Source organism: Halomonas sp. MES3-P3E (assembly GCF_002836035.1).
Taxonomy (GTDB): Bacteria; Pseudomonadota; Gammaproteobacteria; order Pseudomonadales; family Halomonadaceae; genus Vreelandella; species Vreelandella arctica.
This window is the reverse complement of the sequence record NZ_PJBT01000014.1, coordinates 1-57,671: the sequence shown is the minus strand read 5'-3', so window position 1 is coordinate 57,671 and position 57,671 is coordinate 1. Positions and strand designations below refer to the sequence as shown.

Here is a 57,671-nt window from a genome sequence, read left to right as displayed (position 1 = left end):
ATTCGGTCGACCCCGATGAGCGTGCCATCGACCCTGAGCTTGAGGCGATGGCTGGCCGCTTTGTCGAGGATATCCTCGCCGAGAATGACGAGGCATCTATCGCTCGCCAGCGCCGTGCTGTAGACGAGATGGGGCTTGAGTTGCAGCAGCAGGCCGCGCATCGCAGTGCCATGCTGCAAACACCGCTGCGTCAGTTGGCTCATCAGGGCGATGAAGGTGGTCCAGTCGCTAAGGCGCTGGTTGATCTGCGCGAGCGCATGGAAGGCCTCGATCCCGCTCGCCATCGCCTAGCGCCGAGCGCGCTGGATCGTGTTATGGCGCTCATTCCTGGCGTTGACAGCCGCCTGCAACGCTACTTTCAGAAGTTCGAAAATGCTCAACAGGCGCTAGACGCGATTATCGAGGAGTTGAAAGGCGGTCGCGATATGCTACATCGTGACAACGTTACCCTGAGCGATGACCAGCAGGCTTTAAATAAAATCCTTGCTGAGTTGAACCGCCAAATTGCGCTGGGCCGTTTGATTGATAGCCGCCTGCAGGACGAGATCGCCGCTCGCGATGCCGATGATCCGCGGCGTCACTTCCTTGAGGAGGAGCTGCTCTTTCCCCTGCGCCAGCGTATTGTCGACCTCCAACAGCAACTGGCAGTGAGTCAGCAGGGCGTGCTGGCGCTAGAAGTCATCATCCGCAATAACCGGGAATTGATGCGTGGCGTAGACAGAGCCATTAACGTCACTGTTTCAGCCCTTACCGTGGCGGTGACCGTCGCCATGGCGATGGCCAATCAGCGCCTGGTGCTGGACCGCATCGAAGCCCTTAACACCACCACCTCACAGATGATTGGCGGAACCGCCAAGGCACTGCGCCAGCAAGGGGTCGATATCCAGAAGCGAGCATCCGGAGCGATGCTTGATATGCAAGTGCTTGAGGAAGCTTTCAGCGAGGTGATGGGCGCGATTGATGATCTCTCAAGCTATCGACAGGAGGCTTTGCCGCGGCTGGATGAACAAATCGACCGCCTGGCGACCTTGGCGAAGCAGGGAAACGCCTCCATCGAGCGCCTCCGCGAGGGGAACGAATCACAGTAAGTTGGTAGCGATAAGCGTAAACGTGGCGCCGAAAATAACAAACGCCAATAGGGCGAGTAACCCGTCGTGGACCACCAGTGAAAGCCCTAGTGCCAGCAACGCCAGCCCGGCAGCCGAAGAAGAAAAGGGCACCAGTTCCATGATCGGCATACACAGACCGACGATGACACACAGCACGGCAATGCCATAGCTGCCCCCTCTATGTACTAGGAACGTTAATCGTGGTTTAAGAACGCGGTCTATGCCCCGCGCTGGCTTGTTGAGCCAGTCGAGCGCTTTCTGCAGTTTGTTATGCTCAACTGAGCGGTCGAGAATGAAATGGGGCAACCAAAATTTTTTCCGACCGATCAGCATCTGTACGGCTACCAGCAATACGAACAACCCCATGAAGAACGACATGCCAGGTACACCACTGAGCGGCGAAAATAGCGTGATGCCAATCAGCATCAACAGCGGCCCAAAAGAACGGCTGCCAATCGATTCGACGACCATCTCGATTGAGACGCGATCGTTATGACGTGACAACTCGCCTACTCGATCAAGCAGTTGTTCGAGGTTTTGCAACGGCTGGTTCATCGATGGCTACCATAAGAGATCAATTGTGGGCGGACTAGGCATGGGCTTGAATATGCCGCTCATGAGAGAGTTCACTGACAAAGAGTAGGCAGGGCGAATCCAAATTACCAAGAGAGTGACGTGGGGTTATCATTGACCACAAGCGGTTCTGCGTAGAGCAGCTAGTAATGCTTACTCACATCGCAGACATCTCCTATTTGCCTGATAATTACCTATCCAGAACAATCAGCCGGGGCGACCGTGCGATAGCTTGCCACGGCTTCTTCCATTGCTTGTTGTAATGCCGTAATGCGCGACTCATGAGCGGGATGCGTAGAAAGAAATTCAGGAGGCTGACCGCCACCAGCCGCCGCCATGTTGCGCCACAGTGCCACGCTTTCTTGTGGGTTGAACCCTGCTTGCGCCATGATCGCCAGCCCCATCAGGTCGGCTTCTTCCTCGTGGGCGCGGCTGAACGGCAGGGTGATGCCGAGCTGGGCGCCGAGGCCCAATGCCTGCATTAACTGCTGCTGTCCCATGTCTCCCTCGCCTAACAATCCTACTACTAGCATCCCGGCCTTAATGCCAAGCTGCTGAGTAAGGCGTTCATTGCCATGGTCAGCCAGCACATGACCAACTTCATGGCCGATCACCGCCGCCAGTTGGTCAGGCGTCTCGGCGACTTGGAGTAGGCCGGTATGCACGCCGATGCGTCCGCCTGGTAGGGCGAAAGCGTTGGGAGAATCATCTTCAAAAACGACAACTTCCCAGGACTCCGGTAACTCGTCAGCCGGGTAAATGGCCTCGGTGGCGGCTATTATTTCCTGAGCCACGCACGCTACCTGGCGGTTAGCGGCTGCGTCACGTGGCACTGGCTGGGCACGGCGTAGTTGGTCGAAGGTATCCTCGCCCATCTGTGTCATTAAATTTTCTGGTACCAATGTCAGTTGGGAGCGCCCGGTAGGCGTTTCATCGCAGCCGGACAGCAGTACCAGGGGGAGCAGGAATAATAGGCACAACAGGAGTCGTGGGCGCATCGCATCTCTCATCAATAAATCAAGCGAGTATACCGGCCTTAGCCAAGAGGAGAACCAAACCTCAATGCTGAAAGAGCTAGTGTGGGTAAAAAAAGGGCGCCCTATCAGCAACGATTGCAGATAGGGCGCCCATAATGAAACCTGTTGTTTTGAAGCTTTTTAGACGTAGAAATCCAGATCTTCCTGCGCTTTCAATAGATCGCGCATTTTGATGGGGTCGTCTCCAAAGAAGAAGAGCAGGCCCCAGTGTGTCCCGAAGGCTGAGCGGTCAGGAACGGTTTCTTCTGCGGGCGCGACCAGTTCGTGGGACTCGAAATAGGGATGCTCAATCGTTTCTTTGGGCATTTCCAGCTTGCTGACCACCCGGCGGCGTGGGTACACACCAAAGCAACCAGCGTAGCCTTTCGCATCGACCACTTCACGGGGGAAGAACGCTGCCACTTCCTCTTTTGTGCTTTTCGGATCAAACACGAGCATCGATGCTTGATAGGCGTTAAACCCGTAGGCTTTTTCAATCAGCTCGAAAGCTTTGAAGCCGGGTGGGCGGTAGGCAACCTCGCCAAAGTACATCTCACCATCAGCTGTGACGAAGTACTCGGGGTGAATCAAGCCAAACTGAATGTCGAACGTTTTGATCAGCAGTTCGATCTGTTTAGTGATCGCGGTGCGCCAGCTCTCGAGTTCCGCCGTCGCGGGTACGAATACCGAATAGCCCAACGTTACGTATTCTGAAATATTCAGGAACTGGATTTTGCCATCGTGTATCCAGGCCTCAACGGCGAACTCCCAGCCATCCAGATGGCTTTCCATTAGCAGGGGGTATTCTTCGTCCGGAATGTTGTCGATCTCTTCGATCTTGCGAATCATTCGGTGACCGAGGCAACCGGCTTTGTCGAATGCCTTGACGTGAATCGGGTCATCCGGGTCGCCATCAAGCTTAAGCAGCGTTTGGTTGACGCGCTTCATGAAGCGAACGATGTCTTCTTTCTCATGCGCCTCTTCGAAAATGCCGACGCGAATACCGCCAAGCTGGGCACGACGCTTCATTAACGCCTTGTCACGGAACAGAATGGACTGGCCGAACATACGAGGACTGTCGAGAAGAACCGAGTTGATCGCACCGGACCATTCAACGGTTTCTTCAAACAGTGGGATGGCGATATCGACGCCTTCTTCTTTTAGCTTTTCGGCGATTTCCATGGAGCGGTCGTTTAGCCGGATAAAGTCCCACGGAAGAAAAGGAATGTTGTTCGCGGTGCAGAAATCCGCGGCCCATTCAGGAGCAACAACGATATATCGACGGTCAAATTTCTGCGCAGCCTTGATCGCGTTGACACTCCAGCCAAGCAAGGCGATATAGCCTTTATTGGGGTCTTTGGGAGTCTCGGTGCCTTTGACCGAGTCCATTTGCGGATCACGCCAAGACGCTACTGCTTCGGGTAATTGCTTTTCTGATGTAATCGACATTCGATGTCCTCCTTGCTGGTTGACCCAAACTGACTGTGCTGAGATTGGAGCGCACCAAGTGAGCTGAGCCACAGTCAGAAGTGTTCAGGAGCGATTGAATCAGCCAGCATTAGAAAAGTTATTAGCGCACCCGTTGTAACTAACCTAGTCGATATGGTTACAAATGGCAATTAAACTGTAGAGTTATTGTTGAATAACTGTAGAACTTTTTCTTCTGCTTGGGAGTTGATTATTTTTACAAACGCACATAAGTAAGATCAGTGAATGCTCATGAAACATCAGCATGAAATAGCAGTAGCTAGGTCATTATTGAGTATGCTGTTAGGTATTAATGTTTAATTAATCTAGCAAAAGCGACTTATCTATTGCGACAAACTCATTGGCTTCATTAATTAAAGAAGCTGCAGTAAGCTGAGGGACGCCATACACTTCAACTTTTGTACCGTACTTAACGCGTATTTTTTTGACTAAAAGATCAAAGTCTCCATCGCCGGATACGAGCACAATAACGTCCGCCTGCTCCGCATACTCCATGGCATCTAGCGCAATACCTACATCCCAATCACCCTTCGCAGAACCATCTGAGCGTTGAATAAAAGGCTTCAACTTTACGTTAAAACCAATAGCTCTGAGTATAGTTTGGAATTCCCTTTGCTTTTGGTCGCCTCTGTCGATGGCGTAGCAAAAAGCTTGCACCACTTCTCTATTGGCGGTTGCTTGTGCCCAAAATTTATTATAATCAAAGTTCTTGCCGTAGGCTTGGCGTGAGGTGTAGTAGACATTTTGAATATCAACAAATATCGCCACTTTTTTTATAGACATTAAGCTTTTTCTCATTAGTTGTCGGTATTTGTGTGATTAGTTACCTATTGAGTAAATAACACGAACGTTTAGTCTGCTCTTCTTTCATCGCTGTCATCGGCAATCGTTGGCGCAGTGCCTGCTGCGGAATATAGTGATTGTACAGTCAGTGGGCACACTATGCTGGAGGGTATGCACAACCTAGGCGCCCCCGGGACTGGTCGGCAGTATTCTGATGAATCAGGATGGTTGGGCCGTAGCTTTGCTGACATAACCTTGATCCTTACTCAAAGTCAGCGCAACGATAACGGCGCTTCCTTCTTGAAACAGATTGTCACTGACCATTGGTTTTGGGAACGACCTCTAGCGTTTCATTTGCGACAAAAACTTAGATCTACGCGATAGTTTTGTCGCTATCCGCCCTGTTCGTGCCAATATACGACCAAAGAGCAATGCCGTCCCTGCACGTGTGAAAGTCTAACGCAGTAAAGGGCAACTAAAAGGCGCCAGCGACACCTACGCTAACAAGAAAAAATATAATGCTCTAAAGGTGACGGAGGGTAAAACGATGACTTCAAATCAAGCAACAAACCCGGCAGTAAATCCCAAACGTGTCGGCGAACCGCAGACCCTTGGCTTTCTACTGTTAGATAACTTCACACTGATTTCCCTGGCGTCGGCAATAGAGCCCTTGCGGATGGCCAATCAACTGGCTGGCAGTGAACTGTATCGCTGGTACACCCTGACACAAGATGGTTTGCCGGTGCGTGCCAGCGATGGGGTGCAGGTGACGCCTGATGCCTCCATGCACGCGCCGCTGTCATTGGAGTGGGTGGTCGTTTGCGGCGGAGTAGGCCCGCAGCACAGCGTTACCCGTGAGCATGTGCGCTGGCTTCAGTCGCAATCGCGTAAGCTAAGGCGGTTAGGCTCGGTCTGTACGGGCAGTTGGGCATTGGGCCAGGCGGGGTTGCTTGATCATTATGAAGCCAGTATCCATTGGGAGTGTTTGGCTTCCATGCAGGAAGCGTTCCCGAACGTTATCCTGACGACCTATCTCTTCTCTATCGACCGGGATCGATTCACCGCTTCGGGCGGCACCGCGCCGCTCGATATGATGCTCAACCTGATTACGCATGACCATGGCCGTGAGCTTTCGGCAGGCATTTCTGAAATGTTTATCTACGAGCGCGTGCGTAACGAACATGATCAGCAACGTGTTCCTCTTAAGCACGTGCTGGGTACTACTCAGCCCAAGCTGTTGGAAATCGTTGCCTTGATGGAATCCAACCTGGAAGAACCCATCGAGCTCGATGAACTGGCAAGCTATGTGAATGTGTCGCGCCGTCAGTTAGAGCGATTATTCCAACGCTACCTGCTTTGCTCACCGTCTCGCTATTATCTCAAGCTGCGGCTGGTGCGTGCGCGGCAATTGCTCAAGCAAACGCCGCTGTCGATCATCGAGATTGCGTCTGTTTGCGGTTTCGTTTCCACGCCCCATTTTTCCAAGTGCTACCGCGAATACTTTGGTGTACCGCCGAGGAATGAGCGCCTGGGTAGCCACGACAGGCAGGGAAATAGCAGCAAATCGCCGCCTTTTATAAAGCGCTGGGGAGAAGAGCCGACGGCCAACGAGCCGTCCTCGTGCGCTCGCCAGGCTCTGGCAAACGCCCAAGGCGAGCCCACCTTTGCCAGCGTGCGGCTATTAAGCTGATACCCACGGCGTCATCACTAATTTGAAACGTGCTTGAAACGTGCTGCTCGGTGACGGGCAGCACGTTTTTTATGGCGCGGGTAGCTGTCGTGTTTACGACACAATGACGCTTTTGGAATTTCCGCCGTCGTTTCCAAGCGCCGTCTAAGCCAACGTCAGCGCTATGCTCGCTGCATTAACCAATGTTGGAGCTTAGCCATGACCCCCTCTGAACTGCACGACGATGCTATCGTCATCGATGGTCTGATCATCGCCAAATGGAACCGTGAGCTGCTTGAAGATATGCGGCGCGGCGGCCTTACTGCCGCCAACTGCACCGTTTCGGTGTGGGAAGGGTTTCAGGCCACGGTCGATAACATTGTCGCCTCCAATCAATTGATGGCGGAGTGTAGCGATCTGGTGCGCCCTGTACGCACGACCGCTGATATCACGCGCGCGAAAGAAGAGGGCAAGACCGGCATCATCTTCGGCTTCCAGAATGCCCACGCCTTTGAGGATCAAATCGGCTATGTCGAGATATTCAAGCAGCTGGGCGTGGGCATCGTGCAGATGTGCTACAACACTCAGAATCTGGTGGGTACCGGCTGCTACGAGCGCGACGGCGGCCTCTCCGGTTTTGGCCGCGAAATCGTGGCTGAGATGAACCGTGTTGGCATGATGTGCGATCTCTCTCATGTCGGCGCCAAAACCTCTGAGGAAGTCATCCTCGAGTCCAAAAAGCCGGTCTGCTACTCCCACTGCCTGCCCTCCGGTCTTAAAGAGCATCCGCGCAATAAATCTGATCAAGAGCTCAAGTTCATTGCCGACCATGGCGGCTTTGTTGGCGTCACTATGTTCGCCCCGTTCCTTAAAAAGGGCATTGACTCAACCATCGAAGACTACTGCGAAGCTATTGAGTACGTCATGAACATCGTGGGTGAAGACGCCATCGGGATTGGTACTGATTTCACCCAAGGGCATGGCCAAGAGTTTTTCGAGTGGTTGACCCATGACAAGGGCTACGCCCGTCGCCTCACTGACTTTGGCAAGATCATCAATCCCAAAGGAATCCGCACCATTGGCGAGTTCCCCAATCTCACCGAGGCACTCCTCAAGCGTGGCTTAAGTGAGACCCAGGTGCGCAAAATAATGGGAGAGAACTGGGTGCGCGTACTCAAGGATGTGTGGGGCGCCTGACTCAGCGCAGGCGGCTGTCTCCGAAGTGAGGGGCGCCGGGAGCCCCGTCGATAACCTGACATAACAAAGATTTTGAGGAATACCACCGTGACCAAACTGGCCCCCGCACTGCCCATCGAAGTGGATAGCGAAACCGGCGTCTGGACGAGCGACGCCCTACCCATGCTGTATGTGCCGCGACACTTCTTTATCAACAACCATGTGGCCGTCGAAGAGGCGCTGGGTGCCGAGAAGTACGCTGAGATCCTCTATCACGCAGGCTACAAAAGCGCCTGGCACTGGTGCGAAAAAGAGGCCGAACTACACGGCATTAGCGGGGAGGCCGTCTTTGAACACTATATGCTGCGCCTCTCTCAGCGCGGTTGGGGGCTTTTCATTACTGAACAGATTGACCTTGAGTCAGGCACCGCTCAGGTACGCCTCGAACATAGCGCCTTCGTTTATCAGATGGGCAAGGTGGGACGTAAAGTGGAGTACATGTTCACCGGCTGGTTCGCCGGCGCCATGGACCAGAACCTCGCCGCGCGCGGCAGCGACCTGCGTACCGTCGCCGAGCAGACCCAAAGCGCGGCCGAGCCTGGCTGCGACGTTGGCATCTTCGTCGTTAAGCCGCTGACTGATGCCGCCCGCTAACCCGGCTACGAGGAGAGAACATCATGGCATTTGACGCAATCTTCGAGCCGATCGAGATCGGCAAGCTGACTATCCGCAACCGCGTAGTAAGTACCGCGCACGCCGAGGTGCATGCCACCGACGGCGGCATGACGACGGAACGCTACGTCAGGTACTACGAAGAGAAGGCCAAGGGCGGCTGCGGTCTTTGTATCTGCGGTGGCTCATCAGTGGTATCCATCGATAGCCCCCAGGGCTGGTGGAGTTCGGTGAATCTTTCCACCGACCGCATCATTCCTCACTTTCAGAACCTAGCCGATGCCGTGCACAAGCATGGCGGCAAGATCATGATCCAGATCACCCACATGGGGCGTCGTTCCCGTTGGGACGGTTTTGACTGGTCGACGCTGCTATCGCCCTCCGGTATCCGCGAGCCGGTGCACCGGTCTACCTGCAAGACTATCGAGGAAGAGGATATCTGGCGGATCATCGGCGACTTTGCGCAGGCAGCGCGCCGGGCAAAGGAAGGCGGGCTCGACGGCGTTGAGCTTTCCGCGGTACACCAGCATCTGATCGATCAGTTCTGGAGCCCGCGGGTTAATAAACGCGAGGACGAGTGGGGCGGCAGCTTCGAGAACCGTATGCGCTTCGGCATGGAAGTGCTCAAGGCGGTGCGTGCCGAAGTGGGGGATGACTTCTGCGTCGGCATGCGTATCTGCGGCGACGAGTTCCATCCGGACGGTCTCTCCCACGACGACATGAAACAGATCGCCGCCTACTACGATGCAACAGGCATGGTGGATTTCTTCGGCGTCATCGGCTCTGGCTGCGACACTCACAACACCCTCGCCAACGTTATCCCCAATATGTCCTACCCGCCGGAGCCTTTCCTACACCTGGCGGCGGGGATCAAGGAAGTGGTGAACGTCCCGGTGATCCACGCCCAGAACATTAAAGACCCCAATCAGGCCCAGCGCATCCTCAAAGGCGGCTACGTAGACCTGGTGGGCATGACCCGGGCACATATTGCCGACCCTCACCTGATCGCCAAGATCAAGATGGGCCAGATCGATCAGATCAAGCAGTGCGTGGGCGCTAACTACTGCATCGACCGCCAGTACCAGGGCCTTGATGTGCTGTGTATCCAAAACGCCGCCACGTCCCGGGAGTACATGGGTCTGCCCCACATCATTGAGAAAACCGAGGGCGCCAAGCGCAAAATCGTCGTGGTGGGCGGTGGCCCCGGCGGCATGGAGGCGGCGCGCGTCGCCGCTGAACGCGGTCACGATGTCACTCTGTTTGAGGCCTCTGACGCCTTGGGCGGGCAGATCACGATTGCCGCCCAGGCACCTCAGCGTGACCAGATCGCCGGTATCACTCGCTGGTTCCAGCTGGAGCTGGCGCGTCTTAAAGTCGACCTGCGACTGGGCACCCGCGCCGATGAGGCGACGCTGCTCGACCTGCGTCCGGATATCGTCGTGCTAGCCACCGGCGGCCAGCCCTTCCTTAGCCAGCACCCAGAGTGGGGCTATTCGGAGAATGCCGAAGAGAGCTTGGTAGTCAGCACTTGGGATATTCTCTCAGGCAAAGTGGCGCCAGGTAAAAACGTGCTGATTTATGACGCCATCTGTGAGTTCTCCGGCGTCTCTGCAGCAGATTTTCTCGCCGACAAAGGCGCCAAGGTGGAAATCGTCACCGACGATATCAAACCCGGTGCGGCGGTGGGTGGCACCACCTTCCCCACCTATTACCGCAGCCTCTACGAGAAAGAGGTGATCATGACCTCCGATCTGATGCTGCATAAGGTTTACCGCGAGGGCGACGGCTTGGTGGCGGTGCTTGAAAATGAGTACACCGGTGCCCTGGAAGAGCGTGTGGTCGATCAGGTGGTCGTTGAGAACGGCGTGCGCCCCGATGAGGCGCTCTACTACGCCCTCAAAGAGCAGTCCCGCAACAAAGGGCAGGTGGATCTGGAAGCGCTTTACGCTATTCAGCCGCAACCCTGCCTGGTTGATGAGAGCGGCGAAGAGGGGGAGGGCTTCCTGCTGTTCCGCCTGGGCGACTGCACGGCACCGCGTAACACCCATGCGGCCATCTACGACGCCCTGCGAATCTGCAAAGACTTTTGACGGCTAAGGAGGGAGGCACCATGCTCGAAACGCTCTTGCCGATATTAATCTTCACCGCCCTGGCCCTGGCGGCGATCGGCGCCGTGCGCCGTATCCGCCTGTGGCGTCAGGGTCGCCCCTCGCCGGTCAATCTTTTCAAGGGGCTGGCGGCTCTGCCGCGCCGTTACCTGGTGGATCTTCACCATGTGATAGGGCGTGACAAAATGATCTCCAACACCCACGTGGCTACCGCCGGTGGCTTCGTAGCTGCCGCCGTGCTGATGATTCTGGTACACGGCCTGGGTATCGCCAACCCATTGCTAGGCGGATTGCTGCTACTGGCCAGCGCTTCGATGTTCGTCGGTAGCCTGTTTGTCGCTCGCCGACGCATTAACCCACCAAAGCGGCTCTCCAAGGGGCCCTGGATGCGCCTGCCCAAGAGTTTGATGGCGTTTTCGATAGGCGTCTTCCTGATCACGCTGCCCACAGTAGGTTTGCTGCCCGAAGGTTTACTTGAAGGTGGCGGTAGTTGGTTGCTGGCGCTGGTATTAGCGGGCGTCGTAGCCTGGGGGCTGGGTGAAATGTTTTTCGGCATGACTTGGGGCGGCCCCATGAAGCATGCCTTCGCCGGCGCCCTGCATCTGGCCTTCCACCGACGCGCCGAGCGCTTCTCCACGAAAAAAGGGGGCGTCGGCCGCTCAACAGGTCTCAAGGCGTTGAATCTGGAGGATGAAGCGGCGCCTCTGGGCGTGGAAAAGCCCGCCGACTTTACCTGGAACCAACTGCTGGGCTTCGACGCCTGCGTACAGTGCGGCCGCTGCGAGGCAGTATGCCCGGCATTTGCCGCCGGTCAGCAGCTCAACCCCAAGAAGCTGATTCAGGACATGGTAGTAGGCATGGCGGGGGGCAGCGATGCCGCCTATGCTGGCTCCCCCTACCCTGGTAAGCCAGTAGGAGAACACCAAGGCGCTCCCCAGGCGCCGATTGTGGCGCCTGTTGTGATGAAAGAGGGGAAAGCCCTGGTCGACGCCGATACCCTATGGTCGTGTACGACCTGCCGTGCCTGTGTCGAAGAGTGCCCGATGATGATCGAGCATGTGGATGCGATTGTCGATATGCGCCGCCACCTGACGCTTGAGCGCGGTAAAACGCCCAATAAAGGCGCCGAGGTGCTCGATAACCTGATCGCCACCGACAATCCCGGCGGTTTCGATCCTGGCTCGCGGCTCAACTGGGCGGCGGATCTTAACCTGCCGCTCATGGCCGATCTCAAACAGGTCGACGTGCTGCTATGGCTGGGTGATGGCGCCTTCGATATGCGCAACCAGCGAACCCTGCGCGCCCTGGTCAAAGTGTTGCGCGCCGCCGAGGTAGATTTCGCGGTGTTGGGTACTGAGGAACGCGATAGCGGCGACGTGGCCCGGCGACTGGGCGATGAGGCGACGTTTCAATTCCTGGCGAAACGCAATATTGCCACTCTGGCTCAGTATCGCTTCCTGCAGATTGTTACCTGCGACCCCCACAGCTTTCATGTGCTGGGCAATGAGTATGGCGAACTGGGTGGTGTTTATGATGTGCGCCACCACAGCACCTTTATCGCCGAGCTGTTTGATGCCGGTCGGTTGACCTTTGCCCCTTGGAAAGGCGGTCGTGTTACCTATCACGACCCGTGTTACCTGGGGCGCTATAACGGTGAGTACGAGGCACCTCGCAACGTGCTTAAGGCACTGGGCATCGAGGTCAAGGAGATGGAACGCTCCGGTTTCCGCTCGCGCTGCTGCGGCGGCGGTGGCGGGGCACCGATTACCGATATTCCCGGTGAGCGGCGGATTCCCGATATGCGCATGAACGACGTCAAAGAGAGTGGTGCCGAGGTGGTTGCAGTGGGCTGCCCGCAGTGCACCGCCATGCTGGAAGGCGTGGTGGATGCCAGCGCTGAAGTACGCGATATCGCGGAATTGGTGGCCGATGCCCTGGTCGAGTCTCCCGCCGCCGATACGTCCCGACGGCCTACTGCAACGACGATGGCTGAAGAGGTGATCGTATGAGTAAGATTATTCGCCGCGATCCGCGTCGTGAGTGGATCGCCCGTAACCGTCTGCATCCAGATCACGCCAGTGTGCTTGCCGTCCTTGGTGTAAACAGGGGCGGCGCAGCAGTCAGTGAATGGCTGGGCCCCCACGGCGTGGTGCGCAAGAACCCCCATGCCATCGGCTTTATCGGCCCCAATGGCGTCAAACGGATTGATCGTAGTGGCCTCCAGCAAGGCGGGCAGGCCACCGCGACCACCACGGCGGCGCGCGATAGCCGCCGCACGGTGACCATTGATCAACCCACTTTTCTGGTGGCCGTGGTGCCTGACCTGACCGGCGGGCGCCTCTCTAGTCATGACAAAGATCTGCTGGGGCTGGCCCGGCGTGTGGCGGATGCCGACGCCGACCAGCCCGGCGCCGTGGTGGCGATTCTGTTTGGTGAGCATAAGGGCGAGGGGGACGGCGAGCTTAAGGAGCAGGCGCTGGGGGACGCCGGGATTGATCGCGTCGTGCATCTTAATGATGAGTTTTACGCGGGGTTTGCGCCCGAGGTGCGTCTGGCGGCCTTGAGCGCTGTGGAGCGGGAGATGACGCCGCGCTTCTGGCTGTTGCCGGACTCACCCCTGGGCGGAGCCGATCTGGGGCGGCGGCTTGCCTTACGCCTGGGTGAACGCGCTGCCACGGGGGTGTGGCAGGTGGAGGCTGATAATGAGGCCTCTTTGGGTTGGCGCTGCACGGCCCGTGGCGCCGCTGGGAGCCTGGATATCCAGCGTCCTCTGCCGCGGGTGGCGCTGGCGCTGGCCGAGTGCGCCGAACCGGTGGACGAGACCCGGCATGCGGCCGAGCACCTGACCCTGGCAACGTCAATTACCTCCATCTTGTCGCGGATAGAAGACCTTGGGCAGGTGGCGGTGGACCCCGCTGGCGTGGCGCTGGCTGAGGCTGAGTTCATCCTCTCCGGTGGCAACGGCGTCAAGCAGTGGGACGCCTTCCATCATGCTGCGAAAGTCCTCGGCGCGACCGAAGGGGCCTCGCGTGTCGCGGTGGACGACGGTTTTATGGCTCGCGACCGGCAGGTAGGGGCGACCGGCACCTGGGTAACCGCGCGGGTATATATGGCGGTGGGTATTTCAGGCGCTATCCAGCACCTCCAGGGCATTCAGCGCTGCGACAAGGTGGTGGCAATCAATCTCGATCCGGGGTGTGACATCATCAAGCGCGCTGATCTGGCGGTGATTGGCGACAGCACGCAAATTCTGGCCGCGTTAGTGGCCATGGTGGAACAGCAGCGGGGAGGGCAGCGCGATGCAGCCTGATCTACAGCAACAGCAACAGCAACAAAAAAAGCAACAGGGAATCGACGTGGCGGTGCTGGTCTCCATCGGTCGTCACCCTACCACTGGTCGCGCCAGGCGCGCCGAACAGGATGCCCGAGGCCTGGAGCTTGCGCTGGCCATGGAGACCGAGCTGCCGGGCACCCGGATCAGCGTGCTGCATGCGGGTGCCCAGGACGATAGCAGCGAAGCAGCTCTGCGCGGCTACTTAGGTATGGCCACAGGCGTCGGCATGGGGCTTGAAACCATGACGCTGCTCGAGCAGCCCGAGGGCAGCGATGCCATTCCTGCTCTGGCGGCATACCTGGCCGCAACCTCTCCTCAGCTAGTGATCACCGGCGCCCGTGCAGAGCGCGGTGAAGGCTCTGGGCTTTTGCCCTATGCATTGGCAGAACATCTCGGCTGGCCATTGGTTAATAGTTTGGCGTCGGTAGAAAAAGTGGAAAATGGCGTGGTAACGATGCTCCAGGCGTTGCCACGGGGGCAGCGTCGACGTCTCAAAGTGCGCCTGCCCGCTATCATCAGCGTGGATGAAGCGGGGCCAGCGGCGCGTCAAAGTGCCTTCGGCCCGGCTCGCCGAGCCACTTTTACGATCATGCCCACTAGCCCTGAAGCCGACAGCGAGTTGGCTCAGTGGCACCTGGCCCTCGCACGTAAACGGCCTAAGCGTCTAAAAATCGTCAAAGCCGCGTCGGCTAGGGATCGCTTCAAGGCGGCGGCCTCCAAAGCCGAGGGAAAAGGCGGGCAAGTGCTCACCGATGTGACCCCCGAACAGGGCGCCGAGGCGATCTACAAGCTGCTCAAGGAAGAGGATGTGCTGCGTTAAAGCTTTTTGCTCTTCAGGCTTTTAACCACCGTTCAAGCCCGCCACAAAGGGTGGGCTTGAACGGTGGTCCACGTCTTTTTTATTGTCGATTGGCCAGCAAGGTCTGAATAAACAAGAAAACAACCGCCCGCCGAGTAGACGGACGGTTGCAAGGGGATTAACTAGCGGTTTTTGGTACTGCGTTGAGCTCCCCCCACTCCTTGTGAAGCCCTTTGTAAAGGCTGAAACACATCACCAGAAGCACCACGGTAAAAGGGAGCCCTGTGGCCACCGCGCCCGCCTGTAGCGCGCTTAGGGCGGTGCTTCCCCCCCCGTACAGCAACACACCGGCAATCACGCCTTCCAGTGTGGCCCAGAAAACCCGCTGACTCTTGGGGGCATCGGTCTTGCCGCCGGCGGTGATATTGTCGATAACCAGCGAGCCGGAGTCCGATGAGGTAATGAAGAACACCAGCACCAGAATAATCGCGAGTGTCGAGGTGATGCTGGTCAGGGGGAGCTGTTCCAGCATGTGGAACATGGCAAGTGAAACATCGCTAATGCCGTTGGCCAGTTCGCCCACGCCGTTAGCAGCCTGGTAAAGCGCCGTACCACCAAAGGCACTCATCCATACCAGCGTGACCAGTGTGGGCACCAACAGCACCGCGATCAGAAACTCACGCACCGTGCGGCCTCGGGATACGCGGGCGATAAACATGCCGACAAACGGAGACCAGGAAATCCACCATGCCCAGTAGAAGATGGTCCAGCCGTGATACCAGGTGTCGTCATCACGTCCAACCCAGTTCGACAGCGGCAGAAGGTGGCTCACATAGTCCATCGCCGTGGTGCCAATGCCGGTCAGGATCATTAGGGTAGGTCCTGCTACAACCACAAACACGAGCAGCACCGCCGCGATAATCATGTTGATGTTTGAGAACAGCTTGACGCCGCCGTCGATACCCCGCCATACCGAGATCAGCGCGATCACCGTGACCACCACGATAATCGCCAACTGCGTGCCGATGGTATTAGGAATGTCGAACAAATAGGCGAGGCCGCTAGCTGCTTGGGTAGCGCCAAAACCAAGCGAGGTAGCCAAGCCAAAGATAGTAGCCAGCACGGCAAGGATATCGATGATATGGCCTGCCCAGCCACGGGTTCGTTCGCCCAGAATTGGGTAGAAGGCGGAGCGAAGTGTCAGCGGCAAACCCTTGTTATAGGAGAAGAAGGCCAGTGAGAGTGCTACTACCCCATAAATGGCCCAGGGGTGGAGGCCCCAATGGAACATGGTGGCACCCATGGCGGCGCTGGCGCCTTCCGGCGTGCCCGCTGGAACATTCAAAGGCGTTCCGTACCAATCGGTGTAGTAGGCCACCGGCTCGGCCACGCTCCAGAACATCAAACCGATTCCCATACCTGCCGCAAACAGCATGGCGAACCAGGAGGTGCGCGTGTATTCCGGTTTTGCATCCTTGCCACCCAGACGAATCCGCCCTAGCGGCAAGCAGATCAGTACGAGGCAGAACACCACAAACACATTGCCTGCAATCATGAACAACCAGTCGAAGTGTTCAATCGACCAGTTTTTGGCAAGCCCCAGGTGCGTATTAGCCGCATCCGGGTAGACCAATGCGTAAAGAATAAACAGCAAAATAGCGAGAGCGGAGAGTGGAAAGACGGGGTTATGAAAATCCAACCCCATTATCTGGGTATTGTCCTGTCCAGGCGACAGAACTGGGTCGTCATTGTTCTTCATTGGGGTTCCTTGGTTGGCTCTTGTTAGGCGTCGGCATTGCGTGATATCGCCGACGCTAGGAAGTGTTGAGCCTGTTTCAAAGCAACAGTATCGTGAAAGCGACCTCCAGCTATTCATCTTGACTAGGATGTCTTGAATAGATATGTGAGTGCCTTTTTGGGGTAAGTCCTAAGACGCGGAGGGGCTAGGGTGGGAAAGCGCCATCAACCATGACAAACACAACAATAATCACAGGAGCCAGCCATGAATGCAGCCAACCGCGGAGTGATCTATAAGGGGCCGGGTGAAGTCGCCGTTGAGTCCATCGCTTATCCTGAGCTCGCCCTCGGCAATCGCAAATGTGAGCACGGCGTGATTCTCAAGGTAGTTACCACCAATATTTGTGGCAGCGACCAGCACATGGTGCGTGGCCGTACCACCGCCCCGTCGGGCCTGGTACTCGGCCACGAGATCACCGGCATGGTTGTCGAGTGCGGCCGCGACGTTGAGTACATCCGTCCGGGCGATCTAGTCTCGGTGCCGTTCAATATTGCCTGTGGTCGTTGCCGCAACTGCAAGGAAGGCCGCACCGGTATCTGCCTCAACGTTAATCCAGCCCGTCCTGGTGCCGCCTACGGCTATGTGGATATGGGCGGCTGGGTCGGCGGCCAGACCGAATACGTGATGGTTCCTTACGCTGACTTTAACCTGCTGAAATTCCCAGATGCCGATCAGGCCATGGAGAAGATCAAGGATCTGACGTTGCTCTCTGATATTTTCCCCACCGGCTTTCACGGTTGCGTGACTGCCGGTGTGGGGCCCGGTAGCACCGTCTATATCGCTGGTGCTGGGCCCGTCGGGCTGGCGGCAGCGGTTTCCGCTCAGCTGCTGGGTGCGGCCTGTGTGATCGTCGGCGATATGATCGAAGAGCGTCTGGCTCAGGCTCGCAGCTTTGGTTGTGAGACTATCGACTTGACCCAGGACGGCGACATGGCGGATAAGATCGAGGTGATTCTCGGCGAGCGTGAGGTTGATGCCTTTGTCGACTGCGTCGGCTTCGAGGCTCACGCCTGTGGCTGCAACCACGGTAAAGAAGCGCCCGCCACCGTGCTCAACTCGGCGATGACGTTAACCCGTGCGGGTGGCCAGATCGGCATCCCGGGCCTCTACGTGACCGAAGACCCTGGCGCGGCTGACGACGCCGCCAAACAGGGCGCCCTGAGCATGCGCTTTGGTCTTGGTTGGGCCAAATCCCACAGTTTCCATACGGGGCAGTGCCCGGTGATGAAGTACCATCGCCCATTGATGCAGGCTATTCTGTTCGGCAAGGTCAATATTGCTGATGCGGTGAATGTCCAGATGATCACCCTGGACCAGGCGCCCCAAGGCTATGCTGACTTCGATGGCGGTGCCGCCAAGAAATTTGTCATTGACCCCCATGGCAGTGTGCCTGCCTGAGGCACTGCCTAAAAGCGTCTGCCCTGCTCAACGGCGGGATAGGGCGAGATAAGTGCGGGAAAGATAATGCGACCCTAGGGCCTGTTGACGTTTTGAGGGATAGCATTGGCAGGATAGGGGCAAACTCACAGAATACAGGTTCCGACACCAACAAACTGCGAGCTTGCCATGCCCCGACTGATGCTCACAGATGAACACTGGTCGAAGCTAAAACCTATCCTGCTTCAACAACGTATCTATGACAAGGCTGACCTACGGATGACGGTAGAGGGCATACTTTACCGAATCCGTACCGGCTGCCAGTGGCGTGATTTACCCGACGACTTTGGGCACTGGAATACGGTCTATAAGCGCTTTAACGCTTGGTCGGCCGCGGGCAAATTGATGACTATTTTTAATCGGTTAGTGGAAGACCCAGATACGGAATGGCTCTTCATTGATGGCTCCTATATCAAGGCGCATCAAGACTGAACAGGGGCTGCCACAGAGGAAGTAGAAGCCATTGGCAAAAGCCGTGCGGGCAACACAAGCAAGATACACCTAGCCGTTGACGCTTATGGACTACCGATTGCTTTCAGGATCACCGGAGGTGACGTATACGACGGCACTGAGGCACAGGCGCTGATTGATGAGTTGCCAATAGGTGGGGCATTAGTGGCTGACAAGGGGTATGACAGTGAGCGTATCCGTGAGTAGGTCGACGCCAAGGGGATGGACTCGGTGATCCCACTCAAGCGCAACTCAAAGACAGGAAATAGCAGTTTAGACAGAGGGTTATATCGCTATCGCCATCTTGTAGAGAATGCCTTTGCTCTGTTGAAGCCGTATCGCGCCATAGCGACGCGTTACGACAAGCTCAAGCGAAACTACGAAAGCATGGTGGCCTTAGCTTGTGGTTTTTTATGGCTGCCCATGTGAAACGTCAACAGACCCTAGACGGCGCCCCGCGGGGTACCGTCTTCGTTTCACCCCTATAAAGCCGATCAAGATAATAACGAGTGCCCAATGACCGTCCAGACCGTGACCCCCAAGCGACCCTTCCGTGGCAAGCCCCGTGGCCGTGAACTTGATCCCATCCGCCTTGAAGTGACGCGGCTAATTAATGGTGGCACGGCCTTGAAGATCGTGAAGCACAGACGAGTCGCTATTTAGCCGCGGCAGAGGCTGGAGAGTTCACGCCAGCGTCTGTAAGCGAGCCTAACATCAACAATGTAGCTACTCGCCAAAGCACCTTGGGGGCTATGCCCCTGTAAGCACAGACCACCTGGGGGCAATGGGGTTATCTGCTACCAGGACTCCAGCTCTAGGAGTAGCCTCACCGCAGCCTGTCAGCATTCCTCCGCTGCGTGTCCCGCCAGTCAACGAAGCGCCTACCGTTAGCGTGCCGTTGTCGCAAGGAGGAAAGCGCGAAAACCAACGAGCAGATTCTGGTCAACGCCACGAGGACGTATCACGGGATGTCTCGGATCGGCGTATTGCCCATATCATCACCGGTGCCTACAGCGGTATGTCGTGAACAGGAGAGTGGTCGTATAGCAGGATCGGGATAGCCTCAAACGGTTTCTGAAGTGGTTTCTCTACTGGTTTCTGTCGCGGTTTTCGGAAACCGCTTTAAGAGCGTAGGGGAAACCACTGTTAAGGCCCCGGCAATGCCTTTGTATTTCGTGGTTTTGTGGTAAAAAAATAGACAGTAATCGAACTTAAGCGGCCGTGACGATAAAGCCAGAAGGCGTCTTCATCAGTGTTTAGGCGTCTAGGAGATTCCTCAGGTTTAACCCAGTTTTCTCTCCAGTTCCTGGGCTAGGTCACGAATGACACTCACATATCTCTGACACATTTCCTGGTCGAGGCGGTTACGCAACCCGGAAACCGCCAGTGCTATTTCCAGCGTGCCTCAAGAGTTGATGATCGGCACCGCAACTGCGGCCAGGCTGGGCTCACGTTCGCCAAAAGACATGAAAACTTGGTCGCGCTTTACCTGTTCCAGCTCAAGGATACGCCCAGCAGCGCCCTGACCCAGAGCTAGATGTGCCCCCTCCTCGAGATGGTGGCGCAGCTCATGCAAACCGTTTTCCCGGTAGAGGTCGTGCGTCATCCTGCCAATGCCAACGTAGGCTGGTGGTGCACACCGAACCAGGCAGACCTCTTCACAAGGCAGACAGATGCCAAGGGTTCCCCGTCCTCCCAAAACGGTGGGTCGTCGAGCGTATCCATGCCTGGATCGAGAAGGCACGTCGCTGGTGATGCACCATGACCGACGTGTTGAGGTCTCCGAAGCCTGGGTATGGCTAGCGGCTGGCCGCCAATTGCTCAATCGATTAACTCACCAGGTCTAAATATTTGTAAACACCCTCTTAGCGGAGGAGTCCAAGACTTGGCGGGAAAAACCACGGCTGCTTCATGGTTGGGATTTCACAATGCATCCCGAGCTTTGCCCCGCTGCACGCGCAGCACATCGGCCATCACCGCCAGGGCAATTTCGGCGGGCGTCTTGCTGCCCAGCGCCAGGCCAATAGGCATATGGAGGCGTGCGATCTGCTCGTCGCTCAGGCCCCCGGAGCGGCGCAGCCGCTCGGCCCGCGCTTGAGAAGTGCGCTTGGAACCCATTACCCCGATGTAGAATGCCTCGGTGCGCACCGCCTCGATCATCGCCAGGTCATCAATGCGCGGGTCGTGGGTGAGCGCCACTACCGCCGTGGCGCCGTGGCAACCACCGGTTGCGATGAACATTGAGGGTAGTACGGCCTCCAGGCGCACCCCGGGCACGTCGATCTCGCCATGCAGTTCCTCGTGCGGATCGCAGACAATCACCTCGAAGCCCAGCGTTCGGGCGAACTCGGCGCAGGCCGCCGAGACCGGTGAGATGCCGGCGATCAGTAGTCGCGAGGCCGGGCCCACCCGCACCCGGACGGTTTCGGCGTCGCGCTCAACCCGCGGGCCGAGGCCGCTGTCCTCGCTGAGTTCCCTACGGCCATCATGCAATCCGATGCGCCGCACCTGGGGGCGCTGGCCAAGCAGTGCGGCGTGCAATGCATTGAGATGCTCGAGGTTGCCGGATTCGGGTTCCAAGCGTTCGATCAGCACCTCAAGAATGCCGCCGCAGGGCAGAGAGATCTGCGGGTTCTGCGGGCCGTTGTCACCGCCGTAGCGGATCTCCATAACCGGCTCCTCGAACTCCCCTGTCTGCATACGGGTAAGAAAATCCTCCTCGACGCAGCCGCCGGAAAGCGAACCGGCATGGGCGCCATCGCGCCTGGCTACCAGCAGCGAGCCGGGCTCGCGCGGTGAGGAGCCGAAGGTGGAGAGTACCGTGCACAGCCACAGTGTCTCGCCGGCGCGGGCCCACTCAAGGGCCCGCGACATCACTTGCAGATCGAGATATTGCATTGTTGTCCGCTACGATTGAGGTTCGCTACACCAGGCTTTCAGCCGATGGATGCCTTCGGCGCAACCACCTTCCCTTTGACCACCACAGGGGGGTCGCCGACAATGGCAGTGAGGTCGTTGCCGATCTGGCGCGGGTCGTTGTAGGCCGGCAGCTCGACGCAGTAGATCTTGGTCTTGAGGCGCTGGGCGGCCTCCATCGCCGCGTTGACGATACGCGGATTGGAATAGTGGCTCTTGAGCACGCCACGCTCTGGGTCTCGTCGACCTTGGAGAGCGTCAGCACGTGCTCGAACATCTGGGTCAGCTGCGTATTGCTTACGGGCATGGCCCTTCTCCTTGTCGTTATGAACAACATCTCTACGAAAACATTCGCCCTTGGTGGAAAGTGCTCTCAAGCGTCGATGTGAGCGAGAAGCTCTTCCTTAGCGATAACGTCGCCATACTTACTATCGATATCGAACAGGTTGGCCTCGTGAGGATCGGGATGACGGTCGCCCACGCATTCGCGGATCACCATCACCCGGAAGCCATGCTGCAGCCCGTCCACCGCCGTGGCGCGGATGCAGCCGCTGGTGGAGCAGCCCATCAGCACCACGGTGTCCACCCCCAGGGCACGTAACGTCGGGGCCAGCGAGGTGCCGAAGAACGAGCTGGGGTACTGCTTGCTGATTACTAGTTCCTCCGGCCGCGGGGCCACTTCGGGGCAGAACGCGGCATGCGGGTTGCCTTCCACCATGGCCTTCATCACTGGCGCCTTCTTCAGCCACACGCCACCATCGAGGAATCGCTCGGGCTGATAGCGGATGTTGGTGTGGATGATCGGGAGGCCGGCCCGGCGGGCGCGATCCAGCACCTCGGCGGCGTGGGGAATGGCCTCGACCACGCCGGGGGCGTAGAGTGGCGCCTCTGGCGTGGTGTAGCCCTGCATGAAGTCAACCACCACCAGGGCGCTCTTCTCGCCGAAGCCGATCCGGCTGTCCCACACGCCCTTGTAGTTGTCCTGCGCGTTATCATTGAGAGGGTCTGACATCAACGTTTCCTCAGTAGGCGCCGGAGAGCAGCGCGCCGGCGCCGGGTACCACCGGCTCGAGCTCCAGCGCCTTGAGCATGGCGTAGGTGGTGGCTATAGCGGCGGTGACCACCGGCTTGCCGGTGAGCGCCTCGACCTTGGAGACGGCGGCTAGCGAGGGCATCTGCACGCAGGCAGAGAGCACGATGGCATCCACGTTGCCGTAGTCGAGCCCGGCGACGATCTCCGGCAGATTGCTCGGATCGTGACGCGCCACGTCGAGGTTGTTGGGGATCTCCAGCGCACGGTAATCGACCACTTCGACGCCCTCCTCGCGGATGTAATCTACCACCATTTCGGTGAGCGGCTTCATGTAGGGCGCCACCACCACCACGCGCTTGGCCTTCATCACGCTTAGCGCATCGACCAAGGCACCGGCGCTGGTCACCACCGGAGTGTCGCAGCCGTTCTCCTCTGTGCGTGCGCGCAGGCGCTTCTGCGACTCGCGGTGGTAGCCCGGCCCCATGGACATGATCGCCACCAGACAGGCATAGCCCATCACGTCTACTGCGGCGTCGGAAAGTTCCAGGGCGCAGCGGTCGGACTCGCCATCCATGGCAGCGAGTTCGTCCTTGCTTACGGTTTTCATGCGCATACGGCTGGAGTGGAAGGTGAAACGCTCGGGACGGATCAACTGCCGCGCGATGAGCATGGCGGGAATTTCCGTTTCCATCGTCACGTTCGAGCTGGGCACGATCTGGCCGATACGGTAGTTGCGGGTCATGGCAGTCTCCATCAAAGCGTTGGGCCTAGGAAATCCTCGAAGGCGGCGAAGAAGCCCTCGAAATCGTCCCAGGGAATCATGTGGCCTGCCTGCGCGGCGGTGGTGATGCGGATCGACGGCAGAAGGCCGCGAAACTCTTCCTTGTCCTCGTCCTGGATCACGCCGCCCTTGCCGGCACACATCAGCAGGGTAGGCACACTCACCTGGGGGAAGTCCTGGTGGATGTCCACCGTGTGGAACTCCTCGAAGGTCTGGACGATGGCTGGCTCGAAGCAGGTGTGCAGCCACTCGGCGCGCAGGCGCAGCTGGTCGTCGCTCCAGGTTGGGCAGTACTGGCGCATGGTGTCGATACCCGCTCCACGGGTGCAGTCGCGGATCGAATCGACATACCAGGGCAGCTTGCTGGGGTATTCACGGCGCCCCGGGCCGGAGACCGGCGGATCGATCAGTACGAGCTTCTCCACATTTCTGGCGCCACGACTCATGGCGCGCAGGGCGAAGCGCGCGCCCATCGAGTGGCCGGCGAGAATCACGTTCTTAAGCCCCAGCGCGTCGATGAAGGCGATGACGTCATCGGCGCAGGTGTCGGTGTCGTAGGCGAGTTCCGGCCCCGTGGAGGAGAGTCCGCGCCCGCGCACGTCGAGCACGTAGGTGTCGAACTGGCGGCCCAGGCGCTCGGCGACGAAGCCCCAGGTGATTGCCGGGCTGGTGATGCCGGGGATGAGTACCAGCGGCTGACCGGCGGCCTTGCCACCTCCGCTGTTAAGAGCGTAACGCAGATAGTGCTGGCGGATGCCGCCCGCGTGGACGTTGGCGCCATATTGGTAGGTCGTGGTCATCGTTATCCTTGTTGTGGGCCTTGTGCGGTTTGGGTGAGGAACGCGCGGCTGGAGACCTGCTCGCGCCGCGCAGCGAAGTCGGTGCGCGTCTCGAAGGCGGCATCGAGGGCTCGGGTAGCGGCCTCGAACAGCGGCAGCGCCCGGTGCAGCGCCAGCGGCGGGCGAATGCGCTCCATGCTCCAGCACAGCTTCTCCTTGGCGCCCTCGATGGTGTAGATGCCTCGCTGCACCCACTCCACTGCGAGCCAGTCGAGGACCTCCAGGAAGGAGAGTGCATCGGCGGCCTGGAGAATGTCCGCCTCCCAGCCGCCACCGATCTCGTGGCGCAGGATCAACCGCCGCACCTGGCGGCGAAACGTCTCGTCCGTGCCCTGCCCCGCCATCCACTCCTCGACGATGTCGGCGGAACGGGTGGAATGGGCGAAGAGGTAGTCCGGGTCATCAAAGCCATTGGCAGGAGTGCCGGTGGGCCCACCGGGGAAGAACCGCTCGGCGTCATGACTCAGCGCCGCGAATCTGAGCGCCTCGGAGCCTTGGCCTTGGCAGAGTTCAATCACCCAGGCACGGGTATTGAGCAAATGTTCGAGCTGGTAGAAGCCGTCGAGCCACGCAAGCACGCCCCGCTCCAGGGCGGTGAAGCTTGAATCGGCATAGCGGCCAGGCAGGCAGGGGTTCATGCCACTTCTCCCTTTTTCGCTGCGTTCAGGGCGCGCCACACGCTTTCCGGAGTGATCGGCAGAGCCGAGAACTCCACGCCGTAATCCGACAGAGCATCGCAGAGGGCGTTGGCGATGGCCGCACCGGGCGGAATGGTGCCCACCTCACCCACACCGCGCACGCCGAAGGTAGTCACCGGCGAGGGCACCTCTGTGTGCAGAAGCTCGATCGGCGGCACGTCGGCAGCGCGGGGCACGGCATAGTCGAGCATCGAGCCGCTGAGCAGCTGACCGGTGACGGCGTCATAGCGCAGCTCCTCGCCCAGCGCCGCACCCAGCCCCTGCACCAGGGCGCCACGTACCTGGCCCTCGACGATCATTGGATTCACCACCACGCCGCAGTCGTGAACCATCACGAAGCGCTCCACTTCGAACTCACCGGTCTCCGGATCCACTGCCACCACCGCCGCGGCGGTGCCGAAGGAGAAGGCGGCGCTGGGCGGCTCGAAGTGGGCGGTGGTCTCCAGCCCCGGTGTCTCGTCGTGGGGAATGCCCTGTCCGATAATTGCCCGGCTGAAGACGTCGGAGAGCGGTACGCGCTTGCCAGCATCGTCGCGGTGGCGCACCTCACGGCCCTCGATCAGCGCCTCCTCGGGGGCGATGCCCAGCGCCCAGGCACCGATGCGCAGGGTCTTGTCGCGGAAGGCCAGTGCCGCCTCGCGCAGCGCGCCGGCGGCGGCTATCAGGGTGCGCGAGGCGAAGGATCCAGTGTTGAGCGGTGAGGAGGCAGTATCACCGGTGTGTACCCGCACCATGTCGAAATCCACCCCCAGCACCTCGGCGCAGATCTGCGCGAAGGCGGTCTCGCTGCTCTGGCCTATAGAGGAGACCCCAGTGTATAGGTCGATGCCGCCGGAACGGTTAGCGCGCAATGTGAGGCTCTCATGGGCGCCGAACTTGGAGCCGCGTTTGGCAAGGAAGCGCGCGCTGGCGTAGCCGGTGCGCTCGACGAAGGAGGCCAGCCCGATGCCGACGATGCGCCCGTCGGCCCGCGGCTCGCGATGCTTGGCCCGGTGGGCGGCGTAATCTACCGACTCGGCGGCCATGTGCAGCGTCTTGATATAGTCGCCACTGTCGTAGACGGCGCCGCTGGGCACCGTCCAGGGTAAATCCTCGGGACGTAGCATGTTCATTTCGCGCAGTTCCAGCGGATCTTTATCAAGCTGGCGCGCCAGGCGGTCCACCAACACCTCGAGGGCAAAGTTGACCTCCGGCTGACCGTAGCCGCGATAGGCACCTACCGGAGTCTTGTTGGTCATCGCCACACGGCGCTCCACGGCGGCGTCCGCCACTCGGTAGGGACCGGTGAAGACCACGCTGGAGAGCTGCGACGAGCCAAAAGACGAGTTCCAGCCGCCGATATCGGTCGTATAGGTGTTGGTCATCGCCAGGAAGCGCCCCTCCGCATCCGCCGCCAGGCAGTAGTCATGAATCGATTCACGGCCGTGAGTGGCGGCGCGAAAGTGCTCCATTCGATCCTCAATCCATTTCACCGGACGGCGCAGTGCTGTGGCGTGCAGACTCGCCAGCACATCCTCGGGATAGATGCCTAGCTTTTGGCCGAAACCGCCCCCTACGTCCGAAGCGCTGACGCGGATGCATTCCTCACCGATGCGCAGCGCCTCGGCAAGCTGCTTGCGTACAAGATGAGGCACCTGGGTGGAGCTGTAGACCGAAAGCTCCCGGGCGCCGGGCCGCCATACCGCCACCACACCACGCGGTTCCATGGGCAGCGGTGTTACACGGCCGATGCGCATCTGCCCGCGTAATACTACCGGCGCTTCCTCGATCTGCGCTTCCGGCTCGCCGGCGCGGTCGCTGTTGCTCGCCAGCAGATTGGATTCCAGCGACTGCGGGTGCAGTATCGGCGCATCTTTCTTCAGCGCCTCGATGGCGTCGCTGACATGGGGCAGCGGCTCGTACTCGATCTCGATCAGTTCAATGGCGTCCTCGGCCAGGGCTCGGCTAGTCGCGACGACGCTCACCACCGGCTGGCCTTCGTAGGTCGCCTTCTCCTGGGCAAGAGCGTAATAGGGTAATTGTGGCGCACCGGGGACCGGGCGCAGCACAGAGAGCGGTTCACTTTGCTCACGAACCTGCTCGCCAGTAAGAATATGTTTGACGCCTTCCAGCTCCAGCGCTCGGGAGACGTCGATAGAAAGGATGCGGGCGTGGGGGAAGGGACAACGCCCCACCGCCATCTCCAGTTGGTGGGCGAACTGCACGTCGTCGGTGAAGCGACCGTCGCCGCGCAGCAGCCGCTCATCCTCAGTGCGCGGCACGCTGGTACCGATCAGGCGATGCTTGAGGCCCTCCTCCTGCCGAGTCTCCTCCTGCGGTACGGTGGGGGCTTCCATGAGCTCATTCATCGACTAGCCTCCTCAGCCTGTTGTGGATGAGAGCCTTTGGGTTGTTGAAGCTGCAAGTATTCTTCCACGGCACGCACGATGCCTTCGTAACCGGTGCAACGGCACAACACGCCACTGATCTCGTCGCGGATCTGCTCACGGCTCATCGTCTCGCCGCGCGCCGCCAAGCTACTCGCCAGCATCAGAAAGCCCGGAGTGCAGAAGCCGCACTGCAAGCCGTGGTGGCGCTTGAAGGATTGCTGCAGGGCGCTAAGATTTTCGCCCTCCGCTAGCGACTCCACGGTGCGCACCTCGGCGCCGTCGAGCTGGGCGGCAAGCATCAAGCATGACTTCACCGCCTGGCCATCGACCATGACGGTGCACATGCCGCACACCCCCTGCTCGCAGCCGACATGGGTGCCGGTGTACCCCAGCCGCTGGCGCAGGAAGTCCGCTGCGTGCATGCGGCTCGGCGCCCAGGCGCGCATGCTCTCGCCATTGATGGTCAGAGTGATCTCGTTCTCGTTAAGTGTCATTGCATGCCTCCTCAGCTCACCTGCCATAGCACCAGTAGGCTGACCACCAGCGCCGCCGCGCTGAGCGTCGCCGAAAGCTTCGGCCAAAACTCCCCGGGAGCCTCCAGTGGTGCAGTGCCGGAAGGCACCGCCGGTGCCGCGACCTTGGCCGCCGCCGGGCAACGGACAGCGGGCGCGGTGGTAGCTTCCACCGTCTCGCCGGAGAGCACGCGTTCGAGATTACGGGTGAACTCGACCGTAATCTTCTCGGCCTGCCTGCTGATTACCTTCTGGCCTACGCTGCCTAAGGCACCGGCCAGCGCCACCTCGCCGCTGACGGTGACATGGGTGTGGCCGTTCTCTTCGCGCAGCTCCACGCTGTTGGAAGCCCGGAAGTTGCCGATGGCGCCCTTCACTGCCTTGCCGGTGGAAGTGAAACCGATGCGCTCCCGGGGCAGGCGCTCGATAATGTGTACCCTCGCCTCGAAGGTGGCGGACATCGGTCCCAGCTTTTGGGTAACGGTGACCGCCACGTTGTCCTCGTCGAGCTGTTCGGCCCGCTTGACGCCGGGAATGCACTGCGCCACTTGCTCGAACTGCTCGAAGAACGCCCAGACCTTGCCGATGGGCTCGGCGACCTGGAATTGCTGTTCGAATTTCATCTGCTACCTCTTGTTCTGGTTACAGGCTCAGTACTGCTATTTCAGTGTCGGCATGGCCGGATCTGAGGCGCGCAGTTGCTGCAAGGCCCGCCGCACATGGACGGGGACGAGATGCGCCCGGTACTCCGCCGTGGCGCGCATGTCGCTGGGTGGATCGATGGCCTCCAGGGTCAGCTCGGCGGCCTCACGGATGTCGTCATCCTCCAGTCGGGTGCCGGCAAGCCGCGAGCCGGCCGCCTCGGCCAACACCGGCATGTCGCTCACCCCGCCCAGGCCGATACGCACCTCGCGCCAGCGGCCATCGACGTCGCGTTCGCCGGTGACCGCCACCGAGAGCACGCAGAAGTCGCCGTGACGACGGGTCAGCTCGGTGAAGGCGAAGTGCTGCGGATGGCGCGGAAAACGGATTTCGGTCACCATTTCATCGAACTCCAGAGCGGCAGCGTAGGAGCCGTCGTAGAATTCGCACATGGCAATCTCCCGGCTGCCCCGGCCGCTCTCCATCCGCACCCGAGCGCCGAGCACCAGGCAACCCAGCGGTATCTCGCCGGTGGGGTCGCCCTGCACCAGGCTGCCGCCGATGGTGCCGCGATTGCGCACCTGGTGGTCGCCGATATGGCGCACCATTTCAACGAGCAGCGGCAGGCGCCTCGCCGCCACCTCGGAGCGCTCCAGGCTGGCGTAACGGGTCAGCGCACCGACGCGGGTCTCGTCGCCTTCGGCTTCGATGCCGTCGAGCCCCGGCACTTGGTTGACATCAATCAGCGCACCCAGCCGCCACAGCCGCATGTTGAGCATCGGCATCAGGCTCTGGCCCCCGGCGAGCAGACGCGCCTCGCCAGCGTATTCATCGAGCAACGTCACCGCTTCGGCCACGGAGCCGGCGCGATGGTAGAGAAAATCCGCCGCTTTCACTGCTGCTCTCCTTGGGCGGCCTTGGCGGCCACCCGCACCCCGGCGAAGCGGGACAGCACGCGGTTGATCGGTGATTGCCCCTCCTCCACCAGACTCTTGGTCTCGCGGCGGCTCCACACCGTTTCGGGGCGCACCTGCAGCACGCGCACCTCACCCTGTTCGCTGACCGCCCATTCGATGTCCTGGGGGGCCCCGCGCTGGCGCTCGATCTGCTTGGCGAGCCGCGTCAGTTCGAGCACCTGTTCGTCGTTGAGGCAGGGCGTCTGGCAACGCTCGCCTTTCATCGGCACCAGCGCCACCTCGCCCGCCGCGGGGTCGAAGCAGTACATCTCGGTCTGCTCCACCGTCTTGCGGTCGAGGATTTCCAGGGTCACCTTGTCGACGGTGAACTGGGCGGGCGTGATGTCGCCCTTGACGACACCCTCGCCGAGCCCCCAGCAGGCTTCCATCACCACCTTGGAGCGGTCTCCATTGAGTGGGTTGAGGGTAAACATCACCCCGGCAGCACGGGCCTCCACCATCTGCTGGATGCCGACGCACATGCCAAAGTCCCCCGCCGCCACGGCGGTCTCGCCATCCACGCGGTAGGAAAGCACGGCATCGCCGAACATTCCGGCCCAGCAGGCGCGGATATGGCGGATCACCGCATCGGCGCCGCAGATCCACAGGTAGGTATCGTACTGGCCAGCGAAGCTGGCGCCGTCCAGATCCTCGGACTCGCCGCTGGAGCGCACCGCTACCGGCGTCTCGCTGACGCCGGTGCGCTTTTCAAGATCCGCGTAGCTTGCGCGGATCTGCGCGTCGAGCGCCTCTGGCAGCGGAGCGCTGTTGATGCCCTCCACCAGCTTGGCGGTCTCGCCCTTGATCTCATTGAGCGCCATGTGCGGAGCGCGCTCGCGGATGCGCGCCGCCTCGGAGGCCAAGTCAGTGGCCTCCATGAAGTGGCGGTAGGCGGCGGTGGTGACGCCGAAGCCCGGCGGCACCGCCAGTCCCTCGGCGGTGGATTGCGCCAGGCTGGCGAACTTGCCGCCGAGCAGCGCGTTGCCGGGGGCCGAGGCGTCGTCGAGCCACAGGATGAAGGTTTGATCGCTCATGATGCTGCCTCCTCGTCGACCACGCGCACGGTACCTTCGTTGCCGTCGACCTCGACTAGGTCACCGGTCTTGATGCTGGTGGTGGCGAAGCCAGTGCCGACTACCGCCGGCAGGCCGTATTCGCGGGAGATGATCGCGGTGTGGGCCATCATGCCGCCAACGTCGGAGACCGCCGCAGCGACGCGCTGGAATATCGGCGCCCAGCTCGGTGCGGTGATGCGACAGACCAGGATCTCATCATCCTCGACGTCGTAGAGCTGGGCGAAATCGGTGATCACCCGGGCGCGGCCGGTCGCCTTGCCCGGAGAGGCAGCCACGCCGCGCAATTCCCCATCATTGGAGCCGTCCACGCCCAACCACTCCAGGATGGTCTCCTGGGTGATACCCCACAGCATGATGGTCAGCGGCTCGGTGATGCTTTCAGGCGGCACGCCAAGGGCGGGGGGTGGCGACCACTGGCAGAGGGCATCGCGAATCTGCTTGCGCTTGGCGATCAACGGCCGCCAGTAGACCTCGCCCCGCGGCGGCGTGCCCACCGCCCAGCCAATCAGCACGTCGTAGAGGGCGTCGTAAATCTCATGGCGGTGGAGATAGAAGATATCATCGCGATCATCGAAGAAGTTGTGAGCTACGAATACATCGCCCAGCTCGCGAACTTTCTCCCAGAACAGCGAGTGATGCCAGTGCTCGACATAGAAGTTGTGGTTTTCGACGAAGGGGTATACCTTGCGCGCCAGCTCCACTAGGCCGTCGAAGGCTTCGCGGTCCACCTCGGAAGGCAGCAGCTCACGGTACTCGGCGGTGACACGGGTGCGCTTTTCGATGATCTCGTCCAGCGGGCGGCGGATGTCCTCGCCGCCCTTCAGCGACTTGATGTAGCCACGCATCGCCGAAAAGGGCATACGCGGATCGGTCATCCACACAGGGTCTTCATGGGTGTAGCCCACGCCGGTGGAGAACCAGAACCAGGGCTCGCGGGCCTCCTCATAGGCGGCCAGCCACTGCTCGCCCTTGGGGGCGGCCTTGATGGCGTCGAGCATCGCCTCGGGGGCTTCGTTTTCCAGGATTACCCCATCAAGGCCCAGCTCCACCGCCAACTCGGCCAGACCGCGCACCTCATCGTCGGGGCGGAACAGCAGGATGTCGATGCCCGAAACCATATGGGTGATGGTCTGATCGCTGATGCCGGGGAAGGCTTCCTGACAAAATTCGCGGAAGGTGAGGTAGGCGCCGTAGCCGAGATTGAGCATCTCGAAATGGTAGGAGCCCATCTCCAGCATGTTCTGAATCAGGGTGTTGTAGGAGGTGAGCAGGTCGTGGGAGGAGTACAAGCCACGATGGCCGAACACCTGCTCTTCGGGGACCAGCTCGGGCAGCGGCTTGAACTCGATTGCCTTGAGGCGCTCGATGCAGTCCCGCGCCTTGGTCTCCCACTCCCCATAGATGAAGTCCCAGTTCTCATAGTAATGGCCGGCGCGGGAGTTGAAGTGCTCGGCTCGCTTGGCGATCTCGTCCGGGTCTGTGACGGCGTTGGGGCTGACGTAGAGATAGCCGTTGATAATGCGATGGTCGATGCCCTGTGCCAGCGGAATCGGCCATACGCGGTTGGTCATCTGGCTGGCCGCCACCCACCAGTTTTCGGTCATGATGGTGTCAAAGGGGTAGAGTGGCGCCGGGCTGTGCATGCCATCGAAGAACCACAGCTTCTCCTCCTCCATCTCGCGCCGCTCAGGGCTGATCAGCGCGTAGTAGGGATAGAGTCCCTGCCAACCTTCAGCGCCTTCGGGCGTGGCGACATCGAACGGGCTCGTGAAACGGGTCTTGGCCGAGGGCGGCACGGTCGCCATCTGAGACGTTGCAGTCTGTTGCATGTGTCAATACCTCTTGTTAATTGTCTCTTTAAGGTAAGCGGCATGTCCATGAAAGCGTCTAACTTTCTATTATTATCCTTTTATCTTCTCGCACCAATGGTACACCATTTTTTGATAAATTCAATACTGGTATGCCATTCGAACTTCCGCTGAGAAAGCGCGCGATAAATAGGTGACGACGCACGCAGCATGTAGTAACCTGCGCGCCCGCCATCCCCGGCACGTCATATCAAACCAGCACAGCATGTATGCCAACCAGTCACTTAAAAACACTATACGACGAGTTCTATAAGGGCCTGGGTCTCACCATACCCCCCTCCCGTCGCAGCGAGGCAGTTGCCCATGTCATTCGCCGCGCCATTCTTGCCGGAGACCTCAAGCCCGGCAATCCAATCCGTGAGCGCAATCTGGCCGCCGAGTTAAAGATCAGCCGCACACCCGTGCGCGAGGCACTCTTCATCCTTCAAGGCGAAGGGCTAATCAGTCTGAGCCATAATCGCGGCGCCTACGTATCCTCCTTTACCGTCAGCGACATCGAGCAGATCTACGCTTTACGCCGGGTACTGGAAGCTCATGCCGCTCACTGCGCCGCCATCCATCGCAACAGAACTCAGCTCGACGCCATCGCAGAGACACTGGAGACGCAGAAGCGCCTCGACAGCAACGCTACACCCATGGAACAAGCCCAAGCTGACTTAGCCTTTCATGAAGCTATCGCCGCCGCCGCTGGCAGTCAGATGTTACTCACCATCGCCCACCAAGTACTGGCGGTGACCGTCACCCTGCGCTCGCACCACGCCTACAGCACCTCTTACGCCAAGCAGATGTATCGTCGCCATCGTGCCATATTCGAAGCCATTGAAGCTGGCAACGCCGAAGCCGCCGAAGCACTGATGGCCGAGCATGTCGCCCAAGCCTGCGAGCTGGCTCTCGAACGCATCGGCACTGAACACACCTTGGGCTGTTGACGCTTCACAACGGCAAACAGAGAAAGCCACAGGCTAAAGTAACCAAGCTCTCGTAATTTCGCTTGAGTTTATCGTAACGTGCCACGACAACTCGATAATGCTTCATCCATGTAAGGTCATACTCGACCAAGTGCCAGCAGAGATATCACCTTCCATCCAAGCTAGATTCTCTTTTTCGAGTTGCGTTTTCACGGCTTCACCGAGCGTCTCTTTTGCGCACTGATCTGCTTGCGAACAATGTCACCGCCATAGTCTTTATCAGTCACTAGCGCCTCGTCGGAAAGTAAATCAGCGCCGCACCTCTCTCTCACTATCAAGCACCTCGCCCAAGCATCAACTGCCAGGTGAATCTTGCTATTAATACCTGCGCCGCTTTTGCTAATAGCCTCGGCATCATCACTGGCCGCGCCTGCGCTGTGCCGATATACCTTGGTGTGGATACGAGCCATTCGGTATAAGGAACTTTCACCGATGCGTTGAAGATAGCCACTCACTTGCCGTCTACCGACCAGTCGTTAAAGGGCTTACAGACCGCACCCCGGAGGCCAAAAACCTCAGGCAAGTCATGCCATGATCAGCGGGAGCGCATTCGATACAGAATACCCTCTACCGTTATTCGTTATTCAGACTTGTGATAAAGCCCTTGTTGAATCAGGGTAGCTTTTAGCTTCGCCCAGCACTCATTGTTGAGCATCAGTCGAGGTATTGCAGGCTCACAAGGTGGTGTTTTCGGAACTTCCACTCTACTGGTTTGCTCTTATCTTGCCAGTATCTATGCCATGAAATGCCAGCAGCCCCTAATATCTACACCGCTCTTCCCGACAGCGGCCACCATCCTTCACACGCCAGTCACACCTCCGCACTTCAACTACAATCCTCAATATTACCCTTGCCGACACGCCTGCATGGCGAAATGCGGGCAATGGACATTCCCACCCAAATCCAATTGAATACATAATGTCAAATGGTATACAGTTATCTAGAGTTATCGTTTTGCCTTGAGCTCTTTGACAAAAACCAACAGGACAATTTACCCATGAAAAAACGAACAATGCTCGGCACCTTAGTGCTATTTGGAGTCTTGCTGCTCTCATCAAATGTCCTGGCGCAGGACACTATCCGCATCGGTTATGCGGTTTCTAAGTCCGGCGCCAACGCAGGTGGCGCAGCGGCCAGCACCATCCCCAATTACGAACTTTGGGTGCATGAGGTCAACGAGCGCGGCGGGCTGATGCTCGAAGGTGGCCGCGTGCCCATCGAGGTCGTGGAGTACGACGACCGCTCCAGTTCCGAGGAGGCGGTGCGCGCCGCGGAGCGGCTGATCGTACAGGATGAGGTCGATCTGGTACTGCCGCCCTGGGGCACCTCTATGAACCTAGCCATGGCGCCGATACTCAGCCGCCACGGCTACCCCCATCTGGCGGTGGCGGCGGTGACCGACCGCGCCTATGAACTGAGCGAGCGCTGGCCCAACCTGTTCTTCTACGAAGGCACCAGTAGCGAGATCGCCGGCGCAGCCATCGAGGCATTCGCCGAGATGCGCGACACCGGCGAGATAGGTTCACGCATAGCCATGATCGGTATTTCCGACAGTTTCGGCATCGAGCTGACCACGGCGGCACGCAGCCTCGCTGACGATCTCGGTTTCGAGCTGGTCTATGACCGCGCCTATCCGGTAGGCCACCAGGACTTCACGCTGATGCTCAACGAAATCAAGGCGCTGGAGCCGGACGTTTTCCTGGCCTTCTCCTACCCGCCGGACACCTTAACAATGACCGAGCAAGCGCGCCTGCAGGACTTCAACCCGCCAGTCTACTTCGCCAGTATCGGCACTTCCTTTCCGCTGTTTCTTGAGCGCAACGGCGGCAACGCCGAGGGCGTGATGGGCGTGGGCGGCGTGAATGGCGATAACCCGCTGATGCAGGACTACATCGCCCGCCATGCCGAGCTTGCCGGCTTCGAGCCCGACCGCTTCACCAGCCCGCTCACCTACGCCTCGCTGGAAATCCTAGAGCAAGCCATCGAGCGCGCCGGCAGCATCGACCACGAGGCGATCGTCGCCGAGATGCAGGACGGCACCTTCGAGACGATCCTCGGCGAGGTACGCTTCGAGAACAACATGCTCAAGGACATTTTCTTCGTCGGCCAGTGGCAAGATGGTGAGTTCCAAGGCATCGCCCCCACCGATATCGAAGGCGCCAGAGCGCCCATCGTTCCCAAGCCCGAGTGGCAATAATCCATCCATTCAGGTAACCGAGCGCTGGCGGGTTCGCCTGCTCGCCAGTGCGCCGGTGCAACCAGGAACACGACTCTATGTACGGTATCGATCTCTTTTTCACCGGGCTGACGCTGGGCGGGCTCTATGCATTGATCGCCATGGGCCTGACTCTGCAGTTCGGCGTGGCCCGCATCATGAATCTCTCCTATGGCGAGTTCATGATCGCGGCCTCCTTCGCCGCCTTGCTGCTCGTCAACCTCGGCGTCAATCCTATCCTCAGCCTGATTATCATGGTGCCGGCGGGCTTCGCCCTGCACTGGCTCATCTATCAGGTACTGATGCTGCCGCTGGTCAAGCGGGCCAGTAGTGGCGCACAACTGGAGGTGGATAGCATCCTCGCCACCTTCGGCATCCTGTTCGTTGCCCAGGGCATCATGCTGGTGATGTTCGGCGGCAACTACTTCAGCTACTCCTTCATGTCCTTTCCAGTGCATCTGTTCGGCGCCAACATCGCTGCCAACCGGTTGCTGGTGCTGGTGTGCGCGGTGGTGATCGGCGGCGGGCTCTACCTGCTGATGACTCGCACCCGCATGGGCATGGCGATGCGCGCGGTTGCCACCGCGCCGAACTTCGCGCCACTGGTGGGCATCAACGTGACCCGTGTGTCCGCTGCCGCCTTCGCCACCGGCGGGGCGATGCTGGCCGCCTCTGGGGTGCTGATCAGTATGTTCCTGCCCTTCACCTCCTCCATGGGCGTCCTGTTCACCATGAAGGCGCTGGTGGTGGTGATCATGGGCGGTATCGGCAACCTGATGGGCTGCCTGGTGGCAGGCATGTTGCTCGGCTTCACCGAGGCGCTAGTATCACGCTATATCGATCCGGGCCTGACCCTGGCGGCCAACTATGCGCTGTTCCTGCTGGTGCTGCTGTTCTTGCCCAACGGACTCTTCGGGAGGACTGCAAAATGACTTCCAGACTCAATAGGGGCATTGTCGGCTGGATCTGCGTGGCGCTGTTCTTTGTCGCCGTGGTCGCCATGCCTTTCTCCGGAACTTCGGCCTATACCCTTTCCATCGGCGTGAACCTGCTCCAGTACGCAGTGATGGCCACCGCCTGGGCGATGTTCTCCGGGCCGACCCGTTATGTCTCTCTCGCCACCGCCTCCTTCTACGGGGTAGGGGTTTACACCGTGGCGGTGATGGGCGAAGCGCTGCCTTGGCCCGCTGTGTTGCTGCTCGCCTTCGTGCTGGCGGTGCTGCTGGCACTGGTGGTGGGGCTCGCCACCCTGCGCCTCTCTGGGGTGTTCTTCGTGATCTTCACCTTCGGCCTGGCCGAGCTGATCCGCCAGCTGGTGACCTGGTACGAAGTGAACTTCTCCGGCGCGGTGGTGCGCTACGTCTTCCTCGACATCAGCTCGGCCCAGATCTACTGGCAGCTCGCGGCGCTGCTCGCCGTGGTGCTATTCACCGGCTGGTGGACTTACCGTACCCGGCTGGGCACGGCGCTGCGGCTGATCGGCGAGGATGAGGTGATCGCTTCTCACGTGGGGATCAACATCACCTTCGTAAAGCTTCTGCTGTTCGCCGTCAGTTCCGGCTTCATCGCCATCGCCGGGGCGATCATGGCGCCGCGCTGGACCTATATCGATCCCTCGGTGGCCTTCAATATGAACATCTCCTTTCTAGTGCTAATCATGGCGCTTCTTGGCGGTGCATCCCGGCTGCTCGGGCCGCTGGTCGGCGCGGTGCCCATCGTGCTGCTGCTAGAAGTACTCACCACGCGCTTCCCCAACCACTATTCGATCCTAGTCGGACTGGTGTTCATCGTGATCGTATATTTCATTCCCGATGGCCTGCTCGGACGCTTCATGAAGCGCAAGAAGACCGTGGTGGTCAAGCGCCGCGCTCATGAGACAGCTAACCAAAAGGCGAAAAGCCAGGAGGTGGCGCCATGAGCCCACCAATTCTCGAAACTAACGCTTTGCTCGAAGTGAATACCCTACGCAAGTCGTTCGGTGGCCATGTTGCCGTCAACGATCTCAGCTTCGCCTTGGAAGAGGGCGAGATTATTGGACTGCTAGGGCCGAATGGCTCCGGCAAGACCACCGTTATCAATCTGATTTCCGGCAATCTCGCGCCGAACAGCGGCTCGGTACGCTTTCTTGGCCAGGAGATTGCCGGCCACAAGCCGCACCGCATCGTGCGCAGCGGTATTAGCCGCACCTTCCAGCTGGTGCGGGTTGCCGCCGGCATGACCGCACGAGAGAACATCGTCGCCTCGCTGGCCTTCGCCGGGCCACGCCTGAGCGGCGCTCAGGCCACCGAGCGCGCCAATGATCTGCTGCAACGCATAGAGATGGAGGATCTCGCCGACAACCTCGCCAGCGAGCTGACCTACATCGACCAGAAGCGCCTCGAATTGGCCCGCGCGCTGGCGCTGGAGCCACGGGTGCTGCTACTCGACGAGTGGCTGGCCGGCCTGACGCCCACCGAGCTGCGTCAGGGCATCGCGCTGATCCATTCGCTGCAGGAAACTGGCATCTCCATACTGATGGTGGAACATGTGATGGAGGCGGTGCGCTCGCTGTGCGGGCGCTGCGTGGTGATGAGCGCCGGCAAGCTCATCGCCAATGGTCCTACTCAGGACGTGCTGAAGGACTCGGCGGTGCAGAAAGCCTATCTCGGCGAGGAGGATTGAGCATGCTGGAGATCAACAATCTCTCCGTGCGCTACGGTAAGCATATGGCAGTGTCGCAGGCCAGCCTGGAAGTAAAGCGTGGCGAAATCGTCGTGGTGCTGGGTGCTAACGGCGCGGGCAAGTCCTCGATGCTTAAGTCGATCGGCGGCATGGTGCCATGGAACCAGAGCGGCCAGCGGCTAATCGATGGCAAGGACATTTCCGCCCTGCCACCCCATCACTTGGTGCGCCACGGGCTGGCATTGGTGCCGGAGGGGCGCGGCAATTTCGTCGAGCTCACGGTGCGCGAGAATCTGCTGCTCGGCTCCTACAGCGGCGGGCGGGAGAGCGAGGCAGAACGTCTGGAGGAAGTGTTCGCGCTGTTCCCCCGGCTCAAGGAGCGTCTGAGCCAGCAGGTGCGCACCATGAGCGGCGGCGAACAGCAGATGGTGTCGATGGGCCGGGCGATGATGTCGCGCCCCACCATCCTGCTGCTGGACGAGCCCACCCTGGGCCTGGCGCCGGTGGTATGTAAGGAGCTGTTCCACCTGCTGGAACATATTCGTGACACCGGCGTCGGCATCCTACTGGTGGAACAGAACGCCAAGCAGAGCCTGGCCATTGCTGAGCGCGGTTATCTACTGGAAAACGGCAGCATCACCGCCGCCGGCTCCAGTGCCGAACTGATGGAAGATGGCGTGGTGGGCCGAGCTTACTTGGGAGGTTAATGGCCTTAACTCTAGCAATAAATTCAGAGTTTTTGTCTCAGGGCCCCGTAATATTCTACCAGGAATGCCGATGCCAAAAACCAATAGCCGAGAAGCTTCTAGGACAACCCTTCATCTGTTAATTTTCCAAAGGATTAATTTAACAGAATCAGTATATTTTCATACATAGGAGTTTTTATGGATCACGCAAGTTTTACCGAAATATGTCTGCACCAGCTAAAGATGTCTGGCGTGCATGAAGGCGAGAAGCTCATTATCCTTACACAGGGAAATGAACGCCTTGAGTATGCCGATGCGTTTATGGCGGCGGGCCAGCGCTTAGGTGCTAATATGTACCATATGCGCTTACCGTCCCCACTACCGACGGGCGGTTGGAATGTGGGTGCCACAGGCCTCGCCAGCATGCCAGACGCGGTAGAGGCGCTTAAGAATTGCGACATGCTGATCGACTGTATTTTCCTGCTTTTTTCACCGGAACAAATGGCGATTCAAGCGGCTGGCACGCGTATTCTAACGGCGGTGGAGCCGCCGGAACTGTTGGCAAGAATGCTGCCTTCAAAAGAGCTACGAGAAAAGGTCGAGATTGCCGCTGAATTACTGGCAAAAGCCAAGGTGATGCGAATCACCTCGCCCCACGGTACCGATGTTACCTATCAGCTTAATACTTACGCTACCGTTGCTGAATATGCCTGCACCGATGAGCCGGGACGGTGGGATCACTGGCCATCTGGCTTTGTGTTTACCGGCGGTGATGATGATGGCGTTGATGGCACTATCGTCGTGGCGCCTGGTGACATTCTGCTCCCTCAGAATATGTATGTCAGAGAGCCGATTACTTACACCATTGAGAAGGGCTGGATTATCGATATACGCGGTGGGCTTGATGCCGAGCTGGTGAAATCCTATATGGATAGCTTTAACGATCCGCGCGGCTTGGGTATGAGCCATGTTGGCTGGGGGATGAATCCTAATGCCAAATGGCATCGAATGGTGCCCGGCGAATTTCCCGGTGGTATGGGCATGGAGCCGCGCAGCTTTTATGGCAACGTGATGTTCTCCACAGGGCCGAATAGTGAACTAGGTGGCACCAACGATACCGCCTGCCACTTGGATATCCCGATGCGCAATTGCTCGTTGTTTCTCGATGATGAACCCATCGTGATTGATGGCGATATCGCTGTAAAAGAGCTGCAGATGGCCAGAAACTGACGTGCAAGCAAGAAGTGGTGTGTAAAAGTCCCCAATTGGGGACTTTTGCAATTCAGTACCATATTTAGTACGTAAATAATACTCAAAATCTCACCTGTCCAGCTTTAGGTTAGGCAGGTTTTGCCTTTCTCCATTTCTAGGGTAGCAGCGTGTTGAGCTAATCATTATTCAGGGCGTCCTGAGGTTCGAAGACATACCGCGAGCAGTCATAAGATGTGAAGGGGGCTTTTCAAGCTTTAGATCGTCGTGGTGGCATGAGCTCCTTAGGGGGCGATGAAGCCGCGTTGGTGCAACCCATACAAAAATGGCTCTTCGACGTTGTGTGTGGAATTTGTCCCCTGAGCTGGGCCAGAATATGGACTCCACAACGGCAGTAGGTATGGCATGGACGGTACCCAGATTCTAACTCTCGGCCTGGGCTTGGAAGCGCCCTGGATCCTCAAGAACCAGCACCTGGATACCTCCGTGTTGCCCCACCGACTGGATCTCTATGTCGAGGCGGAGCGCGGCAGTCTCTACCCCTGTTCGGAATGCGGTAAGGCCTGTCAAGCTCACGACTTTGCCGACAAAACCTGGCGTCATCTGAACTTCTTTCAGCACCACTGTTACCTGTATGCTCGCGTGCCTCGCACGACGTGTCCGGAACATGGCGTCAAACGCATAGAGGTGCCCTGGGCGCGGCCGGGCAGCGACTTCACCCTGCTGTTCGAGCAAGCGGCCATGTCACTGGTTAAGGAGATGCCGGTGCTGGCTGTCTCACGGCAGTTGGAGATTTCCGACAAACGACTATGGCGCATCGTGCATCACTACGTGGGCCGCATGCTGGGGGAACTGGATCTGTCCAAGGTGGCGACTGTCGGCGTGGACGAAACCGCGTCCCGGCGCGGTCATCGCTACGTCACGGTGTTCCTCGACATGCAGCGCAAGCAGGAACCAGTGGTCTTCGCCGTCCCAGGCTGCGGCAAGGACGCCATCAAGGCTTTCAGCGCCTTCCTGGCGACCCATGGCGGCGATACGAATAATGTGGTCGAGGTCGTCTGCGACATGTCGCCAGCCTTCCTCAGCGGGGTGACCGAGTACCTTCCCAAGGCCGAGGTCACGGTCGACTGGTTGCATATCGTGCAGACCGTCACCAAGCGACTGGACGAGGTACGCAAGAAAGAGCGCCGCGAGCAGGAACACCCCAAGTCGCTGCGCTGGGCACTACTGAAGAACTTGGAAAACGAGAACCTAACACCCAAACAGTTGGCGGCGCTCCAGGCGTTGGTAGCCGATCAGAGCGCCACTGCCGATGCCTGGGTGATCAAGGAAAAGCTACGCTGTATCCAGAAAGCCCCGACGCCCAGAGCGGCTCGATGGCGCATCACGAATTACCTCAAGGTCATGCAGGCGGCGGTTTCTGAAAAGCCATTACTAAAGCCAATGGAGAAGGCCCTGGCAACGCTCGAGCGGCACGCTAATGCAGTGGTTAGACGCTGGCACTCAGGGCTAACGAACGCAAGATTGGAAGGGATGAACGGCCTGTTTCAGGCGGCTCGGTCACGGGCACGTGGCTACCGGACTGAGGTGAACTTCATCGCCATGATCTACCTGATTGGCAGCCCGGTGGGCCGCCTGTTCGATCAGGCCAAATCCACATGAAGTGACGAAGAACCACAAAAATAATCGCGGTAATTGTTTGTTATAGATATTCATTTTTATGTGTTTACTTTATTCGCAAATAATTCTGTCTGTATTTTTTTAAATACAAATTAAATAATGATTTCCCTACATGATCTAATGTCATACTTTTCGCCTAAAAATTAATTTATATTCTAATGGTTTACAAAAAACTCATAAAGGTGAACAGCTAGCGACCGAAGTTATGTTGTTCGATCAAACTTAACAGTGAAGAATCACACGCTACTATGAATGACAATAAAGTAATGACTAAACGTAGTTTTCGCGGTAAACCCCGTGGCCGTGAACTTGATCCCCGTCTGCTTGAGGGGTTACGTGAGCTGCTGGGCGACGAACGCCAGGACGCCACGCTGCGCCGCCGTGACTTACTGATTGAACACCTGCATGTCATTCAGGACACCCGGGGCCATCTGCCGCTGGCGGAACTGCGTGCCTTGGCGGCTTACATGAACTTGCCCATGGCGACCGTCTACGAGACGACCACTTTCTATGCGCACTTCGACGTCATCCACGACGACCAGCTGCCGCCGCCCGCGGTGACCATCCGCGTTTGTGACTCCCTCACCTGCCAGCTAGCCGGTGCCGGGGCGCTTAAAGCACAGCTGGACGCGAACATGGATACCGAACAGGTACGGGTGCTGCGGGCGCCCTGCATGGGGCGCTGCGATACGGCACCGGTAGCCGAGGTGGGGCATCATCATGTGTTGTTCGCCACCCAGGCGCGGATCGCGTCTGTGATCGAAAAGGGTCACTTTCACCCGGATCCCGTCGACTGGCAGCGATTGGACAACTATCGCCGCGAGGGCGGTATGGCTTTGCTCCAGGCCTGTCACGACGGCAGCGTTACAGTAGAAGCGCTGATGGAAGCCATGCAGCAGGCCAATCTGCGCGGCCTGGGCGGTGCGGGTTTTCCTACCTTCAAGAAGTGGTCTTTCGTACGCCAGGAGGCGGGCCCGCGTTACTGCGCCATCAACGCCGACGAGGGCGAGCCTGGTACCTTTAAGGATCGCTATTACCTGGAGCGCTCGCCGCACCAGTTTCTTGAAGGCGCCTTGGTTAGTGCCTGGGCGGTAGAGGCCGAGGCGCTGTATATCTATCTGCGCGATGAGTACCCGGCCTTGCATGGCGTGGTGCGCCAAGCGATTGGTGAGCTTGAGGCTGCGGGCCTAGTGGCGCCGGGCTATATTGTGCTGCGCCGTGGCGCGGGTGCTTACATCTGCGGCGAAGAGTCGGCGATGATCGAGTCTCTGGAAGGCAAGCCGGGCAAGCCCCGTCACCGCCCGCCATTTGTGGCCCAGAAGGGGCTCTTTGACCAGCCGACGTTGGTCAATAACGTCGAGACCGTCTACTGGATCCCGATGATCTGGCAGCGCGGCGCTGACGCCTTCTCCAGCCAAGGGCGCAACGGCCGCGTGGGGCTGCGCAGCTTCTCGGTGTCGGGCCGGGTCAAGCGTCCTGGTGTGTATTTAGCGCCAGCGGGCATCACCCTCAATGAACTGATTGACGAGTATGGCGGCGGTATGGCTGACGGCCACCGTTTGGCCGCCTACCTGCCCGGCGGCGCCTCGGGCGGTATTTTGCCCGCTGCCAAGGCGGATATTCCCCTCGATTTCGACACCCTCCAGGAGCACGGCTGTTTTATCGGTTCGGCCGCGGTGATCGTGCTTTCTGATCAGGACAATTTGCGCGGGGTCGCGACCAATCTGCTGGCCTTCTTTGCCGATGAATCCTGTGGCCAGTGCACCCCGTGCCGGGTGGGCACGGAAAAAATGCTCACCCTGCTCGAGCGCAATGAATGGGATGCCGGGCTGATGACGCAGCTCTCCCAGGTGATGATCGATGCCTCCATCTGTGGGCTGGGCCAGGCGGCGCCTAACCCGGTGCTGGGGCTGCTCAAGGATTTTCGCGGCGAACTTGCCGCCCAGAACGTTATCGTCAAGGGGTAGGGGAGATGAACATGAGCATGAGCGAACAGACCCTAGGCTCCAGCTTCACGCTGACGCTGGACGGCGTTGAGGTCAGCGCGCACCCCGGTGAAAGTCTCTGGCAGGTGGCCAAGCGCGCTGGTGAGACCATTCCTCACCTGTGTTTCAAGGACACCAGCGGCTACCGCGCCGACGGCAACTGCCGCGCCTGCATGGTGGAAATCGAGGGCGAGCGCACCCTGGCTGCCAGCTGTCTGCGCGAAGCAGTCCCCGGCATGGTGGTTAATAGTGCAAGCTCCGAACGCGCTCACACGGCCCGTAAGATGGTCATGGAGATGCTGCTGGTCGACCAACCCGAGCGGGAGGATAGCCCCGACCGTGCCAGCCATTTCTGGGCCATGGCCGACCAACTAGCTATTGATGCCACGGCGGTGCGCCGCAAGCTACCCCGGCGCGACGAGCGTAAAACACCCACCGTGCATCATGTGGCTTCCCGGGCTGACAGCCTGGCGCGGGACAGCAGCCACTCTGCCATGCGCGTCAATCTTGATGCCTGCATCGAGTGCAACCTGTGCGTGCGCGCCTGTCGCGAGGTGCAGGTCAACGACGTTATCGGCTTGGCACATCGCGGGGCGGCGTCCAAGATCGTGTTTGATTTCGACGACCCCATGGGGGATAGCACCTGCGTGGCCTGTGGCGAGTGCGTTCAAGCTTGCCCCACCGGCGCTCTAATGCCCGCTACACTGGTCGATCAAGCGGGCCGCGGCGATTCTGCCGTGGCCGACCGCCAGGTCGACTCGGTATGCCCCTACTGTGGGGTAGGCTGCCAGCTCACTTACCATATCAAGGACGACGAGATCCTTTATGTGGAAGGCCGCGACGGCCCCTCCAACCAGAACCGGCTGTGTGTCAAAGGTCGCTTTGGCTACGACTATCCGCGCCATCCCTCCCGGCTGACCACCCCGCTGATTCGTCGTGAGGGCGTTGCCAAGGGCATCGATCCGGATTTCGACCCCGCTAAGCCGCTTACGCATTTTCGCGAGGCCAGCTGGGATGAGGCGCTGGGCTTCGCCGCTAAGGGACTTGTTGGTCTCAAGGCGGTTCATGGTTCTGACGCCCTGGCGGGGTTCGGCAGCGCCAAGTGTTCCAATGAAGAAGCGTGGCTGTTCCAGAAGCTGGTGCGCACCGGTTTTGGCTCCAACCATGTGGATCACTGCACGCGTTTGTGCCACGCCAGTTCAGTAGCGGCACTCATGGAGTGCATTGGCTCAGGCTCGGTGACCGCCTCCTTTATGCAGGCCAGCCAAGCCGATGTAGTGATTCTTACCGGCTGCAACCCGGCAGTGAACCATCCAGTGGCGGCCACCTTCTTCAAGCAGGCCGCCAAACGCGGCACCAAGATCGTGATTATCGACCCCCGTGGCCAAGCGTTGGATGCCTACGCCCACTTGAGCGTGCGCTTTTCACCAGGCGCTGATGTAGCCCTGTTTAACGCCATTCTCAATGTGATCATCACTGAAGAACTTTATGACACGGCCTATATCGCCGAGCATACCGAGGGCTTCGAGGCCCTGAAAACGCACACGGTGGACATGACCCCCGAAGCGATGAGCGGCCTGTGCGGCGTCGAGCCCGAGACCATCCGCGAGGTGGCACGGCTCTACGCCAACGCCGAGCGGGCGATGATTTTCTGGGGCATGGGTATTTCCCAGCACACCCACGGAACAGATAATGCCCGCTGCCTGATTTCGCTGGCATTGGCCTGCGGTCAGACTGGACGACCTGGCACCGGCCTGCACCCTTTGCGGGGGCAGAACAACGTTCAAGGGGCGTCTGATGCCGGGCTGATTCCCATGGTGATGCCGGACTACCAGCCGGTCAGCGACGCCCAGGTGCGCGCGGCGTTTGAAGAGCTGTGGAATACCAAGCTGGATTCCACGCCCGGCCTCACCGTGGTGGAAATCATGGATGCCATTACCGCAGGCACTATTCGTGGCATGTACATCCAAGGCGAAAACCCGGCCATGTCCGACCCGGATCTCGCCCATGCGCGGGCTGCCCTGGCCAAGCTGGAACATCTGGTGGTGCAGGATCTGTTTGTCACTGAGACCGCCCAGTTCGCCGATGTCATCCTGCCTGCCTCTGCCTGGCCGGAGAAGGATGGGTCGGTTACCAATACGAATCGTCAGGTACAGCTGGGGCGTGCGGCGGTGCCGCTCCCCGGCCAGGCCAAGCCGGACTGGTGGATCATTCAGGAAATCGCCAAACGCTTCGGCCTGGGCTGGCACTACCAGCACCCGCGGGACGTCTTCGCCGAGATGAAGCAAGGGATGGCCTCCCTCGACAATATCTCCTGGGAGCGTCTGGAGCGCGAGCAGTCAGTGACCTACCCCTGCCCAGCGGAAGACGCACCGGGGCACGACGTGGTCTTCAGCGACGCCTTCCCCACCGCCAGCGGCCGGGCGAAATTCGCGCCCACGCGGCCGCTGCCCCCGGATGAGCCGGTCGACAATGACTACCCAACGGTACTGACCACCGGGCGTCAGCTGGAGCACTGGCACACCGGTTCCATGACCCGTCGTGCCAAAGTGCTTGATGATCTGGAGCCGGAAGCCGTGGCGAGCTTAGCACCTGCTGAGTTTATCCGGCTGGGGATGGCGCCGGGCGATGAGCTAACAATCACCACCCGGCGAGGCTCCATTACCCTCAAGGCGAGAACGGATTCTGGGATGCCCGAAGGTATGGTCTTCGTGCCTTTCTGTTACGGGGAAGCAGCGGCGAATCTCTTGACCAACCCGGCGCTGGACCCGTTCGGCAAGATACCGGAGTTCAAGTATGCCGCTTGCCGGTTGAGCCGCAGCTCTACCCATCTAGAGGCGTCGTTAACTGTCTAAAGCACTTGACCACTACAGCCTGGCCCGCATTAGCGGGTCAGGTTTTTTGATAATTCTGAAAACCTCAGCCCTGAGCTAAATGCAGCGTCGGCGCATCGTGTTCTAAATTCTCAAGCATACGAGCAGCGTACCAGTCGATAAAGTCGATAACACCGAACTCGTAGGTCTCGGAATATGGGCCGGGTTGGTAAGCCTTGGAGTTAATGCCACGCTGGTTCTCCTCGGCGAGTTGGCGGTCCTGGTCGTTGGTCGCATCCCACACGCGGCGCAACTTTTCGGGGTCGTAGTCAACGCCTTCCACGGCGTCCTTGTGAACCAGCCACTTGGTGGTCACCACGGTTTGCTGCGGGCCAAGCGGTAGCACGCGAAAGACCACCGCGTGATCGCCCATGAAATGGTTCCATGAGTTGGGCAGGTGCAGAATGCGCAGGGAGCCCATGTCAGGGTTTGATAAGCGGCCCATCAGCTTCTGACAGCCCGGTTTGCCGTCCATCGTCATCGACACAATGCCATCCAGCAGCGGCGTGCGGGTCAAGCGGTTGCGCCTGCCAAGCCGCGTCAACTGGTGGGGAACCTGCTCCCGATCCCAGTCGGCCTGTTTGCGGGCCACCAACGCTTTGTAGGCGGGCGATGCGCGCGGGTCGTCGGTGTCATCAAACTCCTGCAGCGAGTTCAGCAACTCGGGGTGAGCGCCGTTGCAGTGATAACACTCGCGGTTGTTTTCAATCACCAGCTTCCAGTTGGCTTGCTCGACGATACTGGACTCGACGGCAACCTTGACGTTGTCCATTTGGTACGGCTCAAGGTAATGCTCAAGCGTTTGCAGAAAATCATCAATCGCAGGCGGTTCATCGCTCAGGTTGATAAAGATGAAGCCTCCGGCTGTATGCACGTTGACCGGTTTGAGGCCAAATTGATCGAGATTGAAGTTAGTGCCCATATCGCTACCGGCAAACAACAAGCGGCCATCAAGTTCATAGGTCCACTGGTGATACGGACAGACGAGCTTTGCAACTTTACCCTTATCCTTTACACAAAGGCGCGAACCGCGGTGGCGGCAAACATTGTGAAACGCATGAATAGCGCCTTCACTGCCGCGCACGATGACGATGGGATTATTGCCAATATCCAATGTCATGAAATTACCCTTGGTAGGGATCTCGCATGTCATGCCGGCAAACAGCCACTCCTTTTCGAAGACCTCTTGCACATCAAGAGCGAACAGGCGGGCATCGTTGTAAAACGGCTGTGGAAGCGAAAAGGTACGTCCTCTTTCTTGCAGCATCTGAACCGTTGAGTCACGAGCTGTAGTGAGTGGATCATCCATCCGATTAGAAACATTTTTTTCCATTACCAGTATCCTCGTAAACCTCCGCTCCCCCCTCAAGGGCTGCGAATCGGCCGATAGTCAAGATTGCGTATCTTGTTGTTCTGTTGCGTAACCTGGCGTTTGATTCAAATGTGGCCTGACGTCAGGCTCCGATTGTGTTGCAGGCGCTGGCCTGCCAATTGTCTGCCCGCGACATTAGATGGCGTAGTGGCGACGAAAAAAGAGGTTTCTAAACGATAAAGAGTGGCACGAGGTAAGTGCGAGTCGCTGTCAGGTAAGTCGGTCGGCAGGCGCGTCCCCAAAATGCAGCTCAAAGGTGCTGACCGTATCGCAAATACGGTTCGGCGATGCATGGTGATGAAGGCTGGTCAGGCAGAGGCGACAATGACAACTAATTTTTTCAATCCGGTCACGACCCAAACCTGGACCAACGGCCGCCACCAGGTGCGTTGCGTCAAGGTGATTCAAGAAACCCAGGATGTGCGCACGTTCTGCTTCATGGCCGAGCAGCCCGTGCTGTTCTTCTTCAAGCCCGGTCAGTTCGTGACGCTGGAGCTGGAGATTGATAATCAGCCGATCATGCGCTCCTATACCATTTCCAGCTCTCCCTCCATCCCTTACAGCTTTTCAATCACCGTTAAACAGGTGCCGGGGGGCAAGGTATCCAATTGGCTACACGCCAATCTAAAGGTGGGCGATGAGCTGGCCGTGCACGGGCCGGTCGGTAATTTTAATTCGATTGATTACCCCGCCGAGAAAGTGCTGTTTCTCTCTGGCGGTGTGGGCATTACGCCCTTGATGTCCATGACGCGCTGGCTTTTCGATACCAATGCCGCTGTCGATGTTGAGTTCATACACAGTGCCCGCGCCCCGCGTGATGTGATTTATCACCGTGAGCTGGTGCATATGTTTTCGCGTATCCCTGAATTCAAGCTGCATATCATTTGCGAGAGCAAGGAAGATATTGGTGAGGCTTGGGCTGGCTACCGTGGCTATCTCACTCAGCCGCTGTTCGAACTCATGGTGCCGGACTTTATGGAGCGGGAGATCTTTTGTTGCGGCCCGACCCCCTACATGAACGCCATCAAAAATATTCTGCGTAGCAACAATTTCAACATGGATCATTACCATGAAGAGTCGTTTGGTGCTACGCCGGTTGAAGTGCGTGAAGATGTCCGTGAGCTGGCCGAACAGGCAGAGGTCGACGCCGAAAATGTCGACACCAGCGATTTGCACAGCATCGAATTCGCCTCATCAGGGAAAAGTGTCCGTATCCAGCCGGGTGAGACGGTACATGCGGCGGCGGCCAAGCTGGGTCTGCATATTCCTAAGGCTTGCGGTATGGGTATTTGTGGTACTTGCCGAGTAGAGCTCAAATCAGGTGAGGTGGAAATGGAGCATAACGGCGGTATTACCGAAGAAGATGTTGAAGAGGGCTACATTCTGTCTTGCTGTAGTCGGCCTAAAGGGGATCTGGTGGTGGATTTTTAGCCCCCGGCAAGCACCTTGCTACCCAGGTTTAAGCGCCCTAAACGGTTACTGCCCGTCTAGGGCGCTTTGCTTTTATGGGTAATAAGTCATCGTCCCTTCTACGAAGCATCCTAAATGATGCGGATGTCGCAAATGCATCGCGTGGTGACGTCGGTAAGCATCTTGGGGCCGGACACCAACGATAGTATCGCGGTAACAACGCGTTGATAGGGACTTTGGTTGCAAGCGACCTGGGTTTATCAGCATTAAAGAGTATGTCCAGCACTTAATAAAAAAGTGACTCATCAGGAGGCGGTAATGCTTCAAAATAATTTTTCGCCCAACGCCCGCTTGGCCAATTACGACTCGTTGCTTGCTGAGGCAATTGCTGAAGAAACGGTTCGCCAAGAAGCGCATATTGAATTGATCGCCTCCGAAAATTACACCAGTAAACTTGTGATGGAAGCGCAAGGTACACAGCTGACCAACAAGTATGCAGAAGGTTATCCAGGTCGCCGTTACTACGGCGGGTGTGAGTTCGTTGACAAGGTTGAAGCTCTCGCCATTGAGCGAGCTTGTAATCTGTTTAGCGCCAACTATGCCAATGTGCAGCCACATTCTGGGGCTCAGGCTAATGCCGCCGTTTTCATGGCGCTGGTCTCTCCGGGGGATACCGTGTTGGGGATGAGCTTGGCCCACGGCGGCCACTTAACCCATGGCGCGGCCCCTAACTTCTCGGGTAAGCACTACAACGCCGTACAGTATGGCCTCAAGCCGGAAACCGGCGAGATCGACTATGAAGAAGTTGAGCGCCTGGCGCGTGAACATCAGCCGAAGATGATCATTGCGGGATTCTCTGCTTACTCACGCGTAGTGGACTGGCGGCGTTTTCGCACTATCGCCGATGAAGTGGGCGCTTGGTTGATGGTCGATATGGCGCATGTTGCTGGCTTGGTTGCCGCTGGCCTCTACCCAAGCCCGCTCCCATTTGCGCATGTGGTGACCACGACGACCCACAAAACGCTGCGTGGCCCCCGGGGTGGTTTGATTCTCTCTGCCCATGGCGACGAAGCGCTCTACAAAAAGCTTAATGGGGCCGTGTTCCCAGGCCAGCAGGGCGGCCCGTTGATGCATGTGATCGCCGCCAAGGCGGTAGCTTTTAAGGAGGCCATGAACCAGGAGTTTGTGCGCTACCAACAGCAGGTGATTGATAACGCGCGGGCGATGGCCCATGTGTTCGTTGAGCGCGGCTATGACGTTGTGTCTGGTGGTACCGATGACCACCTCTTTCTTGTCTCCCTTATCCGCCAGGGCATTACCGGTAAGGATGCGGATGCAGCACTAGGCCGTGCGCATATCACAGTCAATAAGAACACGGTGCCCAACGACCCTCAGAGCCCCTTCGTAACGTCCGGCCTGCGTATTGGTACCCCGGCGGTCACCACGCGTGGTTTCGATGCCCAAGAGTGTAGTGAGTTGGCGGGATGGATTTGCGACATTTTGGATGAGCTGGCCGCAGGCAAAGACACCGCTTCCATTGAAGCTAAAGTGCAAGCCAAGGTGGCTGACGTGTGTGTCCGGCATCCTGTTTACGCTGAATCTGCTGCTGAAGCCGTCGAATCCATTGCTTGAGAGGAGACCACTATGCAACGTTATTCCGGCTTCGGCCTGGTCAAGCACGCGCTGAGCCACCATGAGAACTGGGAGCGCCAGTGGCGTAATCCCACGCCCAAGAAACAGTACGATGTAATCATCGTCGGCGGTGGCGGCCACGGCTTGGCCACGGCCTACTACCTGGCGAAAGAGTTCGGCGTCAAAAACGTGGCGGTGATTGAGAAAGGTTGGCTGGGCGGCGGCAACACCGCCCGTAATACCACTATCGTGCGTTCCAACTATTTATGGGACGAATCGGCCGTCCTTTACGAACATGCCATGAAATTGTGGGAAGGGCTCTCGCAGGATCTGAACTATAACGTGATGTTCTCGCAGCGAGGGGTGCTCAATCTCGGGCATACCCTGCAGGACATGCGCGATATCCAACGCCGGGTTAACGCCAACCGCCTGAACGGTATCGATGGCGAGGTGCTGGATGCTAAGGGCGTACAGGCGTTGGTGCCGATCATGGACTGCTCCAAGAATGCTCGCTACCCGGTGATGGGCGCTTCATGGCAACCGCGCGCCGGGGTGGCGCGCCACGACGCCGTGGCCTGGGGCTATGCCCGCGGCGCCGATGCCCATGGCGTGGATATCCTTCAGCAGACCGAAGTCACCGGTTTCAAGATTCGTGACGGTCAGATCTACGGCGTACACACCAACCGTGGCGACATCGAGGCCAAGACCGTGGGCTGCGTGGCCGCCGGTAATTCCAGCGTGCTGGCTAAGATGGGAGGTTTTAACTTACCGCTGGAATCCCATCCATTGCAGGCGCTGGTGTCCGAACCGATCAAACCTATTCTCGATACGGTGGTGATGTCCAACCAGGTGCATGGCTACATCAGCCAGTCCGACAAGGGTGACCTAGTCATCGGTGCGGGCATCGACGGCTATAACGGCTATGGGCAACGTGGCAGTTATCCCACCGTGGAACATACCCTTCAGGCGATCGTCGAGATGTTCCCGATCTTCTCTCGGGTGCGCATGAACCGCCAGTGGGGCGGCATCGTCGATACCTGCCCCGACGCTTGCCCGATCATCTCCAAAACACCGGTGAAAGGGCTGTACTTCAACTGCGGTTGGGGCACCGGCGGCTTCAAGGCGACGCCAGGGTCGGGGCATGTGTTCGCCGCCAGCCTGGCCAAGGGGGAAATGCATCCCATCGCCGAGCCGTTCTCCATGTTCCGCTTCCACAGCGGTGCGCTGATCGACGAGCACGGCGCTGCTGGCGTGGCCCACTAGGGTTCATACGAGAGGAGTATTCGCATGTTCTATATCTACTGCCCCTACTGCGGCGAACACCGTGAGGAAGAGGAGTTTCACCCCAAGGGCCAGGCGCATATCGAGCGCCCCAAGGAACCCGAGGCGTGTAGTGACGAAGAGTGGGGTAACTACCTGTTTTTCCGCGACAACCCCCGTGGCGTACACCATGAAATGTGGGTGCACGCGGTGGGCTGTCGGAAGTTCTTCAACATGACGCGTCACACTGTGAGCTACGAGATTCTCGAGACTTACAAAATGGGCGAGCAGCCGTCGGTTACTGCCGACAGCCAGGCTAAGCCTCGCGAGGCCGCCGCGGTAAGCCAACAAGAAGGAGTGCGGGCATGAGCCAGTCCAAGCAACAAATGTTCCGCCTTAACACGGGCGGGCGCATCGACCGCTCCCGCACGTTGAGCTTTACCTTTAACGGTCAGCGTTACCAAGGACACCCAGGGGATACCCTGGCCTCGGCGCTGCTGGCTAACGGCGTGGATATCGTCAACCGCAGCTTTAAATACTCGCGGCCTCGCGGCATCGTTGCCGCCGGTGCTGAAGAGCCGAATGCCATCGTGCAGTTGGGTAGCAGCGAAGCGGCCCAAGTGCCCAACGTACGCGCCACCCAGCAGGCGTTATTTGACGGCTTGACCGCCTGTAGCACCAATGGCTGGCCGAACGTGCAGCGCGACCTAATGGGCTTGGTTGGCAAGCTGTGCGGGCAATTTATGCCACCGGGGTTCTATTACAAGACCTTTATGGCCCCAGCGTCGATGTGGCTGACCTACGAGAAGTACATTCGTAAAGCCGCTGGTTTAGGGCGCAGCCCCATGGAAGCCGATCCTGACAGCTATGATCACTTCAATCAGCACTGCGATGTGCTGGTCGTCGGCGCAGGTGCGGCGGGTCTGGCGGCGGGTCTGGCGGCGGCGCGCAGCGGTGCTCGGGTCATCGTTGCCGATGAGCAAGAAGAGATGGGCGGCTCGCTGTTGGATAGCCGCGAAACCCTGGATGGTAAGCCAGCGGATCAGTGGGTTGCTCAAGTGCTTGAAGAATTGTCCGGATGTGCGAACGTCACGCTGCTGCCGCGCACTACGGTCAACGGTTATCACGATCACAATTTTGTGACTTTGCATGAGCGGCGTACCGAGCACCTTGGCGAAACGGCCCCTGTCATCAATGGTTACCGTCAAGTGCGTGCCCGCCTACACCGGGTGCGCGCTGGTCAGGTGATTTTAGCTACGGGCGCTCATGAGCGGCCGCTGGTTTATGCGGGTAACGACGTGCCGGGCAATCTGTTGGCTGGCGCTGTGTCGACCTATATACGCCGCTACGGTGTGGCGCCGGGCCGCAAGCTGGTACTCTCCACCAGCAACGACTACGGCTACCGCGCTGCCCTGGACTGGAAAGAGGCTGGCTGTGAGGTCGTCGCTATCGTGGACGCCCGCGAGGCGCCGGTGGGCGATTGGGTCGATACCGCTCGCGCCCAGGGCATCAAGATTATTACGGGCAGCGCCGTTATCGAGGCGAAGGGCAGCAATAGGGTTACTGCAGCGCGGGTCGCCAAGATTGATATTGACGCTTTCAAAGTGACCGGCCCGGTTCAGGAGTTGGCCTGCGACACCATCGCCAGCTCCGGCGGCTACAGCCCGGTGATTCACTTGGCATCCCACACTGGCGCGCGGCCTACCTGGCGCGACGATATTCTCGGCTTCGTGCCGGGGCTGGTGAAGGGCGTTCAGGCGTGTGGCGGTGCCAACGGCTGCTATGCGCTGGGAGACGTGCTGGCGGAAGGTGTCGAGGCGGGCATCAAGGCAGCGGCCGCCATGGGCCATGCCGTTCAGACGGTCACTCTGCCGAGCGCTGAACGTCTGCAGCAAGGGCCTGCGGTGGCGCTCTTCCAGGTGCCTCACGAGAAGCCCACGCTGCGCGGCCCCAAGCAGTTCGTCGACCTACAGAACGACGTCACCGCGGCGGGCATCGAGCTGGCGACCCGGGAGGGCTTCGAGTCCATCGAGCACATCAAGCGCTATACCGCGATGGGCTTCGGTACGGATCAGGGCAAGCTGGGCAACATCAACGGCATGGCGATTGCCGCCCGTTGCTTGAATCGCTCCATTCCCGAGGTGGGCACCACGGTGTTCCGTCCCAACTATACCCCGGTGACCTTCGGCGCCATCGTCGGTCGCCACTGCCGTGATTTGTTCGATCCCGAACGCTACACCGCGCTTCACCAGTGGCACGTGGAGCGTGGCGCCGAGTTCGAGGACGTCGGCCAGTGGAAGCGCCCCTGGTACTACCCACAGAAGGTGAATGGCAAGACTGAGACGATGCACGAGGCAGTGGCTCGTGAGTGTCTGGCCGTGCGCGAGAAGGTCGGTATCCTCGATGCCTCGACGCTTGGCAAGATCGATATTCAAGGGCCAGATGCGCGTGAGTTCCTGGCGCGGATTTACACCAACAAGTGGGAGAAGCTGGCAGTCGGCAAGTGCCGCTACGGCCTGATGTGCAAAGACGATGGCATGGTCACCGATGACGGCGTGACCAGCTGTCTGGCTGAAAATCACTTTTTGATGACCACCACCACCGGTGGCGCGGCGGCCATCCTCGAGTGGCTGGAGTTGTGGCATCAGACCGAATGGCCGGAACTGGATGTCTACTTCTCTTCAGTGACTGACCACTGGGCCACCATGACGATCACCGGCCCGGAAGCGCGCAAGCTGCTCGCTGAGATCAGTGATCTCGATCTTGACCGCGATAGCTTTAAGTTTATGGATTGGCGATCCGGGAAAGTGGCGGGGGTGCCTGCACGGGTCTTTCGCATCTCCTTTACCGGCGAGCTGACCTTCGAGATCAACGTTCAGGCAAACTACGCCATGCATGTGTGGCAGACCCTGTTCAAGCATGGCGAGAAGTACGGCTTGACGCCCTATGGCACCGAAACCATGCACGTTCTGCGCGCTGAAAAGGGCTTCATCATCGTGGGTCAGGAAACCGACGGCTCCGTGACGCCGGAAGACCTGGGCATGCAGTGGTGCGTAGGCTACGACAAGCCCTACTCATGGATTGGCAAGCGGGCCCTGACGCGCAGTGACACCAAACGCGAAAACCGCAAGCAGTTGGTGGGGCTCCGGCCCAAGGATCCGAAGGTGATCCTCGAAGAGGGCGCTCAGATCGTGCTTGATCCCAAGCATGCGATTCCTATGCCGATGGTGGGGCATGTTACCTCCAGCTACTACAGCCCGATTCTGGATTCAGGGTTTGCGCTAGCGGTGGTTAAGGGTGGCCATCAGAAGTTGGGTGAAACGGTTTACCTGCCCATGGCGGATGGGCAAACCCATGAGGCTGAAATCGTCAGCACCATTTTCTACGACCCCAAGGGAGAGCGCCAGCATGTCTAACGCGGCCACTTTCGACACCCGTACTGATACCGCTATCCCGGTAGAATCCCCGTTAGCCTATAGCTATCGTCGCAGCGGTGCGCCCCAGGCCGGCGGCCCAAGCCGGCTTCAGCTACGCGAGCGGGCAATGCTTGGGCATTTGATCCTACGGGGTGGTGCCATCGTGCTCGACGAGGCGGTGCGCGACGTGCTGGGAATCAGCTTGCCTGGGCAACCCCAGACGTTGGTACAAGATGCCAGCGGTGAACGTTCTATCCAGTGGCTCTCCCCGGACGAGTGGCTGGTCATCGTGCCAGGTGGCGAAGAGTTTCCACTGGAGACCAAGCTGCGCGAGCAATTGGGCAGTGCCCACTTCGCGATTAGCGACGTCAGCGGCGGCCAGACGCTATTAGAGCTTTCCGGCGAAGCAGCCCGAGAGCTATTGATGAAAACGGTGATCTACGATGTTCACCCCAGCAATTTCCCGGTGGGGAAAGGTGTCACTACCGTCTTCGCTAAGGCGACCACTATTCTTCGTCGTCCCAGTGACGAGCGTTGGGAGTTAGTGGTGCGGCGCAGCTTTGCCGACTACTGCTACCGCTGGTTGCTGGATGCCGGGGCAGAATTCGGCATTAACGTACAACAATAAGCGGGCAGGCCGGAGCGCTGTTCCGGCCGCTATGATCTTCCGCAACGGTCTGCCGCTAACTGAGAAGCATGCACTATGAGCCGAATGAGCGATACCTGGATACTTGCCGCCCAATGCCCTAGTCGCTTGGGAACGGTGGACGTCGTCACCCGCTTTCTAAAAGAGCAGCAGTGCTATATCACTGAACTCAACTCTTTCGATGATCGGCTCGGCGGGCGCTTTTTCATTCGCGCCGAGTTTCGCCCAGAGCAAGATGAGTTTCATGAAGAGCGCTTTCACACCGATTTTTCAGCGCGGGCAAGCGAATTCGATATGCAGTTCGAATTGACGGCCCCTGGCAAACGCACCGGCACTGTGATTATGGTCTCCAAGGCCGATCACTGCTTGAATGATCTGCTCTACCGTTATCGGACAGGGCAGCTTCCTCTGGATATCAAAGCGGTGATTTCCAATCATCCTGATCTGGAGCCATTGGCAGCATGGCACGATTTGCCCTACCACTACCTGCCGATCAGCCCCGAGACGAAATTGCAGCAGGAATCGCGAGTACGCGACATCATTGCGGAAACCGATGCGGAACTGGTAGTGCTGGCAAGATACATGCAGGTGCTTTCGCCCTCCATGTGTGAACTGTTAGCAGGGCGGGCGATTAATATTCATCACTCTTTGCTACCTGGTTTTAAAGGCGCTAAGCCTTATCACCAAGCGTATGAGAAAGGGGTTAAGCTGGTCGGCGCAACGGCGCATTATATTAATAATGACCTTGATGAAGGGCCGATTATTGCCCAAGGTGTCGAGCCTGTGGATCACACCCATTATCCTGAGGATCTGGTTGCCAAGGGGCGTGATATCGAGTGCTTAACGTTGGCCAGGGCGATTAGCTATCACTTAGAACGCCGTGTGTTTTTCTATTCAGGGCGCACGGTGGTTTTTGGTAATTAATGCTTTTCATAATACGTATTTAATTAACGCTGATGTTTAAAGTGCGTTTTTATAATGGGGTTGCTATCGCTAGGAACAGGCTTATTTTAGCGTGCTAAGAAACCCTTTATTTGACGTGCTTAATAGTCCGTTTGTTTTAATAGCGCTGTTTTTTTAACAGTGCTGTTTGATAAGTATAAAAACTATCAAGAAAGATGATGAAAAGTATTTATCGCCACATTAATGATTCTGTAAATCTCAGGCGTCGCCTGATTTCTCCTATTTAAATCTCAAAAGGTGAGCCAATGCCTATCAGTGTCTTTGTAGTGGCATAGTGAATTTGGCCACCTAATTAGAGGTGCTAATATGCACCAAGACATCACTAGGTGGCAGCATGGCAACAAGACCAAAACGTAACTTTAGCCCTGAATTCCGGCTCGAAGCAGCACAGCTAGTCGTTGATCAAAACTATACAGTTAGAGAAGCGGCTGAAGCCATGAATGTGGGGTATTCGAGCATGGATAAATGGGTTCGTCAGTTACGCCAAGAGCGTGATGGCCAAAGCCCTAAAGCTACGCCCATGACACCCGATCAGCTCAGGATTCGCGAGCTTGAAAAGCGCATCCGTGACATTGAGATGGAAAAAGGCATCT

At 58.7% G+C, this 57,671-nt stretch carries 50 protein-coding genes and 1 pseudogene (1 of these 51 running past the window's edge); 31 read left to right on the top strand and 20 right to left on the bottom strand.

The genetic code is table 11. From position 1 onward, the window contains the following. Positions 1 to 1,088: the 3' portion of a toxic anion resistance protein gene (locus CXF87_RS04125; protein WP_101145600.1), read on the top strand. 85 nt of this gene lie to the left of the window's left edge; 1,088 of the gene's 1,173 nt are visible here — the last part of the coding sequence; its start codon lies off the left edge, out of view; the stop codon is at positions 1,086 to 1,088. Here CXF87_RS04125 and CXF87_RS04120 read toward each other — a convergent pair. The 4 genes from CXF87_RS04120 to CXF87_RS04105 all read right to left on the bottom strand — a co-directional run bounded on the left by CXF87_RS04120 (position 1,080) and on the right by CXF87_RS04105 (position 4,963). After that, entirely contained in the window at positions 1,080 to 1,664 is a 585-nt protein-coding gene (locus CXF87_RS04120) for an exopolysaccharide biosynthesis protein (RefSeq protein ID WP_101145598.1), read from the bottom strand. The genes CXF87_RS04125 and CXF87_RS04120 overlap by 9 nt on opposite strands. Positions 1,665 to 1,876: 212 nt before the next feature. Further along, positions 1,877 to 2,680, bottom strand: a complete 804-nt coding sequence (locus CXF87_RS04115; protein ID WP_101145597.1) for a M48 family metallopeptidase — start codon at positions 2,678 to 2,680, stop codon at positions 1,877 to 1,879. A 159-nt stretch (positions 2,681 to 2,839) separates the two neighbouring features. Next, entirely contained in the window at positions 2,840 to 4,147 is a 1,308-nt protein-coding gene (locus CXF87_RS04110) for an ATP-grasp domain-containing protein (RefSeq protein WP_101145595.1), read from the bottom strand. 339 nt (positions 4,148 to 4,486) lie between these two features. Next, the gene (locus CXF87_RS04105) at positions 4,487 to 4,963 is read right to left on the bottom strand and encodes a LabA-like NYN domain-containing protein (protein ID WP_101145621.1); all 477 of its coding nucleotides are present in this window, start codon (positions 4,961 to 4,963) and stop codon (positions 4,487 to 4,489) included. Positions 4,964 to 5,516: 553 nt separating this feature from the next. On the opposite strand from CXF87_RS04105, the gene CXF87_RS04100 reads away from it, so the two are divergent. The 7 genes from CXF87_RS04100 (at position 5,517) to etfB (ending at position 14,748) form a co-directional block, all read left to right on the top strand. Beyond that, positions 5,517 to 6,659, top strand: coding sequence for a GlxA family transcriptional regulator (locus CXF87_RS04100; protein ID WP_101145594.1), 1,143 nt, complete (start codon positions 5,517 to 5,519; stop codon positions 6,657 to 6,659). A gap of 198 nt (positions 6,660 to 6,857) precedes the next feature. Beyond that, entirely contained in the window at positions 6,858 to 7,835 is a 978-nt protein-coding gene (locus tag CXF87_RS04095; RefSeq protein ID WP_101145592.1) for a dipeptidase, read from the top strand. 87 nt (positions 7,836 to 7,922) lie between these two features. Then, on the top strand, positions 7,923 to 8,468 hold the full coding sequence (locus CXF87_RS04090) for a DUF5943 domain-containing protein (RefSeq protein ID WP_101145591.1): 546 nt from the start codon (positions 7,923 to 7,925) through the stop codon (positions 8,466 to 8,468). A 23-nt stretch (positions 8,469 to 8,491) separates the two neighbouring features. Then, positions 8,492 to 10,576 (top strand): dimethylglycine demethylation protein DgcA, encoded by a 2,085-nt coding sequence (gene dgcA / locus CXF87_RS04085; RefSeq protein WP_101145590.1) that lies wholly within the window; start codon positions 8,492 to 8,494, stop codon positions 10,574 to 10,576. Between the two features lie 20 nt (positions 10,577 to 10,596). Continuing rightward, positions 10,597 to 12,603, top strand: a complete 2,007-nt coding sequence (locus CXF87_RS04080) for a (Fe-S)-binding protein (RefSeq protein WP_101145588.1) — start codon at positions 10,597 to 10,599, stop codon at positions 12,601 to 12,603. Next, positions 12,600 to 13,904, top strand: a complete 1,305-nt coding sequence (etfA, locus tag CXF87_RS04075) for an electron transfer flavoprotein subunit alpha (RefSeq protein WP_101145587.1) — start codon at positions 12,600 to 12,602, stop codon at positions 13,902 to 13,904. The genes CXF87_RS04080 and etfA overlap by 4 nt, the downstream gene beginning before the upstream one ends. Continuing rightward, complete coding sequence (gene etfB, locus CXF87_RS04070) at positions 13,894 to 14,748, top strand: electron transfer flavoprotein subunit beta (protein WP_101145586.1); 855 nt, start codon at positions 13,894 to 13,896, stop codon at positions 14,746 to 14,748. The genes etfA and etfB overlap by 11 nt, the downstream gene beginning before the upstream one ends. Before the next feature lie 157 nt (positions 14,749 to 14,905). On the opposite strand, the gene CXF87_RS04065 is transcribed toward etfB, so the two are convergent. Next, complete coding sequence (locus tag CXF87_RS04065) at positions 14,906 to 16,486, bottom strand: BCCT family transporter (RefSeq protein WP_101145584.1); 1,581 nt, start codon at positions 16,484 to 16,486, stop codon at positions 14,906 to 14,908. Between the two features lie 243 nt (positions 16,487 to 16,729). On the opposite strand from CXF87_RS04065, the gene fdhA reads away from it, so the two are divergent. The 4 genes and pseudogenes from fdhA (at position 16,730) to CXF87_RS21535 (ending at position 19,439) form a co-directional block, all read left to right on the top strand. Then, positions 16,730 to 17,923 carry a formaldehyde dehydrogenase, glutathione-independent gene (gene fdhA, locus CXF87_RS04060; RefSeq protein ID WP_101145583.1) on the top strand — a complete coding sequence of 398 codons (1,194 nt, stop codon included), beginning with the start codon at positions 16,730 to 16,732 and terminating at the stop codon, positions 17,921 to 17,923. A gap of 168 nt (positions 17,924 to 18,091) precedes the next feature. After that, a pseudogene (locus CXF87_RS04055) lies at positions 18,092 to 18,841 on the top strand (IS5 family transposase). Positions 18,842 to 18,928: 87 nt separating this feature from the next. Continuing rightward, complete coding sequence (locus CXF87_RS21540; protein ID WP_157826470.1) at positions 18,929 to 19,075, top strand: hypothetical protein; 147 nt, start codon at positions 18,929 to 18,931, stop codon at positions 19,073 to 19,075. 121 nt (positions 19,076 to 19,196) lie between these two features. Continuing rightward, entirely contained in the window at positions 19,197 to 19,439 is a 243-nt protein-coding gene (locus CXF87_RS21535) for a hypothetical protein (RefSeq protein WP_157826469.1), read from the top strand. Positions 19,440 to 19,817: 378 nt separating this feature from the next. Here CXF87_RS21535 and CXF87_RS04050 read toward each other — a convergent pair whose 3' ends face one another. After that, positions 19,818 to 20,018 carry a hypothetical protein gene (locus CXF87_RS04050; protein ID WP_101145582.1) on the bottom strand — a complete coding sequence of 67 codons (201 nt, stop codon included), beginning with the start codon at positions 20,016 to 20,018 and terminating at the stop codon, positions 19,818 to 19,820. Positions 20,019 to 20,085: 67 nt separating this feature from the next. Here CXF87_RS04050 and CXF87_RS04045 point away from each other — a divergent pair, with 67 nt between their 5' ends. Further along, a complete protein-coding gene (locus CXF87_RS04045) occupies positions 20,086 to 20,259 on the top strand; it encodes a hypothetical protein (RefSeq protein ID WP_198556000.1) in 174 nt (57 codons plus the stop codon). A gap of 76 nt (positions 20,260 to 20,335) precedes the next feature. Here CXF87_RS04045 and CXF87_RS04040 read toward each other — a convergent pair whose 3' ends face one another. From CXF87_RS04040 to CXF87_RS03985, 12 genes are all read right to left on the bottom strand, one after another. After that, positions 20,336 to 21,310: an XdhC family protein gene (locus tag CXF87_RS04040; RefSeq protein ID WP_101145580.1), complete on the bottom strand. Its 975-nt coding sequence runs from the start codon at positions 21,308 to 21,310 to the stop codon at positions 20,336 to 20,338. Positions 21,311 to 21,348: 38 nt separating this feature from the next. Further along, a complete protein-coding gene (locus CXF87_RS22375; RefSeq protein WP_442906337.1) occupies positions 21,349 to 21,552 on the bottom strand; it encodes a hypothetical protein in 204 nt (67 codons plus the stop codon). A gap of 149 nt (positions 21,553 to 21,701) precedes the next feature. Then, on the bottom strand, positions 21,702 to 22,340 hold the full coding sequence (locus tag CXF87_RS04030; protein WP_101145579.1) for an N-carbamoylsarcosine amidohydrolase: 639 nt from the start codon (positions 22,338 to 22,340) through the stop codon (positions 21,702 to 21,704). A gap of 10 nt (positions 22,341 to 22,350) precedes the next feature. Further along, a complete protein-coding gene (locus CXF87_RS04025) occupies positions 22,351 to 23,103 on the bottom strand; it encodes a maleate cis-trans isomerase family protein (protein ID WP_101145577.1) in 753 nt (250 codons plus the stop codon). Positions 23,104 to 23,114: 11 nt separating this feature from the next. Next, the gene (locus CXF87_RS04020; RefSeq protein ID WP_101145575.1) at positions 23,115 to 23,942 is read right to left on the bottom strand and encodes an alpha/beta fold hydrolase; all 828 of its coding nucleotides are present in this window, start codon (positions 23,940 to 23,942) and stop codon (positions 23,115 to 23,117) included. A 2-nt stretch (positions 23,943 to 23,944) separates the two neighbouring features. After that, positions 23,945 to 24,619, bottom strand: a complete 675-nt coding sequence (locus CXF87_RS04015) for a hypothetical protein (RefSeq protein ID WP_101145574.1) — start codon at positions 24,617 to 24,619, stop codon at positions 23,945 to 23,947. Continuing rightward, positions 24,616 to 27,027, bottom strand: coding sequence for a xanthine dehydrogenase family protein molybdopterin-binding subunit (locus CXF87_RS04010; RefSeq protein ID WP_198555999.1), 2,412 nt, complete (start codon positions 27,025 to 27,027; stop codon positions 24,616 to 24,618). Before CXF87_RS04010 ends, CXF87_RS04015 begins: the two co-directional genes overlap by 4 nt. Further along, positions 27,024 to 27,542 (bottom strand): (2Fe-2S)-binding protein, encoded by a 519-nt coding sequence (locus CXF87_RS04005; protein ID WP_101145573.1) that lies wholly within the window; start codon positions 27,540 to 27,542, stop codon positions 27,024 to 27,026. The genes CXF87_RS04010 and CXF87_RS04005 overlap by 4 nt, the downstream gene beginning before the upstream one ends. An 11-nt stretch (positions 27,543 to 27,553) precedes the next feature. Beyond that, positions 27,554 to 28,183 (bottom strand): CoxG family protein, encoded by a 630-nt coding sequence (locus CXF87_RS04000; protein ID WP_101145572.1) that lies wholly within the window; start codon positions 28,181 to 28,183, stop codon positions 27,554 to 27,556. A 36-nt stretch (positions 28,184 to 28,219) separates the two neighbouring features. Continuing rightward, positions 28,220 to 29,098: an FAD binding domain-containing protein gene (locus tag CXF87_RS03995; RefSeq protein WP_101145571.1), complete on the bottom strand. Its 879-nt coding sequence runs from the start codon at positions 29,096 to 29,098 to the stop codon at positions 28,220 to 28,222. Continuing rightward, the gene (locus CXF87_RS03990) at positions 29,095 to 30,192 is read right to left on the bottom strand and encodes a PEP/pyruvate-binding domain-containing protein (RefSeq protein WP_101145570.1); all 1,098 of its coding nucleotides are present in this window, start codon (positions 30,190 to 30,192) and stop codon (positions 29,095 to 29,097) included. Before CXF87_RS03990 ends, CXF87_RS03995 begins: the two co-directional genes overlap by 4 nt. Beyond that, positions 30,189 to 32,063 carry a PEP-utilizing enzyme gene (locus CXF87_RS03985; protein ID WP_198555998.1) on the bottom strand — a complete coding sequence of 625 codons (1,875 nt, stop codon included), beginning with the start codon at positions 32,061 to 32,063 and terminating at the stop codon, positions 30,189 to 30,191. The genes CXF87_RS03990 and CXF87_RS03985 overlap by 4 nt, the downstream gene beginning before the upstream one ends. 248 nt (positions 32,064 to 32,311) lie before the next feature. On the opposite strand from CXF87_RS03985, the gene CXF87_RS03980 reads away from it, so the two are divergent. Beyond that, positions 32,312 to 33,031, top strand: a complete 720-nt coding sequence (locus CXF87_RS03980; protein WP_101145569.1) for a GntR family transcriptional regulator — start codon at positions 32,312 to 32,314, stop codon at positions 33,029 to 33,031. Positions 33,032 to 33,219: 188 nt separating this feature from the next. Here the strand turns inward: CXF87_RS03980 and CXF87_RS22370 are convergent, their stop codons facing one another. Continuing rightward, positions 33,220 to 33,480: a hypothetical protein gene (locus CXF87_RS22370; protein ID WP_442906336.1), complete on the bottom strand. Its 261-nt coding sequence runs from the start codon at positions 33,478 to 33,480 to the stop codon at positions 33,220 to 33,222. A 587-nt stretch (positions 33,481 to 34,067) separates the two neighbouring features. On the opposite strand from CXF87_RS22370, the gene CXF87_RS03970 reads away from it, so the two are divergent. The 9 genes from CXF87_RS03970 (at position 34,068) to fdhF (ending at position 46,361) form a co-directional block, all read left to right on the top strand. Continuing rightward, on the top strand, positions 34,068 to 35,267 hold the full coding sequence (locus CXF87_RS03970; RefSeq protein WP_157826468.1) for an amino acid ABC transporter substrate-binding protein: 1,200 nt from the start codon (positions 34,068 to 34,070) through the stop codon (positions 35,265 to 35,267). A gap of 77 nt (positions 35,268 to 35,344) precedes the next feature. After that, entirely contained in the window at positions 35,345 to 36,217 is an 873-nt protein-coding gene (locus CXF87_RS03965) for a branched-chain amino acid ABC transporter permease (protein WP_101145567.1), read from the top strand. Further along, positions 36,214 to 37,203: a branched-chain amino acid ABC transporter permease gene (locus CXF87_RS03960; RefSeq protein ID WP_198555997.1), complete on the top strand. Its 990-nt coding sequence runs from the start codon at positions 36,214 to 36,216 to the stop codon at positions 37,201 to 37,203. The genes CXF87_RS03965 and CXF87_RS03960 overlap by 4 nt, the downstream gene beginning before the upstream one ends. Further along, positions 37,200 to 37,946 carry an ABC transporter ATP-binding protein gene (locus CXF87_RS03955; RefSeq protein WP_101145566.1) on the top strand — a complete coding sequence of 249 codons (747 nt, stop codon included), beginning with the start codon at positions 37,200 to 37,202 and terminating at the stop codon, positions 37,944 to 37,946. The genes CXF87_RS03960 and CXF87_RS03955 overlap by 4 nt, the downstream gene beginning before the upstream one ends. A gap of 2 nt (positions 37,947 to 37,948) precedes the next feature. Then, positions 37,949 to 38,653, top strand: coding sequence for an ABC transporter ATP-binding protein (locus tag CXF87_RS03950; RefSeq protein WP_101145564.1), 705 nt, complete (start codon positions 37,949 to 37,951; stop codon positions 38,651 to 38,653). 177 nt (positions 38,654 to 38,830) lie between these two features. After that, positions 38,831 to 39,862: a leucyl aminopeptidase gene (locus CXF87_RS03945; protein WP_101145563.1), complete on the top strand. Its 1,032-nt coding sequence runs from the start codon at positions 38,831 to 38,833 to the stop codon at positions 39,860 to 39,862. A 384-nt stretch (positions 39,863 to 40,246) separates the two neighbouring features. Then, complete coding sequence (locus tag CXF87_RS03940; protein ID WP_101145562.1) at positions 40,247 to 41,503, top strand: ISL3 family transposase; 1,257 nt, start codon at positions 40,247 to 40,249, stop codon at positions 41,501 to 41,503. Between the two features lie 284 nt (positions 41,504 to 41,787). Further along, the gene (locus tag CXF87_RS03935; RefSeq protein ID WP_232774607.1) at positions 41,788 to 43,488 is read left to right on the top strand and encodes an NADH-ubiquinone oxidoreductase-F iron-sulfur binding region domain-containing protein; all 1,701 of its coding nucleotides are present in this window, start codon (positions 41,788 to 41,790) and stop codon (positions 43,486 to 43,488) included. Positions 43,489 to 43,499: 11 nt separating this feature from the next. After that, positions 43,500 to 46,361: a formate dehydrogenase subunit alpha gene (fdhF, locus tag CXF87_RS03930; RefSeq protein WP_232774606.1), complete on the top strand. Its 2,862-nt coding sequence runs from the start codon at positions 43,500 to 43,502 to the stop codon at positions 46,359 to 46,361. A 64-nt stretch (positions 46,362 to 46,425) separates the two neighbouring features. Here fdhF and CXF87_RS03925 read toward each other — a convergent pair whose 3' ends face one another. Beyond that, the gene (locus CXF87_RS03925; RefSeq protein ID WP_101145560.1) at positions 46,426 to 47,712 is read right to left on the bottom strand and encodes an aromatic ring-hydroxylating oxygenase subunit alpha; all 1,287 of its coding nucleotides are present in this window, start codon (positions 47,710 to 47,712) and stop codon (positions 46,426 to 46,428) included. A 363-nt stretch (positions 47,713 to 48,075) separates the two neighbouring features. Here CXF87_RS03925 and CXF87_RS03920 point away from each other — a divergent pair, with 363 nt between their 5' ends. The 8 genes from CXF87_RS03920 to CXF87_RS03885 all read left to right on the top strand — a co-directional run. Then, positions 48,076 to 49,182, top strand: coding sequence for a hybrid-cluster NAD(P)-dependent oxidoreductase (locus tag CXF87_RS03920; RefSeq protein ID WP_101145616.1), 1,107 nt, complete (start codon positions 48,076 to 48,078; stop codon positions 49,180 to 49,182). Positions 49,183 to 49,479: 297 nt separating this feature from the next. After that, positions 49,480 to 50,793 (top strand): serine hydroxymethyltransferase, encoded by a 1,314-nt coding sequence (glyA, locus tag CXF87_RS03915; protein ID WP_101145559.1) that lies wholly within the window; start codon positions 49,480 to 49,482, stop codon positions 50,791 to 50,793. A gap of 12 nt (positions 50,794 to 50,805) precedes the next feature. Beyond that, the gene (locus CXF87_RS03910) at positions 50,806 to 52,056 is read left to right on the top strand and encodes a sarcosine oxidase subunit beta family protein (protein WP_101145558.1); all 1,251 of its coding nucleotides are present in this window, start codon (positions 50,806 to 50,808) and stop codon (positions 52,054 to 52,056) included. Between the two features lie 24 nt (positions 52,057 to 52,080). After that, positions 52,081 to 52,422, top strand: coding sequence for a sarcosine oxidase subunit delta (locus tag CXF87_RS03905; protein WP_101145557.1), 342 nt, complete (start codon positions 52,081 to 52,083; stop codon positions 52,420 to 52,422). After that, on the top strand, positions 52,419 to 55,469 hold the full coding sequence (locus tag CXF87_RS03900) for a sarcosine oxidase subunit alpha family protein (protein ID WP_101145556.1): 3,051 nt from the start codon (positions 52,419 to 52,421) through the stop codon (positions 55,467 to 55,469). The genes CXF87_RS03905 and CXF87_RS03900 overlap by 4 nt, the downstream gene beginning before the upstream one ends. Continuing rightward, positions 55,462 to 56,097: a sarcosine oxidase subunit gamma gene (locus tag CXF87_RS03895; protein ID WP_101145555.1), complete on the top strand. Its 636-nt coding sequence runs from the start codon at positions 55,462 to 55,464 to the stop codon at positions 56,095 to 56,097. The genes CXF87_RS03900 and CXF87_RS03895 overlap by 8 nt, the downstream gene beginning before the upstream one ends. Positions 56,098 to 56,172: 75 nt before the next feature. Beyond that, a complete protein-coding gene (gene purU, locus CXF87_RS03890; protein WP_101145554.1) occupies positions 56,173 to 57,039 on the top strand; it encodes a formyltetrahydrofolate deformylase in 867 nt (288 codons plus the stop codon). Positions 57,040 to 57,412: 373 nt separating this feature from the next. Beyond that, positions 57,413 to 57,671, top strand: a 259-nt coding sequence (locus CXF87_RS03885) for a transposase (protein ID WP_157826467.1), incomplete at its 3' end; no start/stop codon positions are given.

What these genes read in the sequence shown, in the direction of transcription:
- CXF87_RS04120 (WP_101145598.1), bottom strand. Translation starts at nt 1,664, where the DNA reads ATGAACCAGCCGTTGCAAAACCTCGAACAACTGCTTGATCGAGTAGGC.
- CXF87_RS04115 (WP_101145597.1), bottom strand. Translation starts at nt 2,680, where the DNA reads ATGCGCCCACGACTCCTGTTGTGCCTATTATTCCTGCTCCCCCTGGTA.
- CXF87_RS04110 (WP_101145595.1), bottom strand. Translation starts at nt 4,147, where the DNA reads ATGTCGATTACATCAGAAAAGCAATTACCCGAAGCAGTAGCGTCTTGG.
- CXF87_RS04100 (WP_101145594.1), top strand. Translation starts at nt 5,517, where the DNA reads ATGACTTCAAATCAAGCAACAAACCCGGCAGTAAATCCCAAACGTGTC.
- CXF87_RS04095 (WP_101145592.1), top strand. Translation starts at nt 6,858, where the DNA reads ATGACCCCCTCTGAACTGCACGACGATGCTATCGTCATCGATGGTCTG.
- dgcA (WP_101145590.1), top strand. Translation starts at nt 8,492, where the DNA reads ATGGCATTTGACGCAATCTTCGAGCCGATCGAGATCGGCAAGCTGACT.
- CXF87_RS04080 (WP_101145588.1), top strand. Translation starts at nt 10,597, where the DNA reads ATGCTCGAAACGCTCTTGCCGATATTAATCTTCACCGCCCTGGCCCTG.
- etfA (WP_101145587.1), top strand. Translation starts at nt 12,600, where the DNA reads ATGAGTAAGATTATTCGCCGCGATCCGCGTCGTGAGTGGATCGCCCGT.
- etfB (WP_101145586.1), top strand. Translation starts at nt 13,894, where the DNA reads ATGCAGCCTGATCTACAGCAACAGCAACAGCAACAAAAAAAGCAACAG.
- CXF87_RS04065 (WP_101145584.1), bottom strand. Translation starts at nt 16,486, where the DNA reads ATGAAGAACAATGACGACCCAGTTCTGTCGCCTGGACAGGACAATACC.
- fdhA (WP_101145583.1), top strand. Translation starts at nt 16,730, where the DNA reads ATGAATGCAGCCAACCGCGGAGTGATCTATAAGGGGCCGGGTGAAGTC.
- CXF87_RS21540 (WP_157826470.1), top strand. Translation starts at nt 18,929, where the DNA reads ATGACCGTCCAGACCGTGACCCCCAAGCGACCCTTCCGTGGCAAGCCC.
- CXF87_RS21535 (WP_157826469.1), top strand. Translation starts at nt 19,197, where the DNA reads ATGGGGTTATCTGCTACCAGGACTCCAGCTCTAGGAGTAGCCTCACCG.
- CXF87_RS04050 (WP_101145582.1), bottom strand. Translation starts at nt 20,018, where the DNA reads ATGACGCACGACCTCTACCGGGAAAACGGTTTGCATGAGCTGCGCCAC.
- CXF87_RS04045 (WP_198556000.1), top strand. Translation starts at nt 20,086, where the DNA reads ATGCCAAGGGTTCCCCGTCCTCCCAAAACGGTGGGTCGTCGAGCGTAT.
- CXF87_RS04040 (WP_101145580.1), bottom strand. Translation starts at nt 21,310, where the DNA reads ATGCAATATCTCGATCTGCAAGTGATGTCGCGGGCCCTTGAGTGGGCC.
- CXF87_RS04030 (WP_101145579.1), bottom strand. Translation starts at nt 22,340, where the DNA reads ATGTCAGACCCTCTCAATGATAACGCGCAGGACAACTACAAGGGCGTG.
- CXF87_RS04025 (WP_101145577.1), bottom strand. Translation starts at nt 23,103, where the DNA reads ATGACCCGCAACTACCGTATCGGCCAGATCGTGCCCAGCTCGAACGTG.
- CXF87_RS04020 (WP_101145575.1), bottom strand. Translation starts at nt 23,942, where the DNA reads ATGACCACGACCTACCAATATGGCGCCAACGTCCACGCGGGCGGCATC.
- CXF87_RS04015 (WP_101145574.1), bottom strand. Translation starts at nt 24,619, where the DNA reads ATGAACCCCTGCCTGCCTGGCCGCTATGCCGATTCAAGCTTCACCGCC.
- CXF87_RS04010 (WP_198555999.1), bottom strand. Translation starts at nt 27,027, where the DNA reads ATGAATGAGCTCATGGAAGCCCCCACCGTACCGCAGGAGGAGACTCGG.
- CXF87_RS04005 (WP_101145573.1), bottom strand. Translation starts at nt 27,542, where the DNA reads ATGACACTTAACGAGAACGAGATCACTCTGACCATCAATGGCGAGAGC.
- CXF87_RS04000 (WP_101145572.1), bottom strand. Translation starts at nt 28,183, where the DNA reads ATGAAATTCGAACAGCAATTCCAGGTCGCCGAGCCCATCGGCAAGGTC.
- CXF87_RS03990 (WP_101145570.1), bottom strand. Translation starts at nt 30,192, where the DNA reads ATGAGCGATCAAACCTTCATCCTGTGGCTCGACGACGCCTCGGCCCCC.
- CXF87_RS03985 (WP_198555998.1), bottom strand. Translation starts at nt 32,063, where the DNA reads ATGCAACAGACTGCAACGTCTCAGATGGCGACCGTGCCGCCCTCGGCC.
- CXF87_RS03980 (WP_101145569.1), top strand. Translation starts at nt 32,312, where the DNA reads ATGCCAACCAGTCACTTAAAAACACTATACGACGAGTTCTATAAGGGC.
- CXF87_RS22370 (WP_442906336.1), bottom strand. Translation starts at nt 33,480, where the DNA reads ATGGCTCGTATCCACACCAAGGTATATCGGCACAGCGCAGGCGCGGCC.
- CXF87_RS03970 (WP_157826468.1), top strand. Translation starts at nt 34,068, where the DNA reads ATGAAAAAACGAACAATGCTCGGCACCTTAGTGCTATTTGGAGTCTTG.
- CXF87_RS03965 (WP_101145567.1), top strand. Translation starts at nt 35,345, where the DNA reads ATGTACGGTATCGATCTCTTTTTCACCGGGCTGACGCTGGGCGGGCTC.
- CXF87_RS03960 (WP_198555997.1), top strand. Translation starts at nt 36,214, where the DNA reads ATGACTTCCAGACTCAATAGGGGCATTGTCGGCTGGATCTGCGTGGCG.
- CXF87_RS03955 (WP_101145566.1), top strand. Translation starts at nt 37,200, where the DNA reads ATGAGCCCACCAATTCTCGAAACTAACGCTTTGCTCGAAGTGAATACC.
- CXF87_RS03950 (WP_101145564.1), top strand. Translation starts at nt 37,949, where the DNA reads ATGCTGGAGATCAACAATCTCTCCGTGCGCTACGGTAAGCATATGGCA.
- CXF87_RS03945 (WP_101145563.1), top strand. Translation starts at nt 38,831, where the DNA reads ATGGATCACGCAAGTTTTACCGAAATATGTCTGCACCAGCTAAAGATG.
- CXF87_RS03940 (WP_101145562.1), top strand. Translation starts at nt 40,247, where the DNA reads ATGGACGGTACCCAGATTCTAACTCTCGGCCTGGGCTTGGAAGCGCCC.
- CXF87_RS03935 (WP_232774607.1), top strand. Translation starts at nt 41,788, where the DNA reads ATGACTAAACGTAGTTTTCGCGGTAAACCCCGTGGCCGTGAACTTGAT.
- fdhF (WP_232774606.1), top strand. Translation starts at nt 43,500, where the DNA reads ATGAGCATGAGCGAACAGACCCTAGGCTCCAGCTTCACGCTGACGCTG.
- CXF87_RS03925 (WP_101145560.1), bottom strand. Translation starts at nt 47,712, where the DNA reads ATGGAAAAAAATGTTTCTAATCGGATGGATGATCCACTCACTACAGCT.
- CXF87_RS03920 (WP_101145616.1), top strand. Translation starts at nt 48,076, where the DNA reads ATGACAACTAATTTTTTCAATCCGGTCACGACCCAAACCTGGACCAAC.
- glyA (WP_101145559.1), top strand. Translation starts at nt 49,480, where the DNA reads ATGCTTCAAAATAATTTTTCGCCCAACGCCCGCTTGGCCAATTACGAC.
- CXF87_RS03910 (WP_101145558.1), top strand. Translation starts at nt 50,806, where the DNA reads ATGCAACGTTATTCCGGCTTCGGCCTGGTCAAGCACGCGCTGAGCCAC.
- CXF87_RS03905 (WP_101145557.1), top strand. Translation starts at nt 52,081, where the DNA reads ATGTTCTATATCTACTGCCCCTACTGCGGCGAACACCGTGAGGAAGAG.
- CXF87_RS03900 (WP_101145556.1), top strand. Translation starts at nt 52,419, where the DNA reads ATGAGCCAGTCCAAGCAACAAATGTTCCGCCTTAACACGGGCGGGCGC.
- CXF87_RS03895 (WP_101145555.1), top strand. Translation starts at nt 55,462, where the DNA reads ATGTCTAACGCGGCCACTTTCGACACCCGTACTGATACCGCTATCCCG.
- purU (WP_101145554.1), top strand. Translation starts at nt 56,173, where the DNA reads ATGAGCCGAATGAGCGATACCTGGATACTTGCCGCCCAATGCCCTAGT.